This window comes from Pseudomonas sp. GW821-FHT01A09 (assembly GCF_058986725.1).
The window spans coordinates 57,672-112,764 of record NZ_JBYSWB010000003.1 but is presented as its reverse complement, the minus strand read 5'-3'; the positions used below and the strand labels follow the sequence as shown (position 1 = coordinate 112,764).

Sequence of the window (55,093 nt, the reverse complement as noted above, 5' to 3'; positions counted from 1 at the left end):
AGCGCATCGTCCATTCTTCCAGCCGAAACTCCCAGAGCACCGAGATGCCGCCCATGGTCATGACCGCCAACAGCACGATCAGGGTCAAGCGCAGTGGGCTGTAGTGATAGAGGTCAGACATGGGCAATACCGGCGGGGAGAAGATGCATTGACATCATATAGCCATCATTGGTTCTCCGCCTGACCGTCGGTCTTGATGCGGCTAAGGTCTGATAGCTATCGCCCTACCCAGAAACAAACTGACACAAAACTGAAATGACAGCTTGTCATGCTCTGCGCGTGTTCCAGTACGCCAAGGACGGCGACCCCTTCTCGTCCCGCGAGCTTCCATGAACCAAAGCATTGTTCATAACCAGCAGGATTGCGATCTGTTCGGGTTGCTTTACGGCTTCCGCTTTCGTCCAGGCGTTCGCGGTCAGGAGATCGATTCGGTAGCGGCGCTAGGCTGCTTGCACGAGCCCGAGGCGCCGGAGGAGTTCGTCTGGTTGCACCTGAGCCTGGCTCACGCCTCGTGCGAGCGCTGGATGAAAGCCAATCTGGACCTGCCCGAAGAGTTTTTCGAGGCCCTGCACGAAGGCTCGCGCTCGACCCGCATCGAACACATCGACTCCGCCCTGCTGGCGGTAGTCAACGACGTGGTGTTCGATTTCAACATGCTCTCCACCGATATCTCCACCCTGGTGGTGTGCGCCCGCGGTCACCTGCTGATCACCGCCCGGGTGCAACCCTTGCGCTCGGTGGACAAGCTGCGCTCGTCGGTCAAGCGCGGCGAACTGTTCCGCTCGCCACTGGAGTTGCTGGTGCATCTGTTGCGCGATCAAGGCGAAGTGCTGACCCAGTTCTTGCGCCAGACCAGCATCAGCGTCGACCACATCGAAGACCAGTTGCTGTCCCAGCGCCTGAGCAACAACCGCGCGGAACTGGGGGCCATGCGCCGGGTGCTGGTGCGTCTGCAACGTTTGCTGGCGCTGGAGCCAGGGTCGTTGATGCGCTTGCTGCACAAGCCGCCGACATGGCTGCTGGAAGACGACGTGCAGGAGCTGCGTCAATCCACCGAAGAGTCAGCCCTGGTGATCAGCGACCTGACGGCGCTGGTGGAACGCATCAAGCTGTTGCAGGAAGAGATCGCCGCCAACCTCAACGAACAGAGCAACCGCACTCTCTACACCCTGACCGTGGTGACGGTGCTGGCGCTGCCCATCAACATCGTCGCCGGTTTCTTCGGCATGAACGTCGGCGGCATTCCCCTGGCCGCCAACGAGCACGGCTTTTGGGTACTGGTGGCGGTGGTGGCGACCTTCACCCTGATCACCGCGCGCTGGGCGTTTCGCAAGCGCGCGGAGTGACCCCGCCTATTGGCCTCTATTCGCCAGCCCGCGCCGCCGCCATCTGGTCGTTGAACTGCTTGAAAAAGCCGGCATAACCGCCGTTGACTTCAGCAAAGCGCAACGGCTTGACGCGCTCGACGAGGATTTCCTCGGCCTCGGGCGAGTGCTGGAAAATCCCCATGACTTCAGCGATGAAGTCTTTGAGCGGCATGGCGTGCGGGTCGTTGGCCTGACGCTCGCCCATGAGCTCGGTCTGCACATAGGGCGGCGCCAGTTCGTGGACCTTCACGGCGGTGTCCTTGAGCTGATAGCGCAGCGACTGACTGTAGGAATGCACCGCCGCTTTGGTAGCGCAATAGCTGGGGGTCAGCGCCAGCGGCAAGAAGGCCAGGCCGGACGATACCGTGACGATGGCCGCGTGGGGCTGCTGGAGAAAGTGCGGCAGCAAGGCGCGGTCCAGACGCAGCGGCCCGAGCAGATTGGTGGCCACCGTGTCGTCGAGTTCCGAGTCGCCGGCCAGCAGGTTCTCGCTGCGCATGATGCCGGCACTGTGGATCACCGCGTTGAGGCTCGGGTACTTGCCGATCAGCTCGGCCGCCACGCGCTGAACGTCCGCCGCGTCGCTGATGTCCAGCACCGCGTAGTGCATACCGGGGTTGGCCTCGGTGACCTGCTTGAGCAGCGACTCGCGGCGCCCGGCAATGATGACCTGGTTGCCCAGGGCCGCGAAGGCTTCGGCCAGCGCGCGGCCGATACCGCTGCCGCCACCGGTGATCAGAAGGGTGTTACCTGTGCTGTGCATAGTGAACTCCAGGGATGCCTTGCCCCGTGCGGGGCGACCTGGGCTACGATAAGAGCCTGGGGCGCATTCGGGAAGTAGGCGCCCGAAAGTGCATTACTTACCCACCGGAAACCATGACCGATGAATGACCCTCTGCAACCCGCCGCCCGTCCTCCGCAGTGGCCCCATGGCGAAGATGCCAATGACCCGCAACTGGACGCCCTGGTGCGGGAAATCATCGGCCGCGTCGCCGACAAATGGACCATGCTGGTGATCGAGGCGCTGGCCGAGCGCGGTTGCCTGCGCTTCACCCAATTGGCGGCGCAGGTAGGCGATGTCAGCCAGAAGATGCTGACCAAGACGGTGCGCCAGATGGAGGCCGATGGGCTGCTGGTCCGTACGGTCTACCCGGTGGTGCCGCCCAAGGTCGAATACCGCCTGACGGAGATGGGCATGGGACTGGGCGAGGCGTTTTGCGGCGTGTGGCTGTGGGCGGAAAAACACCGCGAAACCATCGAGGCCTCGCGCCGCGACTATCAGGCACGCATGGGAACGCCGTAGCCTGGGGCATGCCGCGACGATGGTGTCAGGACCCAGGCGGCGGATACGGCGAATCGGGGGCAAGCCCCCTCGCTACAGGGTCAGACGACCTTTGAGATGGCCTTGGTCAGCAGTTCGAGGCCGAGGTCGATTTCCTCCAGGCTCACCGTCAACGGCGGCGCGATGCGGAACACCCCGCCCATGCCCGGCAACTGCACGATATTCATGCTCAAGCCCAAGTCCATGCAGGCCCGGGTGATCGACGCGCCCAGCGCCGAGGCCGGTGCCTTGCTGTGGCGATCGGCGACGATTTCCATGCCCAGCAACAGGCCGCGGCCGCGCACGTCGCCGATGCAATCGAAGCGCTCCTGCAAAGCGCGCAGTCCCCTCTCCAGATAAGCCCCGGTGCTGCGCGCACGCGCCACCAGGCCATCACGCTGCACCACCTCCAGCACCTTGAGCCCGACCGCCGCAGGCAATGGATCGGACACGTGGGTGGTGTAGAACAAGAACCCGCGCTCGTGGCACAGCTGCTCGATGCGCGTGCTGGTGATCACCGCCGACAGCGGCAGGCCAGCCCCGAGGGTCTTGGACAGGGTGAGGATGTCCGGCACCACGCCGTCGCGTTCGAAGGCGTACATCGTGCCGGTGCGGCCCAGGCCGGTTTGCGCTTCGTCGAGAATCAGCAGCATGTCGCGCTCCACGCATTTGCGTTTGAGCGCGGCCAGATAGCCCAGCGGCAAGTCGATGATGCCGCCGGAACTGAGGATCGGCTCGGCAATGAACGCCGCCAGGCTGCCGCTCGATTGCTGATCGATCAGCGCGAAGGCGTAGTCCAGCTCGCCCTGCCAGTCGATCTCGCCTTCTTTCAAGAACTGCGGCCGATACGGATTCGGCGCCGGGATGGCAAACGAGCCCACCGCCGCCGGCCCGTAGCCCTTGCGCCCAGCACTGTAGGTGGCAGACGCCGCGCCGCCGGTCATGCCGTGCCACGACTGGGCGAAGCCGACGATCTCATATTTGCCGGTGGCCAGTTTGGCCATCTTGATCGCGGCCTCGTTGGCCTCGGCACCGGTGCTCAGGAACATGCTGCGCGACAGGCTATCGGGCAAGGTACCCGCCAGATTGGCCGCGAGGTCGACCACCGGCCGGGTCAGCATGCCGCTGAACAGATGGTCGAGATCGCGGATGTGGGTGCGCACCACTTCGCAGATTTCCGGGTGACCATGGCCGAGCAAGGCGCTCATCTGACCCGAGGTGAAATCCAGAATCGGCTGCTGATCAGCGTCATAGACGAAACTGCCCTGTGCCCGCTCGATGATCCGCGACTCGAAGGAGCCGCCGTAGCGAATCAAGTGCTGTTGCGCCTTTTGCCAAAAGATCGGGTCTTGATTGTTCGACATGTCGGACTCCTCAGCGTTGGGTGGGCTGAAGCCGAGTCTAGGCGCTTGACAGGATCAATAATAACTAATAGTTCTTATGGAAGAATTCAGCCGAACTTATACCTTGAGCAACTACCTCGACCTCGACCTGTTGCGCACCTTCGTAACGATTGCCGACACCGGCGCCCTTAGCCGCGCGGCCGATCGCGTCGGGCGCACCCAGGCGGCCATCAGCATGCAAGTCAAACGCCTCGAAGACATCGTCAATCAGCCCTTGCTGCAACGCACCGGCCGCGGGGTGCTGCTCACCCCCCATGGCGAACGCCTGCTGCTGCACGCGCACAAGATCCTGCGTGCCCATGACGAGGCCATCGCCGAATTGTCCGGCAAGGGGCTCTCCGGGACCCTGCGCCTCGGCTGCCCGGATGACTACGCCACGGTGTTCCTGCCGCCGCTGCTGCGCGACTTCGCCGCGCGCCATCCGCAGGTGCTGGTCGAGGTGTATTGCGCGCCGACCCCGCGGCTGCTGGAGCGCCTGCAGGCCCATGCCCTGGACATCGCCATCGTCTCCCAGCGCGAAGGCGACAAACACCTGGCAACCATCCGTCTCGAACCGCTGGTGTGGGTCGGCGCACGGGGCAGCGACGCGGCGGCCATGGACACCCTGCAACTGGCACTGTCGGACCCCGACACCCTCGATCACCAGGCCGCCCTGCACAGCCTCGACGCCAGCGGCCGCGCCTATCGCCTCGCCTATGCCAGCCACAGCCTGACCGGGTTGATTGCCGTGGTGCGTTCTGGGCAAGCCATCGCCGTGCTGACCCAGACCGCAGTACCCGCCGACCTGCAGATACTGCCCCACGACAGCGGCCTGCCGCCCTTGCCCAAGGTCGCCATCGGCTTGCAGCTCGACAGCCGCAAGCCCTCGGCGCTGGTGAGCGCGCTGGAGGAGCACATTCGTGCGGCGCTGCCGCTGCTGTGAAGGGCGTTGAAGGGATTCGATGAAACTGCCGCGCGCGCGGTTCTGTCGAAAGAATTTGGGCCCGGTCAGCGTGCGCCGGTCGCCAGCCAAGGGAGTGAAGCCATGAGCGATATCTTCGAGCTGCATCGTTTCGTCGAGGCCCAGCGGCCGGTGTTCGACCGCGCCCTGCAGGAGCTGCAGGCCGGGCGCAAGACCAGCCACTGGATCTGGTTCGTGTTGCCGCAGCTGCGCGGGCTGGGACGCAGCGACATGGCCGAGCGCTTTGGCCTCAGCGGCGCAGGCGAAGCGCTGGGCTACCTGCAGCACCCGGTGCTGGGGCCGCGACTGGTGCAAAGCGTGTCGGCGCTGTTGGCGCATCGGGACAAAAGCGCGTTGGAGATTCTCGGCCATCCGGATGATTTGAAGTTGCGCTCGTGCCTGACGCTGTTTGCGGCGGTGGCGCCGCAGGAAGGGGTTTTTCAGCAGGCGCTGGAGCAGTTTTTCGGTGGGGAGGCGGATGCCCGGACGCTGTTGTTGCTGGGGGAGTGAAGCAGGTGCGGGCACTGCCTGTGCCCCCACATCACTGCCGTAATCCTAAGGCGTTGGACTCAGCGCCTGCGCAACATCATCCATCAGCGCCTTGGCCATCTCGTTCAGATACAGGGCTGACAGGGCGGCATGGCCGGTAGAGTCGCCGAACGCGGCTTCGCTCATCAGCTTGTTGGCGCAGTCCTGCAGGATGGAGGCGTGCTCCAGGGCATCGACGGCAGGAGTATCGGGGTTGACGGTGAACAGGGTGTGGCCACCGAGACTGCGGCCCCAGGGGGTGGTGCCAGCGGTGTTGAGTTGAGAATGAGTCATAAGATCGAAATCCAAATGGAGAATGGATTGCCACCTCCTGCCGCCAAGCAGGATGGGTGGCAAATTGCGCAAGGTTGGCGGACCGGCCATTTGGAAACCCGGCACCTCCGGGGAGGTCCCTGCGCAACTCGCCATAACGCCGTATTGCGGGCGTGAGAATACGCCTGCAATGCGGGGATGGACGCGTAGCGCCAAATGGTCTGGGCCGCCAAGCCCACGTCGCTGATGTGCAGCGAGGGCGAGAGGTTAACGTGCCGACGACTTGATCACAAGCTACGCAAACACTTCTCTGCAGGGCGACAGGATGGCCCGGAACACCCGTGCATATATCGCACAGAGGCAGCTCACGCGGAACCGTTTCAGCGCGCCGAAGGTCAACCCTTCATACCATGCATCACTGTGCCACTACGGCAAGCGCAGTCTGCACTGTTGATCGATGACCCAAGGATTGCCCCATGACTTCAACCTACTCCGACTCAGGCACCAGCCTGAAACCCCAGACCTATATGGCCGTGGTCGCCACGGTCGCGGCCATCGCCGGGGGCCTGTACGGCTACGACACCGGCATCATCTCCGGCGCCCTGCCGCAGATCGCCAACGAATTCCAGCTGGGCTACCGCGCGCAGGAACTGGTGACCGCCGCCATTCTGCTCGGCGCGGTGATCGGCGCCATCAGCGCCACACGGCTGTCGGCCAGCCGCGGCCGGCGCACCACCATCATGATCGTCGCCGCCATCTATTGCGTCGGCGTGGTGGCGGCGGCGCTGTCGCCGAACGTCTGGTGCCTGGCGGTGGCCCGCCTGGTGTTGGGCTTTGCCGTGGGCGGCTCCACGCAGATCGTCCCCACCTACATCGCCGAGCTGGCGCCTGCGGATAAACGCGGGCGGCTGGTGACCTACTTCAACGTCTCGATCGGCGTCGGCATCCTGTTGGCGGCGATCGTCGGCGTGGCCGGGCAAAATCTGTTCGACTGGCGCTGGATGATCGGCGTCGCCCTGGTGCCCTCGCTGGTGCTGTTGCTGGGCATGAGCAAGCTGCCGGGCAGCCCGCGCTGGCTGGTGGAGAACGACCGCCGCAAGGACGCCGCCGAAGCGCTGTCGCTGGTGCGCGAAACCCGCCGCGAAGTGAAAGAGGAAATCGCCGACATCCAGGAAGTGGTCGAGCAACGCGATCAGCTGCCTACCGTGGGCTGGGCGGCGATGAAAGAGCGCTGGGTGCGCCCGGCACTGGTCGCCGGGCTGGGCATCGCCGCTTTCACCCAGCTGAGCGGCATCGAGATGATGATCTACTACACCCCCACCTTTCTGAAGAACGCCGGCTTCGGCGCTTCGGCAGCGTTGTGGTCGGCGCTGGGCGTGGCCATCACGTATCTGGTGATGACCTTCGTCGGCAAGATGATCGTCGACCGCACCGGCCGGCGCACCCTCAGCCTGGCGATGATCCCCGGCGCGGTGGTGAGCCTGCTGGTGCTCGGCGCGGTGCTGCACTTCAACCTGGCCGGCGACAATCAGGCGTGGTGGATCGTCGCCTGCCTGATCGTGTTCATGATTTTCAACTCCGGCGGCATCCAGATCATCGGCTGGCTGACCGGCGCAGAAATCTACCCCATCGCCATTCGCGACCAGGCCATCGGCCTGCATGCCGCCATGCTCTGGGGCTCCAATCTGCTGCTGACCGGCACGGCGCTGACCATGACCCACTGGCTCGGTGTCGGCGGTGCGATGTGGGTGTATGCCGGCCTGAACGCGGCGGCCTGGGTGTTCATTTACTTTCTGGTACCGGAGACCGGTGGCCGCAGCCTGGAAGACATCGAGCGCAGCCTGCGCGACGGTAGCTTCCTGCCCAAGTGAGCAACTGGCGCCCATCAGGGCGCCATCAACTCCTGCACCCGTGACGCCAGTGTGTCGATCGCGAACGGCTTGGTCAGCACCTGCATCCCGGGCGCCAAGTGGCCGTTGCCGATCACCGCGTTCTCGGCATAACCGGTGATGAACAGCGTCTTGAGCCCCGGGCGGACCTCGCGTCCGGCATCGGCCATCTGCCGGCCGTTCATGCCGCCGGGCAGGCCGACGTCGGTGATCAGCAAATCGATATGCACATCCGACTGCAGCACCTTGAGCCCGGCCAGGCTGTCGGCCGCCTCGATCAGGGTGTAGCCGAGCTCGCCCAGCACATCGGTGAGCAGCATGCGCACGGTCGGCTCGTCGTCGACGATGAGGATGGTTTCGCCGCTCTGCACCGCAGTCGCCGGTGTCCCCAGGGCGTCACCTTCATCCATGGCCGCACTGCCGTAATAGCGCGGCAGATAGATGCACACCGTACTGCCCTGCCCCACCTGCGAATAGATGCGCACCTGGCCGCCCGACTGCTTGGCGAAGCCGTAGATCATCGACAGCCCGAGCCCGGTGCCCTGGCCGATGGGCTTGGTGGTAAAGAACGGATCGAAGGCCTTGGCGATGACCTCGGCGGTCATGCCCATGCCGGTGTCGCTGACCGCCAGCGACAAATACTGGCCCTCGGGAAGGTCGTGGGCGCGGGCGGCCTCGTGGTCCATCCAGCGGTTGGCGGTTTCGATGGTGATGCGCCCGCCATCGGGCATGGCGTCGCGGGCGTTGAGGCACAGGTTGAGCAGGGCGTTCTCCAGCTGGCTGGTGTCGACCAGCGCCGGCCACAGCCCGGTGCTGCCCACCGTTTCCACCAGAATGCTCGGCCCCACGGTGCGCTGGATCAGTTCGCTCATGCCTTCCATCAGCGCATTGACGTCGGTCGGCCGTGGATCGAGGGTCTGGCGGCGGGAGAAGGCCAGCAGCCGGTGGGTCAGTGCCGCAGCGCGTCTGGCCGCGCCCTGGGCGGTGGCGATGTACTTGTCGACGTCCTTCCAGCGGCCTTGCTCGATGCGCGTGCCCATGAGCTCCAAGGCGCCGGAAATGCCCGCCAGCAGGTTGTTGAAGTCATGGGCCAGGCCGCCGGTCAACTGGCCGACGGCCTCCATCTTCTGCGACTGGCGCAGTTTTTCTTCGGCATGCATCAGCTCGGCGGTGCGCGCGTTGACCCGTTGCTCGAGGGTGTCGTTGAGGGCGCGCAAGGCGGCCGTGGCGCGGTCCCGTTCGGCCTCGACCGAGCGGCGTTCCTCGACGTCGATGATCACGCCGGGGAAGCTCTGCGGCGTGCCGTCTGCGGCGCAATCGACACGGCCGTTGGCTTCGATCCAGTAGTACTTGCCGTCGGCGCGGCGGACTCGGTACTGATGGGCGTAGGCACCGCCCTTGGCGATGGCCAGGTTGATCGCGGCGATGAGCCCGTCACGGTCCTCGGGGTGCACCGTGGCAGCCACCTGCTCCAGACTCAGGCCGTGATAGCCGAGCGCCGGATCGAGGCCGAAGGCGCGAGCGAAGGCTTCGTCGACGGTGAAGCGGTCGGTGGGCAGGTCCCAGTGCCAGGTGCCGATGATCGCCCCGGCGGCGAGGGCGAGCTTGACCCGGTCGACGTTCTCGCGGGCGATGGCCTCGCTGACCAGCAGGCGCTCCTGGGCGTTACGGCGCTCGGTGACGTCGCTGAAGATGATCGCGATCTGCCGGTCGTCGCGGTTGCCCACGCTCACGGCGCGCACGTCGAACCAGCGTTTGAAGGCCTCGGCATAGTTTTCGAAGGTGGCCGGCTCGCCAGTCTTGGCAACGTGGCCGTAGGTGTCGAACCAGAACTGCTCCAGATCCGGAGCGAATTCGGTGACCCACTTGCCGCGCAGATTGACCCCCGCCTGCCGCTCGAAGGCCGGGTTGGCCTCAACGAAGCGATAGTCGATGGGCTGGTCGGCGGCGTCGAACTTGACCTGCACGATGGCGAACGCCGACTCGATCGTCTCCAGGATGGTACGAAAGCGCTCCTCGCTCTGGCGCAATGCGCTTTCCGCCGTGCGCATGCGGGTCAGGTCGAGCATCGCGCCGATCATCCGCACCACCTGGCCTTGGTCATTGCGGATGACCTGACCGCGGTCGAGCACGTCGGCATAGGTGCCATCCAGGCGGCGGAAGCGGTACTCGCCTGTCCAGCCCTGTTCCTGGCCTGCAATGACCGCATCAATCGACGCCTCGATGCGCGACCGGTCCTCGGGGTGAATCTGCGCCATCCACCAGTCGCTGGTGGTGTCGATGCTGGCCAGCGGATAGCCGTAGGCCGCTTCCAGCGCTTCGTTCCAGAGCACCTGGTTGGCGCTTACGTCCCAGTCCCACACCGCGTCGTTGGTGGCTTTGACCGCCAGCCGATAACGTTCCTGGGTTTCCTTGAGGGCGAGGCCGGCGAGGTGTTCATCGGTGCGGTCGCGGAGGATTTTCACGAAACCGAGGTGGGTCTTGCTGTCGTCGTACAGCGGCAGCAATTCGCCCGAGGCCCAGAACCGCTGGCCATTTTTGCGCATATGCCAGCGCTCGTCGCTGGTGCGGCCTTGCAACAGCGCACGCTGCATCTCGTGTTCGATGCGGCCGCTGGCGCGATCCTCGGGGGTGAAGAATCGCCCGGCGCTGTGGCCGCGCATTTCTTCGGCAGTCCAGCCCATGACGTTTACCGCGCCGCTGTTCCATTCGGTGACGATGCCGATCGGGTCGGTGATGACCATGGCGAAATCGATCGCGCTTTCGAAGATCGCCCGCTGGCGCGCTTCACTGGTGGCCAGGGCGGCACGGCTGGCTTGCAGCTGCTCGACACCGCCTGCCTGGTCCAGTTGTTCACGCAGGCGCATGACCTCAGCTTCGAGTTGATCGCGGGTGAGGTGTTGCAGAGGACGTTCCACTAATTACACCACTGTTGCGTAGGGATCGATTTGCCGCGCGGTGCCCTGTGCGACGTCAAACGTCACGACCTGTCTGCGCAGTGCTGCTGCACCTCTGGAATGAAGAGCGGCCGCTTGGAATAAATCTGCCTGAAGGGCCATAGGCAATGACCTCGGCGTCTGGCGCAAGTTTCACCGGTCGCGAACGCTGGCAGGTGCGCTTGAACACTTGAATCCAGGGCGGCGGAGTATAAGCGGATTTGCCCAGCGATCGGGCGCGGGGATTGTAAGTGTCGTGATACTCGAACGCCCCCCTGAGGTGCACGCCTCAGGGGCTTGGATTCCTCAACGGCCCAGCACCTTGAGCGCCGCCACCAACGCCTCGATATCCGCCACGCTGGTATTCAAACCTGGCGTGACACGAATGCACGGCCCGCACGCGGAACCCTCGCGGGCAACAGTGAAGATGCCGAACTCGCTAAGCAGCCGTTGGGCCATGGCTGGCTGGTCCGGCGCATCGCGAAAACGCAAGGAAGTGAGCCCGCAATACAGGCGCGGGTCGTCCGGGGTGAGCACTTCGATGCCGGGCAGTTTGCGCGCTTCGCTCACCCACAGGTCGCGCAGGTAACTCAGGCGCGCGCCCTTCACCGCCCAGCCGCCGAGGGCCTGGTGCTCGGCGAAGACCGCGGGCAAGGCCATGAGCGCCGGGACGTTCGGGGTGCCGTAGGGCGACAGGCAGCGGATGTCGTCGGCCGCGTAGCTAAGGTTGCCCATGTCCGGGTCGAAATCCTCGAGGCGATCGCGGCGCACGTGGATCACGCCCAGGCTCAGGGGCGCGCCGATCCATTTCTGCAAGTTGAAGCCAGCCAGATCGATGCCCAGGTCGGCCAGATCCACCTCCAACTGGCCCAGGGAGTGGGCGCCGTCGAGAATCACGTCGATGCCATGGGCCTTGGCAGCCTGGGCGATGGCCTTGACCGGCATCACCAGGCCAGTGCGATGGGTGACGTGGGTCAGGGCCATGAGTTTTAGGCGGGGATGGGCGGCGAAGGCCTCGGTGTAGGTGCGCAGCAGGCTGTCGTAGCTGGCCGGATGGGCGTGCACCAGCTCGATGATCTGCACACCGCGCGCCTTGCATAGCCAGCGGAAGGCGCCCTGTACCGCGCCATAATCCAGGTCGCTGATCAGCACTTGATCGCCAGGTTGCAGGCGGTTGTAGTTGCGGATCAGCGAATAGAGCGCTTCCGAGGCACTGCGGGCGAAGGCCAGCTCTTCGGCCGGCAAGCCCATCAGATCCGCCAGATGTTGACGAATCTCCAGGCCCTGATGGCGATCGAACTCCTGACGCACATGCACCGCGTTGCTACGGTTGATCAGGCGAATCGCTTGCTCGTAGGCATCGACCACCTGGTGGCTCATGCGCCCGAAATAGCCGTTGTCGAGGTTGATCGGCCCGTCGTCGTGCTCGTAGCGGGCAGCGACTTCGCCCCAGAAGGCTTCATCGCGGGCCAGTTCGGCAGGGCTGGGCGATACGGAAGGCATTGACGGCTCCTTGTCGGCGAGAAAGGCAGAGCATCGCTTTGTGACAGGGTGTTGCGCAAGAGTGCCTTGAGCCGTCATTTGAAAAAATGACTCGGCGTCTTGCCGAACTGCTTCTTGAACATCGTGGTAAAGGCACTGGGGCTGTCGTAGCCCAGGGCGCCGGCGACATCGATGATCTTCTCGCCGACCGCGATGCGTTCCAACGCCAGCAGCAGCCGGGATTGCTGGCGCCACTGGCCGAAGGTCATGCCGGTTTCCTTGTTGAACAGGCGCTGGATGGTTTTCTCGTCCAGCGCCAGTCGTTCACTCCACTGCGCCAGGGTCGAGCCGTCGCCCGGATCGCGTTGCAGCGCCGAGCAGATGCGCTCGAGCCGTGGGTCCTGCGGCTGGGGCAGGTGTAGCGGCAAGGTCGGCAGCATCGCCAGCTCATCGACGATCAAGCGCAACACCCTGCCCTCGCGCGAATCGCTGTCACAGGGCGCCTGGATGCCGATGGAGCTCTTGATCAGCTCGCTGAGCAGCGGTGAAATGCTCACCGCGCGGGTTTGCGTGGGCAGGTCCGGCAGGTGATCGGGGCGCACGAACACGCTGCGCATCTTCACCGCGCCGATGCAGCGCACCGAGTGCACCTGCCCGCAGGGCATCCAGATGCCGCGGCTGGGTGGCACCGTCCATTGACCCTGATCGGATTGCACCACCATGACCCCTTCGATGGCGTAGATCAGTTGGTGCTTGGCGTGGGAATGAGCGGTGATGAACCAGCCGTCCGGGTAGTCGGTGGCGCTGCTGGTGACGGTGAAGGCCAGCGCGTTGATGTGCTGCAGAAACTCGTCCTGGGGTCTGACCATGATGCCCTGCCGATGATGCCCGTTTTGCGATAGGTTACGCCCGAACAACGTGAGACAGGCAGTTTTTGCGCCATTAGGATAGCGCCATGCCCAGGGATCGGACAGCCGATCCGTGGGTTGGCCCCCCCTCTTCCACTGCCCGGATGATCTGCAATGTCCACCTCGACCGCCCCCTCGGCGACTGCTTCGGTCGCCGCCCAAGCCAGCCCGCTGGTGATGCGCGTGATCGGCGCTTGCGCACTGGCGCACCTGATCAACGACTTGATCCAATCGGTGCTGCCGTCGATCTACCCCATGCTCAAGGCCAACTACGGCCTGAGCTTCACCCAGGTCGGCCTGATCACCCTGACCTTCCAGCTCACTGCCTCACTGCTGCAACCCTGGATCGGCTATCACACCGACCGCCATCCCAAGCCGTGGCTGCTGCCCGCCGGCATGGTCTGCACCCTGATCGGCATCGTCATGCTGGCCTGCGTCGGCACCTTCCCGGCGATTCTGGTGGCGGCGGCGCTGGTGGGGGTCGGCTCCTCGACCTTCCACCCAGAGACTTCCCGCGTCGCGCGCCTGGCCTCGGGTGGGCGTTATGGTTTGGCGCAGTCGAGCTTTCAGGTCGGTGGCAATGCTGGCAGCGCTTTCGGCCCTTTGCTGGCGGCTGCCATCATCATTCCCTATGGCCAGGGCAATATCGCCTGGTTCGGGCTGTTCGCGGCGTTCGCCATTCTGGTCCTCTATGGCCTGAGCCGCTGGTATCGCCAGCACCTCAACCTGTTCAAGCTCAAGCAAGGCGCCAAGGCCACCCATGGCCTGTCGAAAAACCGCGTCACCGCGACCTTGGTGGTGCTGGCGCTGCTGGTGTTCTCCAAGTATTTCTACATGGCCAGTTTCACCAGCTATTTCACCTTTTACCTGATCGAGAAGTTCGACCTGTCGGTGACCAGCTCGCAGTTGTATCTGTTCCTGTTCCTCGGCTCGGTCGCGGCGGGCACCTTTTTCGGTGGCCCGATCGGTGACCGTATCGGGCGCAAGAAGGTGATCTGGTTTTCGATTCTCGGCGTGGCGCCCTTCACCTTGGCGCTGCCCTATGTCGATCTGTTCTGGACCGGCGTGCTGAGCATGGTGATCGGCTTCGTACTGGCCTCGGCGTTCTCGGCCATCGTGGTCTTCGCTCAGGAACTGGTGCCTGGCAACGTAGGCATGATCGCCGGGGTGTTCTTTGGCCTGATGTTCGGCTTCAGCGGCATCGGCGCGGCGTTGCTCGGGCATCTGGCGGACAGTCATGGCATCGAGTACGTGTACACACTGTGTTCCTACCTGCCGTTGCTGGGGATATTGACGGTGTTGTTGCCGTCGACCCGGTAGCGGGGGGGCTTGCCCCCGACGGGGTGTGTCAGCTACAAAAATGCCGCTGGTACCTTTTTCGGGGGCAAGCCCCCTCGCTACAGGGTGCGTTTGCTGCGTAACAGGTAGCGGCCGCCATCGGCGATCAATACCGCCACCGCGGCCCAGATGGGCAGGTAGGTCAGCCACTGCGCAGGCTTGATCTACTCGCCCAGGGCCACGGCCACGCCCACCAGCAGCACCGGCTCGACATAGCCCAGCAGGCCGAACAGGCTGAAGGGCAACAGCCGCCCGGCGACGACATAGGACATGAACGCCGCCGCGCTGATGACCCCAAGCCCCAGCAGCAAGGCACCCAGGTGCGGCGCCTGGCGAAACGGCTCGACGCCCTGCCCCAGCGCAAACCAGGCGGCCACCGGCAAGGTCAGCAGCGTATCGAACCACAGGCCGCCCAGGTGCGCGGTCGCCAGCTTGCGCCGCAGGATGAAATACAGCGGCAGGCCACCCGCGACCAGCAGCGTGGCCCAGGAGATCCGGCCCACCTGATACAGCTCGTTCGCCACCCCGACGGCGGCGCACAGCGCGGCGATCTTTTTCAACGAGGTGAGGCGATCGCCATACAGCAAACGGCCGACCAGCAGCATCGTCAGCGGCAACAGAAAATACCCCAGCGACACGTCCAGCCCGTGGCCGTTGAGCGGCGCCCACATGAACAGCCATTGCTGCGCGCCGAGCAAGGCGCTGCTCAGGCACAGCAGGCCGAGCAAACGCGGGGTCTCGCGGATACGCGCACAGATGGCCCGCACCTGATGCCACTCACCGCACGCCAGCATGAACAGGGTCACCAGCGGCAGCATCAGCACCATGCGCCAACCGAAAATCGCATCGCCGCCCAAGGGGCTGAGCAAGGTGGTGTAGAAATACAGCGAAGCAAACAGGCAGGACGAAGCAACCGATAAAACGACACCTTTGTACAAGAGGACTCCATTGGGCAGGGATTGAACGGCACCGGCCAGCCATGTGCGACATCTTGGTGTGCTTCAGGCTTGGCGGGGCGGGGATTATCGCCGGAGCAGGCAACAGTCGGAAGGCATTTCACGCGCCCCGTTCACTAAATAAGAATGTAATCGTTCCCCTGCACCACACCGTCATGCTCCGCCTCGACCAAGTGAATAAAACGTCCGCTGGCTTCATCGATCGGCAGGCAATCATCGACATCGAACAGCGCATCGGTGTGGGACTGGCTCCAGTGTCGCGGCATCTGGCGTTTGCCCTTGGCCTTGGCTTCGGCCTTGTTGCGCGCCACCACCAGCAAGTACTGGTGGGCTTCGCCAAAGGCGCGGGCTTCATAGCCGCCCAGATTGATGAAGTACAGACGAGGTGCATCGGGCAATGGCGCGAGCGAGCTCAGTTCGACCTTCCAGTTCTCGACACCATCGACTTTCATCCACGAGTCGATATGCACGCCTTTGGGGCTGCCGAACCAGCTTTCGCGCAGTTGCGGGTAGGCGGCTTCGAGGGTGTCGGCGACGACGAAGGCGACATCGTGGACTTCGATCTTCGCTCTGGGATGTTTGCCTCCCAGCATCACGATAAACAGCATTGAGGATTCCTGATTCGATCGGGCAGCCATTGAACGAATACCCATGACGGCTGGATGGTAACCGAACCGGCGCGGTTCTTTTGCGCAGGGCCGGCAAGGCGCCTTCAACTCGCTGGCTGTATGCCGAAAAAAAACCGGGTCTGTCACTATTTCATGCGCAAGGGCATTGATAACGTGACGCTCCTCCTGTTTTGAATGGATGCCCGACATGCGGCTCGCCCTTTATCAGATCGACGCGTTCACCTGCGAAGTCTTCGCGGGCAGCCCGGCGGCGGTAGTGCCTCTGGACGCCTGGCTTGAAACTGCAGTGATGCAAGCGATCGCCATTGAAAACTCGTTGCCGGAAACCGCGTTCTTCGTTCGCAACGCACAGGGCCAATACGAGATCCGCTGGTTCTCGCCCATTACCGAAATCGACTTCTGCGGCCACGCGACCTTGGCCAGCGCCTTTGTGTTGTTCAATCAACCCGATGCGCCGCAGGTCATCAACTTCTGGGCAAAAGCCGTCGGCGAAGTGCCCGTGCGGCGTTTGGCGGATGGCAAGATCGAATTGAATTTCCCGCAGCGCGCCCCGCGAGAGTTGGCGGACGTGCCCACGGCGTTGCTCGAGGGGCTGTCGATCAGGCCCCGCGAGTATTGGGTCAGCCAGCAAGCCTACTTCGCGGTGTATGACAACCAGCAGCAGGTCGAGGAGGTCATCCCTCGCCTCGACAAGCTCAAGGAGCTCAAGCCGTTGGATGTGGTGGTGACCGCGCCAGGCACCCAGCATGATTTCGTCTCGCGCTACTTCTGGCCGGCCAATGGCGGCGATGAAGACCCGGTCACCGGTTCCATTCACGCTGGGCTCGCACCGTTTTGGGCGAAGCGTTTGAACAAATCGCAACTATCGGCGTGGCAGGCTTCACGACGTGGCGGCGGTCTGGATTGTCGCGTCGATGCCGGGCGCGTGTATGTGGCGGGGTATGCGGTTTTATATCTTGAAGGGGTAATCCACCTGTAACGCCGTGCTGCGCCGAGGGGATCTGCGCTGCCGGTCGTACGCGCGGATTTCCATCTACCACTCTAGGCCATTCAACACCTGAACACGCACCCCCATGGGATGCAGGCTTCCAACAGACAACAGGGCACAACTTGTGCATAGCCAAAGGGACAGCGATAGCTGAACCCTCTGGCACCCGGCTGTACCTCTCCAGCGTGCCAGCCTCGAATACCACGGCTCACGGACGGCCTCGGCTGTTTGCAGCCAGGCATATGGCCTTGCCATGCCCCAGCCGTTGCCCAAAGCGCAACAGGCGTGGCGCTTTTGGAGGCTACATTGAATTTCACCGCCTTTCGTTATTTCAACGAAGTCGCGCAATCCAAGGCGATCCGCCGCGCCGCTGACCGACTGCACGTCACCCCTTCCGCCGTCAGCCGCCAGATCGCCATGCTCGAGCATCAACTCGGTGCGCCGCTGCTGGAACGCACCAATAGTGGCGTCGAGCTGACCGCCGCCGGGGTCATGCTCGAACGCTACACGCGCACGCTGTTCAGGGACCTGGAGCGGGTGCGCGAGGGCATCGCCGCCTTCCGCTCGCTGGATCAGGGCGAGGTCAAGATTCACGCCATGGAAGGTGTGCTGTCGAACCTGTTGCCGGAGATGATCTCGGCCTTTCTGGCCCAACACCCGCGCATCGATTTCCAGGTCACCACCTGTTCCAGCGACCTGATCGTCGAGGCCCTGATCCGCGACGAGACCGACATCGGCATCATCTACAACCCCGAGCTGCGCTTCGAAATCGAGGTGGTGGCCGAGCGCAAGGAGCCGGTGGTGTGCCTGGTCTGCCCCCATGACGAGCTGGCCCGGGAACCGCTGGTGACCCTGCAGCAGCTGTGCAAAAAACCCCTGGCACTGCCGCGCCAGAGCTTCGGTCTGCGCCAGCTGTTCGACCGCACAGCCGAGGCGCGTCTGTACAAACCGCGCATCGTCGTCGAGGCCAACAACCTGGACATCCTGCGCGCCACCGCAGTGCTCGGCACCTGCGTGACCATCGGCCCGGAGATCTCGGCGCGGCGCGAAATCGATGCCGGGCTGCTGATCGCCATTCCTATCGATCACGAGTCGTTCAGCAACGTGCGCTCCGCCGTGTGCGTGCATCAGGAGCGCGTGCCCAGCTACGCCGCCAACGCCTTCGTCAAGTTTCTCAAGAGCCGGTTCCCGGTAGGCGCGGTGCGCTGAGGGTGTTGCGTTCTGGTCAACACGCCATGCAGCAATCGCGGTTACAGGCCCGCTAATGCCCCATGCATTAATAAGGCATCCGCACTTGTCACCCCGCTGACAGGCAGGCCGACACCGAACAGAGGAAGCGAGATGCCGAGCATCGTCACCAATGGGATCAACACCCATTACGAGATTTACGGAAGTGGTCCGGCGTTGGTGCTGGTGTCCGGGCTGGGTGGCACCGGCGCCTATTGGGCACCGCAGATCGACGCCTTTGCGGCGCACTTTACCGTGATCACCTATGACCAGCGCGGTGCCGGCGCCTCGGACCATCCCGACGAGCCCTACAGCATCGCCCAGCTCGCCGATGACCTGCAGGCGCTGATCGCCGCCCTGCAACTGCAGCGGCCCCTGCTGATCGGCCACTCCACCGGCGGCGCCATCGGCCAGGTGCTGGCTGCCCGCGAACCGCAGTTGCTGGCCGGCATGGTGCAGTACGCCAGCTGGTCGAAATCCGACGCGCACTTCAACTGGTGCTTTCGCATGCGCCGCGCTCTGCTCGAAGGCAGCGCGCTGGAAGAATACGTGCACGGCAGCGCGCTGTTTCTCTATCCACCGGAGCATGTGCGCGATCACGCCGAGGCGCTGTCACCGGCGCTGCTGGCCTCGGTGGCGCGGTTCCCGGCGCGGGAGACCATTTTGCGGCGCATAGACGCGATCATGGCCCACGACGCCAGCGCCCAGCTGGACAAGATCGAGATTCCAACCCTGGTGCTCTGCGCCGAGGACGACATCCTCACCCCGCCCTACCAGTCACGGCTCTTGGCCGGCGCGATCGACGGCGCCGAGCTCAAGGTGGTGGCCCGCGGCGGGCACAGTTTCTCGGAGACCGAAGCCGAGACATTCAATGCTATCGCGCTCGATTTCCTGGCCAGAGCCCGCCTCGCCGCCAGCGAGCCATCCGTCATTTAAAGCAAGGGGTCGATCATGCCTAGCAACGACAGCAAAAACGTCGAGTTCGGGGTATTCCTGCCCGTCGGCAACGGCGGCTGGATCACCTCCACCACCAGCCCGCAACTGCCGGCGACCTACGACTACAACAAGCAAGTGGCCATGCTGGCCGAGGACCTGGGCTTCGATTTCGCCCTGTCCATGGCCAAATGGCGCGGCTACGGCGGCCCGTCCCAACACTGGGACGTGACCCTCGAGAGCCTTACCACCATGGCCGGCATCGCTGAAGCCACGAGCCGCATCGGCGTGTGGGGCACGGTGCACACCATGGTCTTCCACCCGGCCGTGGTGGCGAAGATGTCGGCGGTGCTCGACCAGATTTCCAAAGGCCGCTTCGGCCTCAATATCGTCTCCGGCTCCAACCCCACCGATCAGGGGCAGATGGGCCTGTGGGTCGACCTCGATCACACCGAGCGCTATGAACTGGCAGAAGAATGGCTGACCGTACTCAAGCGCCTGTGGACCGAAGACTGTGTCGATCACAAGGGCAAGCACTACGAACTCATCGACTGCATGTCCAACCCCAAGCCCGTCACCCCGCCGCCGATCATCTGCGCCGGCGCCTCGGATCGCGGCTTTCTGTTCACCATGCAGCACTGCACGGGCAGCTTCATGCTTGGCTCCGATCACGATGACTTCATCAAGACCGGCCTGCGCGCCAAGGAGCTGGCCGCCCAGCAAGGCAAACCAGACTTCAAGACCTACGGCCTGTTCACCATCGTCCCCGGCGCCACCGATGCCGAGGCCCGCGAGCGCGTGGCGTTGTATGACGCCGGTGTCGACAGCATCGCCCTCGACAACCAGACCCGCGAGTACTCCGGGGACAAGAGCTTCAAGCAGAACACCATGGCCCAGCGCTTCGTGTCCCAGGGCGAGCAGCGCAATTCGATGACCCGCGCCGCGCTGGTGGGCTCGCCGGAAACCATCGGCAATACGCTGGCAGAAATCATCAAGGGCGCCCAGCTCGACGGCGTCACGGTGATCGTCCCCGACTTCATCGACGACCTGCGCACGGTCGGCACCGAGGTGCTGGAAGTGCTCGAACACCACGGCGTGCAGACCCACGCACGCGCTCACCAAAAGGCGAGTCGCTGATGAAACAAGGTCCTTTCAACCCCCCCGGCCTGAAACAGCAGAGCTACTACAACCATGGCGTGTTGCGCGTCGGCCAGCCGGTGTTCCTGACCGGTCAGGTGGCCTGGGACGCCGAGGGCGAGGTGGTCGGCAAAGGCGATATCGACGCCCAGGCACGCCAGATCTGGGAAAACATCGGCCATGCCCTCAAGGGCCTGGGTGTCGGCCCCGAAGCGGTGGTCAAGCTCAACACCTACGCCCTGTCGCGCGAAACCATTCCTGCCTTGCATAGAGCCCGCGAAGCCTTCTTCGCCGGGCACGACCTGCCCGCCAGCACCTTCGTGGTGGTCGCCGGGCTGGCGGATCCGGCGCTGTTGGCCGAGATCGACGTGACCTTGATCCTGCCGCTGGACTGAATACACCTCTCACGCCTTCCCTGCGTCTCTATCAGGAATTTCGACATGAACGTTCAAACGATGTTGGCACTCGCGGCGACCGCAACCCTCGGCTACGGCACCCTCGCCCAGGCCGCCGACGCGCCGCGCGCGGCAGCGCTGTTCACCCAGACCGTCACCCAGGGCACCTGGGACGCCGCCGGTTACGCGGGCTTCAAGGCCATGGCCGACCAGCAGGGCCTCAAGTCCAGCTACCTGGAACACACCTCCTACGAAGCCGCACCCGCCGCCCTGCGTCAGCTGGCTTCCGACGGCGTCAAACTGATCATCGCGCACTCGTCGGGCTACTCGGCGGCGATCAAGGAAGTGGCGCCGTCGTTCCCCAACACCCAGTTCGTGCTCTATTCCTATGAAGGCTCGACCGGCAACCTGCCCAACTATTCGGCCTGGTCGGTGGACTGGGACGAGTACGGTTTCGTCCTCGGCGCCCTCGCCGCGGCGGCCAGCAAGAGCGGGCACATCGCGGTGATCAGCGGCGAGCCGATTCCCTCCGCCGAGCGCACTGTGCAGTTCATCAAAAAGGGCGCGGCGTTCGTCAATCCCAAGGTGCAGGTCGACAGCGCTTACGTCGGCTCGTTCGTCGATGTGGCCCGTGCCAAGGAGATCGCCACCGGGGTCATCGCCCGCGGCGCCGACTTCGTGATCCCGGCCGCCGACACCGCCGACGCGGGCATCCAGCAAGCCGCCGACGAAGAAGGCGTGTTGACCATCGGTTCCTACGGCGACGAGTCCAAGGCCTACCCCAACTCGGTGATGACCTCCACGCTCATGAACTTCGGCAAGTCCTACGCCGACATCGGCAAGGCGTACGCGGCCGGCAAGCTGGGCAACCGGATCGTCAGCGAAAACCTCGCCTCCAACGGCTGGTCGCTGATGATGCCCTTCGCCCATGTCGATGCCAGCGTGCAGGCCAAGGTGCAAAAGGTCATGGATGATCTGAAGGCCGGCAAGATCAAGATCGAAGGGTAACTGCCATGGCCGCCCCGATCATCGCCCTCGATCACGTATCGAAACGCTATCCCAACGGCTTCCTCGCCCTGGATCAGGTGTCGCTGGCCTTTCAGGCCGGCGAGATCCATGCCCTGCTGGGCGAGAACGGCGCGGGCAAGTCGACGCTGATGAACATTCTGTACGGCGTGCATGAGCCCAGCGAGGGCGGCGTGCTGATGCAGGGGCGGCAAGTGGTGCATCGCCGTCCGGCCGATGCCATCGCCAACGGCATCGGTATGGTGCATCAGCATTTCAAGCTGGTGATGCCTTTCACCGTGCGCGAGAACCTGGCGCTGGTGGCCAAGGGCGCGCATCGGAAGATGTTCCGGCGCGACAGCGACGTGCGGGCGTTCATGGCGCGTTACGGCGTGGAGCTCGACCCCGCGGCCATCGTCGGGCAGTTGCCGCTGGCGCTGCAGCAGCGGGTGGAAATTCTCAAGGCGCTGATCAACGACAGCCGGGTGCTGTTGCTCGATGAACCCTCGACCATCCTCACGCCCGTGGAAATCGACAACCTCTACGTCACCCTGCGCCGCATCGCTTCGCGCGGCACAGCGGTGGCGGTGGTCACCCACAACGTCGACGAGGTGCTGGCCAACGTCGATCGCTACACCGTGCTCAAGCGCGGGCGCACCAACGGTACCGGCTTGATTGCCGATACCGCGGCGGCGGAGCTGGTCGAGCGAATCGTCGGCCATGCCGTGGCCAACGCGGCGCGGATCGGCCGTCAGCGCCAGGGCGGCGCCGAGCGTATGCGCTTGACCGCCGCGACGTTGCGCCCCAGCAGCGGCTCGCCCGGCTTGCAGGGTATCGATCTGACCCTGCGCGCCGGTGAGGTGGTCGGCGTGGCCGGTGTCGAGGGCAATGGCCAGACCGAGCTGTTCGAACTGCTCGCCGGGCAGCGCCTGCCGGAAGCCGGAAAGGTGCAACTCAGTGGCCCTGAAGTCAGCGTCGCGCTGGTGCCCCAGGATCGTCATCACGAGGGCCTGTCGCTGGACTTGTCGGTGGCGCAGAACCTGCTCTACCCGCGAATCATGGCGGGGCAGTATCGGCGCTTCGGCCTGCTCGATCACCGCGCCATCGGCGAGCAGGCCAAGGCCATGATCGCCGCGTCGGACATTCGTACTCACTCCCACTCGAGCCCGGCGCGGTCGTTGTCCGGGGGTAATCAGCAGAAGATCGTGGTGGCCCGCGCCCTGGACCAGCAGGCCTCGATCATCGTCGTCTACCAACCCACTCGCGGCCTCGACGTGGCGGCCGCCGAAGCGGTGCTGACGCGCCTGGCAGCGGCAGCCGATGGCGGCACCTGTGTGGTGATCATCTCCTCGAACATCGATGAACTGATCCGCGTCTCGGACCGCATTCTGGTGGTCAACGGCGGGCGCATCACCGGTGAGGTCTCGGACGCAGCCATGTCGGTCAAGGCCATCGGGCCGCTGATGACGCAAAGCCGCCCTACTCATTCAAGCGTTGCGGAGCCTGTCGATGCCTGAGCCAAAAAATCCGTTGATCGAGCTACGTCGGCTGTTGACCCGGCTCAGCGTGCCGCTGTCGTTACGAGTCACGCTGAGTGCCTTTGTCGGCTCGCTGCTACTGGGGCTGGGGTTGATCGCTTGCCTGGGCTTCCCGCTGCTGCCGGCGATCAAGGTGGCGGTCGAGGGCTCCTTCGGTGACGCTCGGGCCATCGCCGACACCTTGGTGTTCATGACGCCTCGCTTGCTGGTTGCGCTCGGCGCGTTGGTGGCGATCCGGGGCGGCCTGTTCAACCTCGGCGGCGAGGGCCAGCTGCAAATGGGCGCCATGGGCGCGATGCTGCCCTACCTGGCGTTCGGCGATATCGGCCCGGCGCTGCTGCCCTTGTCGATTCTCGGCGGCGCGCTGTGCGGGGCCATCTGGGGGGTGATCCCGGCGGTGCTGAAACTGTGGCGCGGCGCGGACGAGATCATCGTCACGCTGCTGATGAATTTCATCGCCATCTACTGGGTGAAGTACCTGGTGCAAGGGCCCATGCGCCCGGCCGGCTCGACCTTCAACATGTCGGCGCAATTGCCGGCCGATGGCATCTTCTTGCCGCTGATCGCCGGCACCCGTTTGCATCTGGGGGTGATCCTGGCGGTGATCATCGCCATCGCTCTGTGGGTGCTGCTGCAGCACACCGCCTTCGGCCTCAAATTGCGCGCCAGCGGGCAGAGCCCCGGTTTCGTACGACTGCAGGGGCAGTCGGCCGGGCAGATGATCCTGTCGAGCATGGCGCTGTCCGGGGCCATCGGTGGCCTGGCCGGCGCCTTCGAGGTGCTTGGCGTGCAGTATCGGCTGATCGACGGGTTCTCGTCCGGGCTCGGCTTCGAAGGACTCGCGGTGTCGTTCCTCGCCGGCCTGGAACCCTTCGGCGCCTTGCTGGTGTCGTTGTACTTCGGCGCCATCAACAATGCCGCGCTGGCCCTGCAGACCTCGCTGTCGATCCCGGCGGCGCTGGCCGACGTGCTCAGCGGCCTGCCCATTCTGCTGCTGGCGGTGATCAGCGGCGTCATGCTCAGCAAAGGGAGACCTGTATGGACATCAACTCGGTAACCATCGCGTTGTTTCTCGCCGGCGGTGTGCGGCTGTGCGTGCCGGTGCTGCTGGCGGCTCTGGGAGAAGTGGTCTCGGAGCGCGCCGGGGTCTTCACCATCGGCCTGGAGGGTTTGATGCTGTTCGGCGCCGTGGCCTCGGCCGTGGGCCTGGCTTCGACCGGCTCACCGGTGGCGGCACTGGCGATCGGCATGCTCGGCGGTCTGATGGCCGCGGCCATCCTGGCGCTGGGCACGGTGCTGGCGCGGGCCAACCAGATCGTCATGGGCATCGGTTTCAATCTGTTCGCCATCGGCGTCACCTCGCTGATCCGCCAACTGGCGCTCAGCGCTGCGCCGCCAGCCGGCTCGCTGCGGGCAGTGACCATGATGAAGCTGCCGTGGCTGGCGGACCTGCCGGTGGTGGGCCGGGCATTGTTCTCGCAGAGCCCGGTGTTCTATTTCGCCGTGCTGCTGGCCGTGGCGCTGTGGCTGATGCTGCGCTTCACGCGCCTCGGCCTGTTGTTGCGCGCGGTGGGCGAAAACGCCGCGGCGCTGGATTCGGCCGGTCATCCGGTGCTGGGGCTGCGCCTGGGCGCGACCTTGTTCACCGGGCTGCTGGCCGGCCTGGGCGGCGCCTATCTGTGCGTGGTCGCGTCGGGCGGGGTGTTCATCGACAACATGACCTCCGGGCGCGGCTACCTGGCCATCGCCATCGCCATCTTCGCGCGCTGGATGCCGTTGCGAGCACTGCTGGTCGCCATCGCCCTGGGGCTGCTCGAAGCGTTGCAGTTCCAGGGCCAGTACCTGGGCATCGATATCCCCGCGCCGCTGCTGATGGCAACCCCTTTCGCCGTGGCCCTGGTGGCCTGGATCGTCATGGGCCGGGCCAGCGCTGCCCCGGCGGACCTCGGCAAGCCGTTTTTACGCGGTGCCGGGCACTGATCGTTCATTACCCATGGGGCGCAGGCCCTCTCGCTTGACAGGAGCATCACATGAATCAGGCAATCAACCCCGCAGGCTGGATCATCGGCAAGACCGCCACCGGCCTCAACCACCTCAATTGGGGCATCAAGGCCGGCAACCAGGTGTTCGTCGCCGGCATGCTCGCCACCGACCCCATCGACGGCAGCCTGGTGGGCATCGGCGATATCGAGGTGCAGACCCGCCGTGTGCTGGACAGCATCAAGGTGGTGCTCGAAGCCGCCGGCAGCAGCATGGACCACGTCACCATGAACCAGATTTTCCTGCGCAACCTGGAGGACTATCACGCGTTCAACGAGATCTACGTGACTTATTTCCCGAATCTGTTGCCGGCGCGTTTTTGCGTGAAGCTGGAGATGGTCAAGCCAGAATTCCTGGTCGAGATCGCCACTACTGCGGTCATTCCAGCCTGATGGCCACGCGGGGCGCACTTGCTGGCGCCCCGCTCTACGAGGAGCTTTGCATGCAGTACAAGTACCTGGGCCGCAGTGGGCTCAAAGTTTCCGAAATCTGCCTGGGCACCATGATGTTCGGGGGCGCCACCGACACGGCCACCTCCGAGCGGATCATCGCCAGCGCACGGGACAGCGGAGTCAATTTCATCGACACCGCCGACCTCTACAACAAAGGTGAATCGGAGCGCGTGGTCGGCCGCGCCATCGCCGCCGAGCGCGACCATTGGGTGCTGGCGACCAAAGTCGGCAATCCGATGGGCAGCGGGCCGAACCAGAGCGGCATGTCGCGCAAATGGATCCGTGAGGCGGCGCATGGCTCGTTGCAGCGCTTGGGCACCGATTACATCGACATCCTCTATATGCACAAGGCGGACTTCAACGCGCCGCTGGAAGAGATGGTGCTGGCCTTCGCCGACCTGATCCGCGAGGGCAAGATCGGCTACTTCGCGGTCTCGAACTTCAAGGCCTGGCGCCTGGCCGAGACCGTGCGCCTGGCAGGTGAAGCGGGCATCGGCGCGCCCGTGGCGACGCAACCGCTGTACAACCTGGTCAACCGCGAAGCCGAGGTCGAAATCCTCCCGGCCGCCCACCACTACGGCGTCGGCACGGTGTGCTACAGCCCGTTGGCGCGGGGCATCCTCACCGGCAAATACCGCGCTGGCGCCGAGCCCGAAGCCGGCAGCCGCATCGCCCGCGCCGACCCGCGCATGCTCGAAGCCGAATGGCGCCCCGAGTCGCTGGCGGTGGCCGCGCAACTGGTCGACTACGCCGAACGTACCGGCCGCCCGCCGGCGCATCTGGCGCAGGCGTGGGTCATGCGCAACCGCCAGGTCACCAGCACTCTGGTCGGGCCGCGCACTTTCGAACAGTGGCAAGACGGCGTCGCTGCGCTGGCCTGCCCGTGGACGGCCGAGGATGAGGTTTTTTGCGACGCCCTGGTGTCGCCGGGCAAGAGTTCGAGCCTGGGCCCGGTCGACCCTCATCACCCTATCGAAGGCCGTGTGCCGCAGTTCTGAGATAACAGCCATGTCGGCATGCGCCTGTCGTGTCGGCATGCGCCAACTGGCAGCTTTACCTATCCTTTACCCACTCTAGACCTCCCCTTACACGGATCCGTTGTTTCATGGACCCATGGCGAACCCACACACGACGCCAGAGGAGACACCTATGATTTCGAAGCTGACTCAAGCCCTGATCCTGTCCGGTTGCCTGGTGGCTGCAGGCGCAGCCTCGGCGGACCAGCGCGATGTAATAGTGCCCGTCATCGCCGGGGCGGCAGTGGGAGCGGTACTGGCCACCGTGATCAGCGGATCGGGTCATGACAATCACCACTACCGCCAGGAGTATCGCGGTTATGGCCCGCAGTACCAACCCGTCGCCTATGTGCCGGTGCAGCCACGGTATGAGTACCGCCGCTACGCCCCACCACCGCCACCCCGCCACTACGGCGGCGGCTACAACCGGGGCTATGAGCGGGGTTATGACCGCGGCTTCGACCACGGTCGAGGGGATGGCCGTTGGTAACGGCAGGGCTGGACAAAAGGCCGCCGACAGAGTGTCGGCGGCCTTTTTATTGCACCGTCAACGCGTCACAGCCGCCGCTGCTGGTAGCTGCTGGCTATGACCCCGTACCGCCAGAATCACCACCACCATGCCCACACCGCACACCGCCGCGCTAATAACGAACGCCACGTTGTAGCCACCCCCAAACTGCACCACCATCCCGGTGAGCGCCGGGGCGATGATGCCCGCCAGGTTCGCCAGCAAGTGGACGAAGCCGCCGGTGCCACCGACGCGGTTTTTCGGCACGATGTCCTGGATCAATGACCAGCAGATCTGTGGGGTCACGAACAGGAACACGCTGGACACGGTTATGCATGCCACGGCCATGCCCAGGGACGCCACTTGCGTGGTGACCAGCACGCAGACTGCCGCCACACCGAGGCCGACGGTGAGCATGATCTTGCGCGCGAGGATCACGTTGCCGAGTTTCTTGCCCAACAGGTCAGTGAGAAAACCACCGCCCAGAAAGCCCACCGCCGCGCCCAGCCAGGGGATCACGCCGATGATGCTCATGCTTTTGATGTCCAGGTGCTGGTAGTCCATGAAGTAACTGGGCAACCAGGTGAGAAAAAAGTACAGCACATAGTTGAAGCAGAAAAACGCCGTCGCCACCGCCAGTACTGGTGCGGAGAAGATATAGCTGAACAGGCCGCGGCCTTCCTTGACGTTGTCCACCAGCACTTCTTCGCGGCTGGCACGAATCAACTGACGCTCGGCCTCGGACACTTTCGGGTGCTGGTCGGGGCTGTCCTTGAAGATCGTCAGCCAGGCCGCCAGCCACATCAGGCCCAACACCGCGATCACCACAAAGGAGATGCGCCAGCCGAAGCTGTATGCGACCAGCCCGACGATCGGCCCGGCCAGCGCCGCGCCGAGGGGCTGCCCGCAGTTGGTGAAGCCCAGTGCGCGACCGGTCTCTTCCCGCGGGAACCAGTTGGTGATGGCCTTGTTGGTGGTGGTGCCCATCGGCCCTTCGCCCATGCCGAACAGCACGCGGAACACCAGCAATTGCACGTAGCCGGTAATCACCGCGGTCAAGCCGCAGAAGATCGACCAGGTGCCCGCCGCGTAGGCGAACACCTTCTTCGGCCCGTACTTGTCGGCCGCCCAGCCACCGATGAAACACAGCGCACAATAGCCAATGAAGAAGCTGCTGAAGATGAAGCCCATCTGCGCGTCGTCGATATGCAACTCACCCTTGAGCAACGGCGCGACCACCGAGAGCGCTGCGCGATCGAGGTAGTTGAGCATGCCAGCGAAGAACAGCAGGCCGGCGATGTACCAGCGGTAATTGCCTTTCATTTTTCTATGGCCTTTATTGTTGTTGATGACAGCTGAGTGGTTTTAGCCGAGCAGCACCCGCTCGACGCAGTAGTCTTCGATCACCTGCAGGTCCGGCGCAAAGCCCAGGCCCGCGACCGCCGGCAACTCCATGCGTGGGGTAAACGCCAGGGCCGGGAACAACAGGCGCTCGAACTCGATAAACGGCACCTCCACGGCTACCTCGGCAGGCAGCAAGGTGCACAGGTGCGCCACGGCCAGCAGGCCCGGGCCGAAATAGAAGCAATGGGGGACGACCTTCACGCCATGCTCCTGCGCCAGAGCGAACACCTGGAGCATGGCGCTGATACCCCCGATCTTGGCAACGCTGGGCTGCACCACATCGATCGCCTGCTGCTCCAGCAGCACCTTGATGCCCTGCACCCCGGCGGCGTTCTCGCCAGCGGCCAAGGGCACGCCCTGGCGCCGCACTGCGGCCAGCCCGGCGACATCGTCGGGCGGCCACACCGGCTCTTCCAGCCAGGTCAGTTCCAGGCCGCGCAAACGCTGGGCGACATCGCTGGCCTGAGCCACCGACCAGGGGCAATTGACGTCGACCATCAACTCACCCGCCGCCACTGGCAGTGCTGCGCGGGCCGCGGCGATGGCCTCGACCTCGGTCTCATGCAGTTTGATCTTGCGAAAGCCCAGCGCACGGGCACGGCTGACCTGGCGATGCACTTCGTCCGGATCATTGCCGTAGCTGACCAGGCTGGCGTACAACTCCAACGTACGCGCCGTGCCGCCGAGCAGTTGATACAGCGGTACGTCGGCGACTTGAGCGGCCAGGTCCCAGAGGGCGATGTCGATGCCCGACAGCGCATAGACCATCGCCCCGGTCGAGCCGAAACCATGCACGGCGCGGCGCGCCTTCTCCAGCGTCTGCTCGCGATCCTCAAGCTGCGTGCCGAGGAACATCGGTCCGACGACATCGGACAACGCCTTGAACGTGACCGGATTGGAACCGTGCCCGAAGGCTTCACCCCAGCCCACCAGGCCGGTGTCGGTGGTGACCTTGAGCATCAGGCTTTCCATGCGGCGATGGCGCGGCGAGGCGGCGTTGAAGGCGTCATCGTCCTTGGCCTCCCCCCGGTTTTGACGGGACTCGGTGCCGGCGGTGAACGGAATACTGATGCGGATGACTTCGATGCTGCGAATGATCACAGGTCGGTTACCCCAGCTTTATTGAAATTGTAGGTCTGTAAAAACTACAGGTACGTTATCGTACAAGATCAGAGGGATGGGTGAAACACTTTGTGACATTCAGGCTGTCAGCGATGGATCAATCCCGCCCAGGCAGCGCACCTTCCGCCAGCATCTTCAGCAAGCGCGAACGCCGATCCTCAAGATCAACGATCTGCTGCTCGATGGACTGCAGGCGTTCGAGTTGCGCGGCGGACGTTTCGGGACACGCGGCGGCCCCTTCGATCAGGCGCATGCAATCGGGAAAACCGCGGATTTCAGCCAGGCTGAAACCCGTGGCAATCAGGCGTTGGATCTGCCGGACCTGGGTCACAGCCACCGCGGTGAAAGCGCGGTAACCATTGGTACTGCGGGTCGACGCCAGCAGCCCTTGTTCATCGTAATGACGAATAGAACGCACGCTGGCGCCCGTCTCGCGGGCCAGTTCGCCAATGTTCATGGCGCGTTGCAGAGTCGGCGGGTTCATGGCAATGGGACCTGATGAGAGACCTGAGGAACAGCGCACGACAGTAGCACTTTTCCCTTGACCCTCACACAAGCGTGAGGGTTGAGACTGATCGCCTCTCCCCCATCAGGAACCATCCCATGTCTACCCCTGGCCCGCTCAAAAACCTCTGTGCCTTAGTGCTGTGCGCCGCCTTGTCGGCCACCGCAAGCGCCGCCCCTGCCGAGACCAAAAGCTACACCGTCACCGCTCCGGACGGTGTGACCCTGGCGGTCCGGGAGTCCGGCAACCCGAATGGTCCGGCCATCGTCTTCATTCACGGGCTGCTGGGCAGCCATTTGAGCTGGGATGCCCAGGTCAAAGCCCCTGAGCTACAGCGCTTTCGCCTGATCACTTATGACCTGCGCGGCCACGGCTTGTCAGACAAGCCTGCAAACCCTCAGGCCTATGCCGAAGGCAAGCGCTGGGCCGATGATCTGGCCACCGTGATGCAGGCGGCAAACGTGAGCAAACCCGTATTGGTAGGCTGGTCCCTGGGCGGCGCGGTGATGTCCAATTATCTGGCCAAGTACGGCGATGGGCAGATTGGCGGTGCGGTCTATGTCGACAGCGTGATCGAACTCACGCCCGAGCAGATCGTCGCCCATCCCCGGGCGTACCAGGATCTCAACGCCACAGACTTGAAGACTCACCTCGACACGGTGCGGGAGTTTCTCAGCCTGTGCTTCCATACCCAGCCGGACAGCAGCACCTTCGAACGGCTCTACGCTAATGCGGCGATGGCCTCCTGGGATATGCAGCGCGCAGTGCAGTCGATGAGTGTCGATGCAGCCAAAGGGCTTAGCGGCGCCAATGTGCCGGTACTATTACTCTATGGCGCGCAGGACGCGCTGGTGCAGACCCAGCCGGCGATCGCCCGCGCCCGACAGCTCGATCCTCGAGCCAGGAGCATCGTCTATGCCAACTCAGGGCACGCGCCTTTCGTTGAAGAGCCTGCGCGCTTCAATCATGACCTCGCGGGCTTTGTCGATACCACCGCCCACCCTTGATGGAGATGATCATGGCTGACACTGCCCCTGACCTGTTCCCTGGCTTTGCGCCCCTGCAGGTCGACACCGCCGACGTGGCCTTCAAGGGTGTGATCGGCGGCGCCGGGCCGCCGCTGCTGTTGCTGCATGGCTATCCGCAAACCCATGTGGCATGGCGCCATATCGCCGCGCAGCTGGCCCGCCACTTCACTGTGATCGCCCCAGACCTGCCGGGCTATGGCGCCAGCCGCACCGTCACCGACCAACCGCGCTGGAGCAAGCGGCGAGTCGCCCAGGCGCTGGTGGAGATGATGGAGCAACTTGGGCACCCGCGCTTCGCGGTGGTCGGTCATGACCGTGGCGCCCGCGCCGGCTATCGGCTGGCACTGGATCACTCGCAGCGGGTCACGCGTTATGCATCGCTGACCGTGATGCCAACCCTGGATGTGTGGGACACGGTAGACAAGTCGTTCGCGCTGGCCAATTTCCATTGGTTGTTCCTGGCCCAGCCCGCCGATCTGCCGGAGCGAATGCTGGCGGCTGATCCGGACGCCTTTATCAAGAATGCCCTGGGCAAGATGGCGGGCGATCTGGCCAATATCGACCCGCAGGCGCTCGACGCCTATGTCACCGCCTTTCGCCAGCCCTCGGTACGACATGCCATGTGTGAGGACTACCGCGCCGCCGCCTACGAGGACACCGACCATGACGCCGCCGACCGCGCCGCCGGGCGCCAACTGCAATGCCCCGTGCTGGTGTTATGGCCCAAGGCTTACGCGGGCGCCCGTTCGCCCCTGGACATCTGGAGGCAATGGGCACCGGACGTGCGCGGTGAGGCGATCAAGGGCGGGCATCTTCAGCCAGAAGAATCACCGGATCAGGTGATGAAGGCGCTGTTGCCGTTTCTGCTTGAACGGTCCTCGCCGCCAGATACCCGCAGCGAGGCATGAATCAAAACGAAAACGTCAGCTCGTTATCGAAATAGCGCGCCGCCAACTGGTGCCCTGTTCCACTGATGTCGAAGGGCTCGCACATGGCGCCGGTGGTGATGATGTCACCGGCCAGCAGGGTTTCGCCGCGCTCGGCTGCGTGCTCGTACAACGCGGCCAGGGAATTCAGCGGATCGGTCGCGGTGTCGTCGAACAGGCCCTTGGCCCGCGGCTCGCCATTCAGATAGACGACTACGTTTTCCGCCAACTGGCGCATCACCTCAACATCGAGGCCCTGGCAAACGGTTTGACCGACCACCAGCGCCTCGAAGCCGACGTTGTCTGCGGCAAAGCTGGGCCAGCCCACGGTCTTGCGATCGACGAAGCGCGAGCGCACCACCTCGAAGGTCACGCAGGTGCTGCGGATATCCGTGGCCTCGACCGTTCTTCCCCGCAGCGGCGGCAAATCGCGATCCAGTACGAAGGCGATTTCGCATTCGATGGTCACCGGGGTATAGGCCGGCAGACTCAACTGCACGCCACTGCTGTGCAGGCGTGCGCGTTCGAGCTGCCCGACCAGCGGCCGCGCCAGATTGGCCGCGCGCATGGCGGCCGGGCTGCCAACGCCGAGCTTCCAGCCGGCGCGGGTGCCGCTGGCCAGTTGGAGGAGTTGATCCTGAACGTCATAGCCCTGCGCCAGGGTGGCGGGTTTATCGCCGGCTGGCAGTGCGGTCAACAAGTCGCCGCTGCGCCAGGCTTGCACCAGGATCGCGGCGGTGGCGGTCGGGTCAAAATCAGTGTCTTGCATGTCGGCTCCTGTGATCGGCGTGCCAGGGCTGCGATCTTCCGCAGCCCTGCAGTTATTCAGGCACTTTGTAACATGATGCTTGTGCGGATGTCCGCCAGCGCCGCTAAAGACCCCACCGCGGATGGATCGTACGACGGGGATGATTTTCGTGAAGTTTGCGGCGCGGCTGGCGTTGAGCAAGGGTTGAGGTTGTGCTGATATCAGCGTTTCTTTAGCGAACGGATGGGCTATGGACAACTTGGATGCAAACCCCGCACTGATCATCATCGACATGCAAAAAGGCATGAACGAGCCAACACTCGGGCGCCGCAACAATCCGGACGCCGAGCTGCGCATCCACGAGCTGCTGGATGCCTGGCGACAATCGCGTCGCCCCATCGTCCACGTCAGGCATATTTCTCGAACGCCGGGCTCGGTATTCTGGCCGGGCCAACCAGGCTGCGAGTTTCAGGAGGCGCTAGCCCCCTTGCCCCATGAGCATGTGGTCGAGAAAAACGTCCCGGACGCGTTCATTGCCAGTGGCCTCGAACGCTGGTTGCATGTGCGTGATATCCGCCAGATTGTGGTGGCGGGCGTTATCACCAATAACTCGGTCGAGGCCACTGCGCGATCAGGTGCGAACCTCGGGTTCAAAGTGATCGTGCCGCGTGATGGCTGTTACACCTTCGATCAGACAGATCTCGATGGGCGCCTTTGGCGGGCGGAAGACGTGCATGCCCTGTCGCTCAGTAATCTGGCGATGGACTACGCAAGGGTGGTTGGGGTGCGAGACTTGTTGCGACTGAAGGAACGGTGACTCAAAGCTGCCGACGCCTGGCCCGCCGTACAAGCTGCACCGCGCCACCGAGCATATGCGTGCACCTCCAAGAAATTTTGCCCAACTGCACCCGGCGGAAATGTAAGTGACCCGACAGGACATCCAGCAACCCAGCTTTACGACTGCAGCGAAAGCCTCAGCTCGGCAATTGAATGTTCGAGAGTTCCATTCTGAATAAATACTTCACCCGAAAAAACATGTTTACTTGCATCCGAGTTGGAACTGATACGAACAGAAATCTCTCGCAATAATTTCGTAATTTTAATCAGATCAACATTGGGACTATTGGCCTTTTCCTTTTCCATATTGGCGACCCAGAGTTTCAGAGCAGGCTGAGATAATCCGCACAACTGCGCGCGAGCACCGGAACTGGAATTAACGAGATCCAAGACCGAACGCTCGACTCGACTACGTTCACGAAATGTGATGCTCATATTCCAACCTCCAATTTTTTCATACCATCAGCCCAGCGAAGAATTTTATCAGAAACATCCATAAAATCAAGCATGGTCAAGTCAGGCGGCTCTCCTCCACGCATTGATGCATGTCGCGCTCGGCGCAACATAGAATAGATATCCGACCCCAGGGCAAACGGGTAGTCTTGTTCAAAAAACCTAAGACTGAAAGGGGCATTCCGAGAGAAATCGAGGCCATTGTCCGACACCCAGGAAGCGGCTATTCCGATATTACGGGCCGCCACATATAAAAGGCCTGCCTCATAGTTGGACGACACCATCCCCTGCTCGCTGGAAAGCTTGACATCTTCGACTATCTCAACGAGACGAGCGATATCCGCTGAGGCATCCGCGTAATCATGAGGTCGACCAAGAGACTCTATGAATTCAAATTCCGCCCCTACCGCTTTCGACTCTAAAAACAAATGCCATGCAAATAAATGCCCTGCCTCCCACATCTGCACGATTCGTTGAGCGCCGTAAAAAGAAATGTCGACATGCCGGCCAGCAACGAAGTGCTCATCGAGCCGCCCCATCAATCCAGAAGTGCCCTCATGCGGCTGACTGAGTACGCACAAGACGTCAACATCGCTATTTGCGTCACTATCTCCCCGCACCGCAGAGCCGAAATAGCGAAGATCGATAATATCGCCACCCATTATATTCATCGCCTCGAAAAGCTTCTGAACAATACGGAAACGAGCAAGCCTATGAAGACATATCTGACACTCACTGCAATAATCGACACCCCAAATGGAACCCGTTGCGGATAGTCCTCGGCAACGTAGGGAATACCGAGAAACTCCGACACGGACAGGCCAAGCGCCGAGAACACTCGATCATGAAGCTCCAATCCTGCTCCTATATCCGCTTGTTCATATCCATGCCATAAAAGATAAGACGCGACCACCAACATGAAGAACAAGCATGCGTACATCACACGCAAAGGCTTTTCTCCATGCCCCCAAACCATCCCGGACAACTTGGAAACCAACCATCGCCGCAAGAAGCCAAAACGCTCCACTGCGCCATACTTATTCCTGACGTATTGATCACTTCCTAAAAACGCAGCCATGCAAAAATAATCACTCGCCTCGATTTCTTTCTTGATGTACAAACTTTCATCCTCGACATTCCCAAGCTCTCGCGCATCGACGCGCAAGTTCCTCAGCAGGTCACGCTGAATGTTTGGCTCAAACGGAAGATTGGCGATTATTTCACTCGACTCCACAAGGGTGCGCCGGAAAGCCACATAATTGAATTTGCAATGTACGAATTTTGCCTCCTTCAAATTACAATCTATAAACTTGGCACTGGTAAAATCACAGTTAGTAAACACGACTGACTGAAAATAGCAGCGCACGAAGACTGTAGATCTGAATGTGCAGTTATTGACCACCGATTTCCGACTTTTGCGCCCTACCGATTCGATATAGTCATTATCAAAGTCACATCGTTCAATGCGCTCAAAAGACTTTGAAAAAATCTCATCCGATGGCTTATCCGTGAACACATCTTTCCTTGAATCACAATTCATGTATTTTCCCACACGTGCGGTGTATAGCAGACCAACGTGACAACAGGCACCCAAGATAGTCGTATCCAGCAGATTCGTCCAGCGAGAACGGCCGACGATCAGAGCAAAATTAACATATCGCAACAACTTTGTGCCGATACTAAAAGTGGAATGGCTTGCGCAAGGTATTGCGTACCCCACAACGTCCGCAACAGCCCCATGAAAGGACGGGCATGGAAAAGCTATGCCAACTTAAACCAACCTGCACGATTTTACTCATCCCAACCTGCCGACACATTCAAGTTCAACATTGATATATCGCCGTCCTCCGCTTCGCCAACGGGTATATCCACCCTATCGCCTCCATTCGCTCCTACCGGATGCGCGCGTATTTGCCAGGAACATGGGCATTCCCCATCGACTTGATTCGCAGCCCGACGAACCACTGGTACAGTCGGCAGATCATCCGTTCGGAACCACTTCCATGCCAGATCGAGAAATCATCATCCCCGAGGCCATGACGGCGTTGGTCGCGCGTGCCGGTTATGCTCCGGCGGTGCGGGTCGACGCCATGCTGTTCTGTGCCGGGCAGGTGGGGCGCAGCGCCGACTTGCAGGTCATCGAGGATCCCGAACAGCAGTTTCTCGCCGCCTGGGAGAACCTGCGCGGCGTGCTGAACGCGGGTGGTTGCAGCTTCGAGGATGTGGTCGACATGACCACGTATCACATCGATATGGCGCGCCATATGCCGCTGTTTCGCGAGGTCAAGAACCGGGTTTTCCCGCGCGGCCTGTGTGCCTGGACGTGCATTGGCATCGCCGAGCTGGCGCATCCGGGCTTGTTGGTAGAGATCAAGTGCGTCGCGGTACGGCGAGACCGCGCTGATGGGTGCGAGGAAACCGTAGCATCTGGCGGATGCGGTGACGTCGGCGCGGGAACAGATCGAGGCGCTTGAAGCACCCTGGGTGCACCCATGAAGTAGCGGGGTTCAAGTGATAGGCCTGCCTAAGGGCAGGTCGCTGAGCGGCACAAATTCCATCGGCCGCCGCGCCTGCCCGCCCAGCCCTCGTGCCAAGGCTCAACGCTGCGGTAAAGCCTGCTCCACCAAGGCCGTCCATACCGCGACACCGGGTTCGATCACCGCATCGTTGAAGTCGTAATACGGGTTGTGCAGCGCCGCAGACGGCGTGTCGCCATCCACGCCAAGCCACACGTAGGCCCCCGGGCGCGCCTGAAGCATGAAGGCGAAATCCTCCGAAGCCATCGATGGATTGCAGCCCCACTGCACCTTGTCTTCACCCACCGCCGCGATCGCCGCCCGGCGCATCACCGCCGCCGCGTCAGGATCGTTCTCGGTGACCGGATAGCCCACGGTGTAATCCAGCGCACCGCTGACGCCGAAGGCCCGCGGCAGCTCGGCGACGAACTCTTCGATCAACTGCTGGACCTTGGCCCGTACCGGCGTCTGCAAGCAGCGCACCGTGCCGCGCAGCACGGCGGTTTCGGGGATGACGTTGATCGCGTCGCCGGCATTGAACTGGGTGACGCTGATCACCGCCGAGTCCAGCGGCGACAGGCGCCGCGAAGTGATGGTCTGCAGCCCCAGCACCAGCTCGGCGGCAGCGACGATCGGATCGGCGCCTTTTTCCGGCATCGCCGCGTGGCAGCCCTTGCCGGTCAGGGTGATCTCGAAGGTGTCCAGCGAAGCCATCATCGGCCCCGGGTTGATCACCACGTGGCCGGCCGGCACGCCGGGCCAATTGTGCAGGCCGTAGATGGCGTCCATCGGGAAGCGTTCGAACAGGCCGTCGTCGATCATCTTCTGCGCGCCGGCAAGGTTCTCTTCGGCTGGCTGGAAGACGAAGTGCACCGTGCCGCTGAAGCGCCGCGTCTCGCTCAGATGCCGCGCCGTGGCCAGCAGGATGGTGGTATGGCCATCGTGCCCACAGGCATGCATGCAGCCGTTGTGGGTGGATTTGTGCGCGGCGTTGCCCAGCTCCTGGATCGGCAAGGCGTCCATGTCGGCACGGATGCCGATGCTCGGCCCTTCGCCGTTGCGCAGGGTGCCGACCACACCGGTGCCACCAAGGCCGCGAACCACCTCGACGCCGAAGCTCTCGAGCAACTGCGCGACGCGATCGGAGGTCTGCAACTCCTGATAGCCGAGCTCGGGCGTGGCATGGAAGTGCCGGCGCCAGCGCACAGCGTCGTCGATCAGATTCTTGAGGACAGTCATGGCATTACTCCAGGCTGGCGCCGTAACCAAAGGAGGCGGCAGGCGCGGCGGCGGTCTCGACCCACACGCTTTTCACTTCGCTGTACTCACGCAGGGCGTCGAGGCCCGAGGAACGCCCATAACCGCTCTCCCCGTAGCCGCCGAATGGCGAGCTGACGTGAATGGTCTTGTAACCGTTGACCCAGAAGGTGCCGGCGCGTACTTGCCTGGCCACTCGATGGGCGCGCCCGACATCGCGGGTCCACACGCCGCCGGCGAGGCCGAAACGGCTGTCGTTGGCGATGCGAATGGCATCGTCTTCATCCTTGAACGGGATGGCCACCACCACCGGCCCGAAGATCTCTTCCTGGGCGCAGTACAGATCGTTAGTCCCTTTGAGCACCGTAGGGTTCACGTAATAACCGGGCGTGGCGGGGATCGGCTCGGCACCGACGCCGACCAGAGTGGCGCCGTCTGCCAGCGCACGCTCGACCATGGTCTTGACGTGCTGATATTGCCTGGCGTTGTTGATCGGGCCGATCTGGGTCTGCGGATCGCTGGGATCGCCAACCCTGAATTGCTTGGCGGCCACGGCAAGGGCCTGGGTGAATTTCTCGAAGATCGACTCCTGCACCAGCAAGCGCGAGCCGGACACGCAGCTCTGCCCCGCACCGGAGAAGATCGCCGCTTGCGCACCGCGCAGGGCGACGTCGAGGTCGGCATCTTCGAAGACGATATTGGCCGACTTGCCACCCAGCTCCAGCACCGCGGGGATACAGCGTTGCGCCGCAGCCACGGCAATGTGCCGCCCCGTGGCGGGCGAGCCGACGAAGATCACTTTGCGGATATCGGCCTTGGCGATGAAGGCCTGGCCGATGCTGTGGCCGCAGCCGGCGATGACGTTGACCAGGCCCTTGGGCACACCGGCACGTTCGATCAGTACCGCGACCATCAAGGACGACAGCGGGGTCAGCTCGGACGGCTTGAGGATCACCGCGTTACCGGCCGCCAGGGCCGGTGCCAGCTGCCAGCCGCAGGTGAAGATCGGGGCATTCCAGGGGGTGATCTGCAACACCGTGCCCAGCGGTTCATAGGTCACGTAATTGAGGTGACTGGTGGGCACCGGGATCACTTCACCGTGCAGCTTGTCGGCCCAGCCGGCGTAGTACTCGAACATCTCGGCGACTTTCTGCACCTCGACGCTGGCATCGCGGATCGGCTTGTTGGCGGTCAAGGACTCGATCTGCGCCAGGCTCTCGGCCTGCTCGCGAATCAACGCGCCGACCTGATAAAGCGCACGACCACGGGCCTGAGCGGTCATCGCCCACCACTGCTGCCGGGCCGTTCTGGCCGCCTGATCGGCGATGGCCACCAGCGACTCGTCGGCGTCGGCGAAGCTCAACAGCAGGCTGTCATCGTGGGCGTTGCGTACTTGCACCGGGGCGCCGTGGCCGTCGATGAATTCACCGCCCACGTAACTGCCGATGGTGCTGCGATCGCCCCAGAACGGGCGCATCAATTCAAGGATCTTTTGCGTGCTCATTGGTTATTCTCCACGGCCAAACAGGGCGGCATCGGTGCGTTCGACGATGCAGCAGAAGTCATCGGTGTCCGCCAGCGTGGCGCTGCTGGCTTGCCATAAAGCGGCGACGGCGCGCGACAGTGGCAGGTCGAGGTCCAGGCTGGCGCTGAGGTCACGGGCCAGGCCGACGTCCTTGCGCATCAGGCCCATGGTGAAGCCCGAGTCGTAGGCCTTGTTCATGACCCAGGTGGGAAACATGGCTTGAGTGGCACTGCTGCGACCGGAGCCGGCGTTCAGGCCTTGCAGGAGCTTCTCAGGGTCGACGCCGGCCTTGGCGGCCATGCTCAGGGCTTCCGCGGTGCTGATCAGGTGGCAGGCGGTGAGCATGTTGTTGGCGATCTTGGCGACGTTGCCGGCACCGGTCTTGCCGATGTGCACGCGGGTGCCGCTCATGCCTTCGAGCACCGGCAGCACGCGGGCGAGGTCGTCGTCTTCGGCGCCGATGACCATCGACATGGTGCCGGTGGCGGCACCTTTGGGGCCGCCGGATACCGGGGCGTCGATAAAGCCGATGCCTTTGACCTTGAGGGCGGCGGCGACCTTGCGGCTGGCCTCCGGGGTGGAGGTGGTGGTATCGACCACGATCAGGCCGGCGTTGCCCCGTTCGAGAATGCCATTGGCGCCCAGGCACACGGCTTCGACGTGCTCGGCCTTGGGCAGCGAGAGGATCAGCACCTCGACGCTGGCGATCAACCGCTCGCGGTCGGCGACCGGCTTGACGCCTTTGGCCTGGGCGTTGTCCAGCGCGGTCTGGGCGAGGTCGAAACCGCTGACGTCAAAGCCCTTGCTCGCCAGGGTCGCGGCCATGCCACCGCCCATGTTGCCTAGCCCGATAACGCCGATTTTCAAGCTCATTGATGGTCTCTCGCTCAAGTGTGCAGGGCCCGTGTTGGGCATGAGACGAGTATGGACAGCGGCCGGTGATCGCAGCAATAATCCCTAGTTCGCATTTTTGTTGCGTTTAAGGCAACACAGGAAAGCCATGAGCATTGTCCAGGATCGTCGCATTCTGTATTTCTTCGAGGCCGTGCGCGCCGGTAGCGTGCGGGCGGCCGCCGATATCCTCAACGTCGCGCCCTCGGCGGTGAGCCGGCAGATCGCGCAGCTGGAACTGGAGCTGGGCGCGCCGCTGCTGGAGCGCCATCGCCGCGGGGTCAAGCCGACCGAAGCCGGTGACAAGGTGCTGAACTACTATCGCCAGCGGCTGACCCAGCAGGAGGTCTTGCTGGACTCGATCCAGGCCCTGCGCGGCCTGCAGAGCGGCTCGGTAACGCTGGCGGTGGGCGAAGGCTTCCTCGACAGCCTGTCGCAGCCGCTGGCGCACTTCTCGACGCTGTACCCCAAGGTCGAGCTGATCGTGAACGTGTGCGGCAGCAACGAGCTGATCCGTCAGGTGGTCGAAGACGAAGCCCATATCGGCCTGGTGTTCAATCCCGCTGCGGACCACAAGCTGCGCTCTCACGCGCAGCACCGCCATCCGGTGTGCGCGGTGGTCAATCCCGAGCATGAGCTCATCGGCCGCGAGGGGCCGATCCCCCTGCTGGGGCTGGACCACTACCGCCTTGCCCTGCCCGGCGTCGCTTATGGCATCCGCCAGATCCTGCTGACGGCAGAGCATCAGGAAGGGGTCAGCCTGGTGCCCACCCTGACCTGCAGCACCTTCGCGTTGCTCAAGGGCTTTGCCATGCGGGGTGGCGTGACGCTGTTGCCGACTTTTGTGGTGGAACAGGAAATCAGCGCCGGAACCTTGGTCGCCCTGCCCCTGCAAAACCCGCTGTTCAGCAGCCCCCAGACCCATCTGGTCAGCCGCCTGGGGCGGCAGCTGAGCGTGGCCGCGAGCCGCATGCTGCAGATGCTGTTGCAGGAATTACCGGCGTTCACGTCGAGCAAGCGCGGTTAAACTTTCCATTCCCCGAGCGGTTTTGTCCTGACCATGCGCATCGATCCCCTCCCCCCGCTGCAAAACCTCATCGCCTTCGAAGCCGCCGTGCGTCACGGCAGCTTTACCCGCGCGGCGGCCGAGTTGCACCTCACCCAGAGCGCCATCAGCCGCCAGGTCGCGCAGCTGGAGGAGTTTCTCGGGCGAGCGCTGTTTCGCCGCGAGCACAAGCGTATCCACCTGACGGTCGCCGGTCAGGTCTATGCCGAAGAGGTGCATCGGCTATTGACCCAATGCGCCGAAGCCACTGCCAAGGTCATCACCCACAGCGGCGAGCAACAGTTGACCCTGGCCTGCTCCAGCGGTGTCGCGGCGTTATGGCTCGGGCCGCTGCTGGGCCGCTACGTGGATGAATTTCCGGCGGTGGATGCGCGCTTGCGGGTGGTCGACGGCCTGGATTCGCTGGTGCGAGCCGAGTTCGATCTGGCGGTGTACTTTCTGGGCGCGACCTCGCCGTCGGGGCTGGACAGCCAGTTGCTGTTTCCCGAGTCGGTGGGCGCCTACTGCTCGCCCGACTATCTGCAAGGGCGCACCCTGGCGGCCGCCGAGCTGCTCGATCAGCGCCTGTTGATGCTCGAAGATGGCCAGCGCCAGTGGCTGTCCTGGAGCAGTTGGTTCGCGCGCCAGGACATCGACGCTTCGATCATCCGCAAGCGGCTGACGGTCAACCATTACCCGGTGCTGGTGGACATGGCGATCGCCGGCCACGGTATCGTGCTGGGCTGGCGGCCGATGATCGACGAACACCTGCGCAGCGGCGCGTTGGTGCCGGCCTGTACCGAGATGGTCGGCGCCGTGGGTGGCTATCACCTGCTGACGCCGAACGCATCGCTGCCCAGCCGCGCCGCCCGGGCATTCGAGAAGTGGCTGACGGGGCAGATCCCTCGATAGCTCTTGCATGCGCCAAACGCATGCAAATCTGCGCAATAAGCGTTTTCCCCTTGTGTGCCACGCCCGTATTCTCGGGCCATACAAGGGCATCAGACCCTGAATCAGCGTCACTTTGCCCGTTCTGCCCTCATTCTTCGCGGGATACTTCCTGAACCACAGGATTCCTGCGAATGCAGCATGCAGGAATTACATGTGAACGCGACCGCCCCGACCCCGTCCCAGACTCATTCCCGCCAAGCGCGCCGCGCCGTCGTTGCCACAGTGATCGGTAACGGTCTGGAATGGTTCGACTTCACCGTCTACAGCTTTTTTTCGGTGATCATCGCCAAGGTGTTCTTCCCCACCGGCAGCGAACTGAGCTCCTATCTGCTGGCCCTGGCCACCTTCGGGGTGGGGTTTTTCATGCGCCCGGTGGGCGGCATCGTGCTGGGTATCTACAGTGACAAGCATGGCCGCAAAGCCGCGCTGTCATTGACCATTCTGTTGATGGCGCTGGGCACCTTCATCATCGCGGTGACGCCCGGCTTCGCCCAGATCGGCTTGATCGCCCCCGTGCTAATCGTCTTCGCGCGGTTGCTGCAGGGTTTTTCCGCCGGTGGCGAGATGGGCAGCGCCACGGCGTTTCTCACCGAACATGCCCCGGCGGGGCGCAAGGCGTTCTACTCCAGCTGGATCCAGGCCAGTATCGGCGTCGCTGTGCTGCTGGGTTCCGGCCTGGGCGCGTTGCTGTCGACCTACCTGAGCCAGGCACAACTGGAAAGCTGGGGCTGGCGCGTGCCGTTTCTGATCGGCACCTTGATCGGCCCGATCGGTTTCTACATCCGCAGCCGCATCGACGAAACGCCGGCCTATAGCGAAGCACAGACAACCGAATCACCCCTGCGGGAAGTGCTGCGGACCTATCCACGCCAGACCCTGATCAGCTTCTCGCTGGTGGTGCTGTGGACCGTGTGCACCTACGCCATTCTGTTCTACATACCCTCCTACGCCACCCGCGTGCTGAACCTGCCGTCGTGGATGGGCTTCAGCGCCAGCATGGTCGGCGGCGGCGTGTTGATCGTCGCCACGCCCATCGTCGGCGCCCTGGCCGACAAGCAAGGCCGTCGCCCCTGGCTGCTGTGTTCGGCCGCGGCCATCTTCATCGCCGCCTACCCGATGTTCTACTACATCAACCAGGCACCTGGGCTGGCCTCGCTGCTGGTATTCGAGCTGGTACTGGGGCTGATGATCGCCGGCTACATCGGCTCGATCCTCGCCGCCTTCGGCGAGCTGCTGCCGACCCACGTGCTGTCCACCGGGCTGTCGGTGGCCTACAACTTCGCGGTGACCATTTTCGGTGGTTTCGCCACCTTCACCATCACGGCCTTGATCGCCCAGACCGGCAGCAATCTGGCCCCTGCCTTTTACATCATGTTCGCGGCGGCCGTGAGCGGCATCGGCGCCCTGCTGTTCCGCGACCAGGCGCCCAAGGCGCACATCACTCTGACAGGAGCCATCCAATGACCACCCCCAACCCTACTCGCCTGATCCTGCGCAACGGTCGCTTGCTCGACCCTGTCGCCGGTCAGTTGCTGACCGGCCAGGAAGTGCTGATCGAGGGTGAACGCATCGTTGCCGTGCGCGCCCAGGGCGAACCGGCCGAAGCCGATGCGCAGGTGATCGACCTTGGCGGGCGCACGCTGATGCCCGGCCTGATCGACTGCCACGTGCACGTGCTGGCCTCCAATGCCAACCTGGGGCTCAACGCGCTGCAACCGAACGCCATCACCATGTACCGCGCGCTGCCGATCCTCGACGCCATGCTCAAGCGCGGCTTTACCACCGTGCGCGATGCGGGCGGTGCCGACTGGGCGCTGGCCCGCTCGATCGCTATCGGGCTGATCCCTGGCCCGCGTATTTTCGCCTCCGGCAAGGCGCTGTCGCAGACCGGTGGCCACGGCGACATGCGCGCACGCGGCGAATTGCTGCTCAGCGAACCCTGCTCCTGCTGCTTCCGCGCCGGTGCCATCGCCCGGGTGGTGGATGGCGTCGACAACGTCCGCCTGGCCGTGCGTGAAGAACTGCAACAGGGCGCCAGCCAGATCAAGATCATGGCCTCGGGAGGCGTCTCTTCGCCCACCGATCCCATCGCCAACACCCAATACAGCGAGGCCGAAATTCGCGCCATCGTCGATGAAGCCGAGGCGGCCAACACCTATGTCATGGCGCATGCCTATACCGCCCGCGCCATTCGCCGTGCCATCGAATGCGGCGTGCGCACCATCGAGCACGGCAACCTCGTGGACGCCGACACTGCCCGACTGATGGCGGAGAAAGGCGCCTTCGCCGTACCGACCCAGGTGACCTACGAAATGCTCGCCGAACACGGCGCCCGCGCCGGTCTGCCGCCTGAATCGGTGGCCAAGATCGAAGACGTGCGCCAGGCCGGGCGCAACGCCTTGAAGCTGTTTGCCGAGGCCGGCGTGCCGATGGGCTACGGTTCCGACCTGCTGGGCGAAATGCACGAATACCAGAGCTACGAACTGAAGATCCGCGCCGAGTTGCTGGGCAATCTGGCAGCCATCCGCAGCGCCACCAGCGTCGCCGCACAGATCCTCCAGCGCGAAGGCGAACTGGGCTGCATCGCCCCAGGTGCGCTGGCGGACCTGCTGGTAGTGGACGGCGATCCGCTGACCGACATCAGCTGTCTGGTGGGCCAGGGCGAGCAGCTCGCCATGATCGTTCAGGGCGGCAGCATCAAGAAAAACCTGTTGGTGTGATAGTCGATTAAAGATGGCGCCGAGTGGATCGGCGCTTTTTTTTGCGCTGATTTTTTCATTGCCAGAGAAGTCGAGCGGAATGGGGGAATGATTTCCCTCTGCCTGGCGAAGGATTCCCCCGCCCCACTCGGCAAATGATCACTAAACCACCCATCGCGTACAGCAAACAGCCCCCTACTCAAGCTTGCGTCTGCAGATATATAGAGACTATATTTGTATCCACAGACACAAAGCATGAGGTCACAGGCATGGTCGCCGCGCTGCAATCCCCAACGTTCAGCAAAGAGCAATGCGCCGCTGGCCTGCGCGTTGCCGTGAGCATCCTGGATAAATGGCAGGCCTCCGGCGAGCAGGCCTGCAACGTACTGCGCATCTCGCGCAGCACCCTCGCCCGCGCCAAACAGAGCGATGCGAGCTGGTCCTTGAATCTGGATACGGACCAGATGCAACGCATCAGTTTCGTGCTCAATATCCATGCGGCGCTGAGGCTGGTGTTCGACAATCCGCAAAACGTCTACAGCTTCGCTCGGATGCCCAACCACAACGAATTCTTCAGCGGGCGTCCGCCGCTTGAGGTCATGGCGCAGGGCGACATGATCTCCCTGTACGAAACCTTCAGGCGCATCGATGCCTTGCGCGGAGCCCAATGGTAATGCTCGATCAACTGGCACGGATGCCGGGCGAACAGGTACAGGCCTATCGCTTGGTCAACTCCCGATTCCCGCCCATCGCACTGTTCGACGACGTGGCCAGCGCCGACGAGTTCGAGGTGCTGTACCAGCTACAGGCGCTGACCAATCCGCGCCTGCAAAATGAAGTCGGGCGCCTGGAACTGATCCCCCGCGCGCAGATCCCCTTTGGCATCCCCGGTTGCGCCTATGCGACGGCGCCCTTCACCCATGTCAATCCGGCCGGCTCGCGATTCAGCGATGGCAGCTTCGGCGTCTTGTACCTGGCAGACAGCATGGACACCGCCCTGGCCGAGGTGCGCCATCACCAGGACAGTTACTGGGCCAAGGTTCAAGGCTTGAACTACGAGCGCTTCGTGTTTCGCGGCCTGGCCTGCGTTTTTACCGACAAGGACATGCTCGATGGCCTGACGCTGCCGATCACCCATCCGATCCACGCGCCGGACGATTACAGCCAGTCACGGCAACTGGGCAAAGCCGTCAAGGACGCCGGCAGCCCCGGGTTGCGTTACCGTTCGGTGCGTCTGCGGGGCAATGTCTGCTGGGCCCTGATGACCCCGCGGCCGGTGACGTCCATCGTGCAGACCGCCCACTACGAGATGATCTGGAACGGACGAATCACCGGTGTGAACAAAATCAGCGCCGCCGGATGAAGCCTGCCATGAAACCCTGATCGGCCGGGAACCCGCGCGCCAGACACCACTCAGAACCTTACACAGTTGATTGGACACGCGTAATGAGTGAGGCACCCGCAACCCCCGACCACCGCTCGGCAGATGAACGCGCACGAGCGCTCGTGGCACAAATGAGCGAAGACGAAAAGTTCGCCTGGCTGTCCGGCCCCATGGCCATTCCCCTCCCCGGCGAACACAAACCTGAAGGCGCGCTGGGCTCCGCCGCCTACTACCCAGGCATTGAACGGCTGGGTATCCCGGCAATGCAGCAATCGGATGCCAGCCTTGGCGTCGGCAACCTGGGCAATGTCCGCCCGGGCGACCATGCCACGGCGCTGCCCAGTTCGTTGCTGCTCGGCGCCACGTTCAACCCGACCCTGGCCTTCGCGTCTGGCGCGCTGGTGGGGCGAGAGGCACGGCAAAAAGGCTTCAACGTGCAGTTGGCCGGTGGCGCCAACCTCATCCGCGAGCCGCGGGGCGGTCGCAACTTCGAATACATCGCCGAGGATCCTCTGCTGACCGGTGTACTGGCCGGCCATTCGGTGGCGGGCATCCAGTCCGAACAGGTGGTGTCGACGGTCAAGCATTTCGTCGCCAACGCGCAGGAAACCGGGCGCGTCATGGTCAGCTCGAACCTTAGCGAAGCGGCGCTGCGCGAGTCCGATCTGCTGGCCTTTCAATTGGCGATAGAAATCGGTCGGCCCGGTTCGGTCATGCCGGGTTACAACCTGGTGAACGGCGATTACGCCTCCGAGAACGCCTTTCTGTTGAACAGCGTATTGAAGCAGGAGTGGGCCTATCCGGGCTGGGTCATGTCCGACTGGGGCGCCACCCACTCCAGTGTCAAGGCGGCGCTGGCGGGGCTCGACGTGCAGTCGGGCGCCAACCTGGACGATGCCCATCACTTCGGCCCGGCGCTGCGTCAGGCGGTCAAGGACGGCGAAGTGCCCCAGAGCCGCATCGACGACATGGTCACGCGCATCCTGCGCAGCCTGATCGCGGTCGGCGCCCTGGATCCCACGCCCGCGCTCCCCATCGACTACAGCGAGCATAAACTCATCGCCCAGCGCCAGGCTGAAGAAGGCATCGTGCTGCTCAAGAATGCCAACGCCACCTTGCCCTTGGCGCAACGGACAAAACGCCTGTTGGTGATCGGGGCCCATGCCGACCACGGCGTGCTCTGCGGCGGTGGCTCCTCCAGCGTGACGCCGATCGGCAGCTTGTCGTTGCCGGGCATCGACATGATGGGCGTGCAGGTCGCCAAGGTGTACCAGCCCTCCTCCCTGCTGCAGGCGATCAAGGAAGAAAGCGCGGCGCAACAGGTGGATTTTCTCGACGGCACGGATGTGGCCTTGGCGACTGCCCAGGCGGCGATCGCCGATGCGGTGATCGTTTTCGCGCAGGAGTGGCGCTCGGAAGCGCTGGACGCCAAGGGCTTGGGTCTGCCCGACAACCAGGACGCCCTGATCGAGGCGGTCGCCGCTGCCAACGGCAATACCATCGTGGTCTTGCAGTCCGGCGGGCCGGTGCTGATGCCCTGGCTCGATCAGGTCGCCGCGGTTCTGGCCGCCTGGTATCCCGGCTCCGGGGGCGGGCCGGCGGTGGCGGGCGTGCTGTTCGGTCGGGTCAACCCGTCCGGGCGCTTGCCGATCACCTTCCCCGCCAGCGAGTCGCAACTGCCGCGGCCGGAGCAGATCGACCCGGCCACGACCACGTCCAACCCCGGCATGCCGCGCAAAGGCGAGATCATCCCCATCGACTATGACATCGAAGGCGCGGACGTCGGTTATCGCTGGTACGCGCGGGAGCGACTCCAGCCGCTGCTGCCGTTCGGCTTCGGTTTGTCCTACAGCACGTTCGCCTTCAGTAACTTGCACGTCGAGGATGGCGCCACGGCATCGGTGCGCGTCATCAATACCGGCAAGCGCGCGGGTGCGACGACGCTGCAGATCTATATCGCCAGGCTGGGCGAACATGGTTTTGCCAAACGCCTGGCGGGCTTTCACAAGGTGTTTCTCGCAGCCGGTGAGCAAGCCGAAGTCGAAGTCGCGCTGGAGCCGCGCATCTTCGCTCGCTTCGAAGACGCAGGATTCGTCATTCGCTCGGGGGACTATCGCGTGTGGGCGGCTGATGATGCGCAAGATGAAGCACTGACCACCACGATAACGTTGGCACGCGACCGGCTTCTGTCACCCGCCTGAATCCCTTCAAGCAGGCCGACCGCCACAGCGCCAGAGATGATCGGCGCCAGTGGCGTCTTGATCAGCTTGCATCTTGCGGGCGAAAACTCCTTCGGGCGAGTTCACCGGGAGCCTTTGGGCGACGCTCCCGGCGGACAGTGCCTGGATCACTTCGCGGCTGGCGCCCAATCGATGCGCACCGGCCGCTTCTCCCGTGCCGACCGGTAGATCGCCTCCATCAGCAGGTGGTCCTGCAAACCCTCCTCACCCGGTGTGCGTGGCGTCTTGCCGGTCTGCAGACAGTGGGCGAAGTGATCGATCTCCTGGCTGAACTGGTTGCCCGCCCCGACCCGCAGCTCTTCGACGGCTTCGAGGCTGTCCTTGCGTCGAGCCACACGCAGGCGCTGGCCCTTGTAGGCGAAGGCATTCTCGATTTCGATCCAGCCTTTTTCCAGGCGCAGACGCATGTCCTTGGTCTCGTGAGCACCGTAGCTGGTGGCGCAGTTGGCGATGGCACCAGAGGGAAAGCGCAGCATGAAACTCATGGTTTCCTCGACTTGGGCATAACGCGGGTCGCCCTGTGGGTTGACCACTTGGGCGTAGACCTCGATGGGTTCCTCGCCAAGCATAGTGCGCACACCGTTGAGGCAATACAGACCGATGTCCGGCAGCGAGCCGCCACCGGCCAATGCCGCATCCAGCCGCCATTGACCATCGGGGCCCTGGGCCTGGGCGTTGGTCGCCTCGATCAGCCGCACACGCCCCAACTCACCTGACTGGACCAACTGCGCAGCGGCGCTGTTGAAGTCTTCGTATTGGCAGCGGTAGGCGATCATCAGCCGCACTCCGGCCTCGTCGCAGGCCTTGATCATCTGCCGCGCCTGTTCGGAGTTCACGGCCATGGGCTTCTCGCACAGCACATGCTTGCCCGCCCGCGCGGCGGCCTGCACCTGTTCGAGATGCAGGCCGTTGGGGGTGATGATGTAGACCGCCTGGACCTCAGGGTTATCGGCCAGCGCTTCGATCTGGTCGTAGCCATAGACGGCCTCCTGCCGGATGCCATATTGCGCGGCGACCGCCCTGGCCTTGTCCGGGCTGCCGGACACCAATGCGACCGGCTTGGCGTAGAGGGATTCGGCAAACGCCGGGAGGATCTGCCCCAGCGCCAGGCGGCCGAGGCCCACGATGGCGAACCCCACACGCTTGTCCGGCGCCTGTGGTGCGGGCGGTGACGGCTCGGGTCGGTCCGCCTCGCCGCGCCAGTTGATGAATTCGACTTTGCCGTCCTTGACTGCGCCACGGTCGATTTCGCTGGCCGGCCTGGACGGGCCGGCTGCGGGCAGACGCTGACCGTCGGCGGTGCCGGGCCCTTGAGGGGCGAGTGGGTAGCGTTTCAAGTCGGTCATAGGGAGGTTCTCCAGATGATTGGAAACAACAGGTCAGGATGCCTGCGGGCGGCCATGGGGTTGAGCCAGCCATGAGGCAAGCGCGCCGAGAGCGGTCAAAGCGGCGAGCAGCAACAGGGTCGCGGCACCCAGACGGCTATCGATCAGTGTGCCCAGCAGCGCGCCGAGGAGCAGGCACAGCCAGCGTGAAAAGGCATCCGTAGCCGAGCCAAATTCGCCAGCGGCCAGGCAGCGCCCCAGTTTTACCAGCGAGCCGGTCACAAAGGTCACGCCCGGCTCGTCGGCGCGGACCTGATTGAGGGTGCCCATGGCGGCGGCGATCACCATGACCGTGGCCAGTGAATATTTTTCCGTGGCCTGCGCGGCCAGCGGCGCGGCGATCGCCAGCAGCAGGCCCACGAACAGCAACAACAAGCCGCTACGCACGTGGCCTGCCCGGTTGCCTATCCATGCCGCAAGGGTGGTGGCGAACACGAATGTGCCGATGACAATGGCAAGTTCGCCGACCCTGGCCCATGCCCCCTGCACCAGGAAATCACCCAGCTTGGTGGAGTTGCCGGTCATGTACACCGCCAGCAATTCCTTGCTGTGCAAGATCATCAGGGCATCGGTGGCGCCGGCCAGCGCCAGCAGGGGCAAGACCGACCAGGCGATGGCAGCGCTGGTCGATTGGGGCGTGTCAGACATCTATCCCTCGCGGTTCATGGACGACGTCCATGGTCAGAGCGTATAGAGAGTCGACAGGCGCTCTAGCACGAGGGTTCGATTGGATTGCGCGGCCGGGGCGACGAACGGGTAGCCGAGGTTTCCCGCTGAGCTGCAATGAGGGACTGACCATTGCTGGCCTTCAAGAATTCGACGGCCGAACGCTCTGGTCATCACTTTTCTATGCAGGCAGCACGCGCCGAGTCAGCTGGAGCCAGGCGGGATACCGTCCTTGTTGAAATCCTTCAACCGCTCCCGCTCCTGCGGCGTCGAGTGGGCCGGGGTGTCATCCTTGGGTGGTTCTGGCTTTTCGTCGGCCATGGTGTATTCCTCTTTATGGGGGGTGTCGATTCGGCGTTCATTCGTCGCTGCTGGCAGGATTGGCCAAGGCCTCACCGATCAGCTCATCTACCGCCGATGCACTGCGTAGCCGGTATTCGGCGGGCAGCTCGAACAGATCAGGACTACCGAAAATGCGCAGCTTCGCGCCCTCGGCAACCGCCTGCAGATCCACCCCCTGCGCCGCCAATTGCTGGATGATGGCGAGAATCGCCAGTTTTTGTTGCTCAACGGTCGCTATCAGCATGCCTGCCTCTCCGAAGGCCTCGTGAATCGGGGTGTTCAGAGATTTGGTCAAGTCGATGGGGAGGCGGTTCAGAAAATTTATGTACCGCCCATCTTGCTGAGCGGTGGCATCACGCTGCCGGTGCGTACTGCATCTCGCCATTGCCGAATGACCAGTCCTTGCGCTTCACGTCGATCAAGGTGCTTCACGTCGATCAAGCTGATCCAGATAGCGGAACGCGCTCACGATTGAGCGGCGCTTATCAAGGGGCACCAGAAACGAAAAAGCCCCGCATTTGCGGGGCTTTTTCGATGATGTTGGCGGGAAACCAGGGATTCGAACCCTGGAGACGCTATTAACGTCCGCCGGTTTTCAAGACCGGTGCATTCAACCACTCTGCCAATTTCCCGAGTGTTGCGATGACACTTGCAAGCAGCCCGGGAGACCTCTCGGCCACGGCCCCGGCGGCGTTGCGGGCGCCATAATACCGTAATGAAACAACCTGTCAAACTCTCAATGTGGCCTATTCGCACCGCTCTGTTATGATCTTTGCATCCGAACATTTCAGACACAGGTTTCGGCCCGGCGCTACGGCGTCGATATCGTTTCAACCTTAAGGAGCTCGCCATGCGCGAACAGGATTATGCCGTTAATAACAGCTCGCAGGTTCAGCAGCTAGAAGTTAGCCGCGTCCTGCGCAACACCTATGGGCTGCTGGCCCTGACCCTCGCCTTCAGTGGCGTGATGGCTTTCGTTGCACAGCAGATGCACGTCGGCCGCCCTAACATCTTCATCGTCCTGATCGGTTTCTACGGTCTGTTCTTCCTGACCAACAAGTTGCGGGATTCGGCCTGGGGCCTGGTGTCGGCATTCGCCCTGACCGGCTTCATGGGCTACATCCTCGGCCCAGTGCTGAACGTCTACCTGGGCATGCGCGGCGGTGCTGAAGTCGTCAGCTCGGCCTTCGCCATGACGGCGCTGGTATTCGGTGGTCTGTCGGCCTACGTGCTGATCAGCCGCAAGGACATGAGTTTCCTCAGCGGCTTCATCACCGCTGGTTTCTTCGTGTTGCTGGGCGCCACGCTGGCGGGCATGTTCTTCCAGATCAGCGGCCTGCAACTGGCGATCAGCGCCGGCTTCGTACTGTTCTCGTCGGTCTGCATTCTGTTCCAGACCAGCGCGATCATCCACGGTGGCGAACGCAACTACATCATGGCGACCATCAGCCTGTATGTATCGATCTACAACCTGTTCATCAGCCTGTTGCAGATCTTCGGCATCATGGGTCGTGATGACTAAAGGGATCTAGCCAAGGCTTTGGCCATGGCGCTTGATCACCGGAAAGCCCGCTTCGGCGGGCTTTTTCGTGGATGAGGCTTTATCATTCCCTCAGATATGCAGATCGAGTGACCGATGAAATTTGCCATTGCCGTGTTCGCCCCCGCCCATGCGCCCTCCTCGCGCCGTGCCCTGCTGTTTGCCCAAGCGGTGCTGGCGGGTGGGCATGAGATTACCCGGCTGTTTTTCTATCAGGACGGCGTGCACAGCGCTTCCAGCAACATCGTGACACCTCAGGATGAGCTGGATGTGCCTGCGCTGTGGCGGCAGTTCGTGTCCGACAACAGCCTGGATGCGGTCGTCTGCATCGCCGCCGCCTTGCGTCGGGGCGTGTTGAACACCGAAGAAGCCCAGCGCTACGGCCGCGCCGCGGTCAATCTGCCGGCACCCTGGGAGCTGTCGGGCCTGGGGCAGTTGCATGAGGCTGCACAGGTCGCCGATCGGCTCGTCAGCTTTGGAGGGCAATGAGATGGCCAAGTCGATGCTGATCATCAGCCGCCAGGCGCCATGGTCCGGCCCCGGCCCCCGTGAAGCCCTGGATATCGCCTTGGCTGGCGGCGCGTTCGATCTGCCGCTGGCGATGCTGTTTCTCGACGATGGCGCCTTGCAACTGCTCTCGGCGCAACAACCGGCCGCGGTGCAACAGAAAAACCTCGGGGCCAATTTGCAGGCGCTGCCGATGTTCGGTGTCGATGAGCTGTTCGTCTGTGGCAGCAGCCTGGCCGAGCGCGGGCTGGCTGATACGCCGCTGGCGCTGGACGTACAGGTGTTGGATGACGTCGGCATCAAGGCCCTTATTGACCGATTCGACCTGGTGGTAACGCTCTGATGGCAACCTTGCATGTACTTTCACATTCGCCCTTCACCGATGGCCGGCTGAAAAGCTGCCTCAGGGTATTGGGCAACTCAGATGGGCTGTTGCTCTGCGGTGATGCCACACACGCTTTGCAAACGGGCAGTGCAGCCTGGCCAGCACTGCTGGAGGTGGCTCAAACCGGGCGTCTGTATGCGCTGGATGAAGATATCAACGCCCGGTCCATCCACCCCAGCGAAGAGGTGCAACGTATTGATTACGCCACCTTCGTGCAGCTCTCGATCGATTTCGACAAGGTCAACACCTGGCTATGAATACGCTGCTGATTGGCGATAAACACATCGCCCTCGACAAGGACGGCTATCTGCTAGAGCTGAACGACTGGTCCGCACCTGTGGCCGAGGCGCTGGCGGCGCAAGCTGGACTGAATCTCACCCCCGCACACTGGGAGATCCTCGACCTGCTGCGCCAGTTCTACAGCGAATTCGAGCTGTCCCCTGCCACTCGCCCACTGATCAAGTACACCGCCGCCAAGCTTGGCCCGGAAAAGGGCAACAGCTTGCATCTCAATCTGCTGTTCAACGGCACTCCCGCCAAACTCGCCGCCAAGCTGGCGGGCCTGCCCAAGCCGACCAATTGCATATGACCATGCCGATCGCTCTCGTTACCCAAACCCCGGCCGAACACCCGTTCGCGCAGTTCGTGCGCATCCTTGGCAAAGGCAAACGCGGCGCGCGCAGCCTGACCCGTGAGGAAGCGCGGGAAGCCATGGGCATGCTGCTCGATGAAAAAGTCGAGGAAGCCCAGTTGGGCGCCTTCCTGATGCTGCTGCGGCACAAGGAAGAGAGCCCGGAGGAGCTCGCGGGCTTCACGCAGGCTCTGCGTGAACGCTTGCAGGCACCCGCAATAAGCGTCGACATCGACTGGCCCACCTATGCCGGCAAAAAGCGCCATCTACCTTGGTATCTATTGGCGGCCAAATGCCTGGCCAACAATGGCATAAGGATTTTCATGCACGGCGGCGGCGCCCACACCGCCGGGCGTCTATACACCGAGCAACTGCTGGGGCTGCTGGAGATTCCGCTATGCCGCGACTGGCAAGCCGCAGGCAACGCGCTGGACAGCAAGGGCCTGGCATTCATGCCGTTGGTGGACTGGGCACCGCAACTGCAGCGCATGATCGACCTGCGCAATACCTTGGGGCTGCGCTCGCCGATTCACTCGCTGGCGCGGATTCTCAACCCGCTGGGCGCTCGCTGCGGGCTGCAAAGTATCTTTCACCCGGGTTATCAGGCAGTGCACCGGGACGCCAGCGGGCTGCTGGGGGACCGGGCCATCGTGATCAAGGGCGACGGTGGCGAGATCGAGGTGAACCCGGACAGCCCGAGCCACTTGTATGGCACCGAGGGCAGTCAAAGCTGGCACGAAGAATGGCCGATGCTTTCAGCGCTGCGGCATGTGAAGCCCGCGACGCTGGAGCCCCAGCAACTGCTGACAGTTTGGCGGGGGGAAGCACAGGACAGCTATGGCGAGATGGCGTTGATCTCGACCATGGCGCTGGCACTACGCGGCCTGGGCGACGATC

General features: G+C 63.3%; 55 protein-coding genes, 1 tRNA gene and 2 pseudogenes (2 of these 58 only partly in view). 35 read left to right on the top strand and 23 right to left on the bottom strand.

The features are described from left to right. Nucleotides 1-121, bottom strand: partial view of a putative bifunctional diguanylate cyclase/phosphodiesterase gene (locus AC3WJP_RS04920; protein WP_493720108.1) — the start only. It extends 1,490 nt beyond the left edge of the window; 121 of the gene's 1,611 nt are visible here — the first part of the coding sequence; it begins with the start codon at nt 119-121; its stop codon lies off the left edge, out of view. A 208-nt stretch (nt 122-329) separates the two neighbouring features. Here AC3WJP_RS04920 and AC3WJP_RS04915 point away from each other — a divergent pair, with 208 nt between their 5' ends. After that, entirely contained in the window at nt 330-1,346 is a 1,017-nt protein-coding gene (locus tag AC3WJP_RS04915) for a transporter (RefSeq protein ID WP_493720107.1), read from the top strand. Between the two features lie 16 nt (nt 1,347-1,362). Here the strand turns inward: AC3WJP_RS04915 and AC3WJP_RS04910 are convergent, their stop codons facing one another. Further along, nucleotides 1,363-2,130 (bottom strand): SDR family oxidoreductase, encoded by a 768-nt coding sequence (locus AC3WJP_RS04910; RefSeq protein ID WP_493720106.1) that lies wholly within the window; start codon nt 2,128-2,130, stop codon nt 1,363-1,365. Nucleotides 2,131-2,250: 120 nt separating this feature from the next. Here AC3WJP_RS04910 and AC3WJP_RS04905 point away from each other — a divergent pair, with 120 nt between their 5' ends. Further along, nucleotides 2,251-2,670 (top strand): winged helix-turn-helix transcriptional regulator, encoded by a 420-nt coding sequence (locus AC3WJP_RS04905; protein ID WP_493720105.1) that lies wholly within the window; start codon nt 2,251-2,253, stop codon nt 2,668-2,670. Between the two features lie 80 nt (nt 2,671-2,750). Here AC3WJP_RS04905 and AC3WJP_RS04900 read toward each other — a convergent pair whose 3' ends face one another. Then, entirely contained in the window at nt 2,751-4,052 is a 1,302-nt protein-coding gene (locus tag AC3WJP_RS04900) for an aspartate aminotransferase family protein (protein WP_493720104.1), read from the bottom strand. 103 nt (nt 4,053-4,155) lie between these two features. Here AC3WJP_RS04900 and AC3WJP_RS04895 point away from each other — a divergent pair, with 103 nt between their 5' ends. Continuing rightward, nucleotides 4,156-5,013 carry a LysR substrate-binding domain-containing protein gene (locus AC3WJP_RS04895; RefSeq protein WP_493720103.1) on the top strand — a complete coding sequence of 286 codons (858 nt, stop codon included), beginning with the start codon at nt 4,156-4,158 and terminating at the stop codon, nt 5,011-5,013. A gap of 102 nt (nt 5,014-5,115) precedes the next feature. Continuing rightward, nucleotides 5,116-5,541 (top strand): DUF1810 domain-containing protein, encoded by a 426-nt coding sequence (locus AC3WJP_RS04890; RefSeq protein WP_493720102.1) that lies wholly within the window; start codon nt 5,116-5,118, stop codon nt 5,539-5,541. A gap of 45 nt (nt 5,542-5,586) precedes the next feature. Here AC3WJP_RS04890 and AC3WJP_RS04885 read toward each other — a convergent pair whose 3' ends face one another. After that, nucleotides 5,587-5,853, bottom strand: coding sequence for a DUF3077 domain-containing protein (locus AC3WJP_RS04885; protein WP_493720101.1), 267 nt, complete (start codon nt 5,851-5,853; stop codon nt 5,587-5,589). Nucleotides 5,854-6,308: 455 nt separating this feature from the next. Here AC3WJP_RS04885 and AC3WJP_RS04880 point away from each other — a divergent pair, with 455 nt between their 5' ends. Beyond that, complete coding sequence (locus AC3WJP_RS04880; RefSeq protein WP_493720100.1) at nt 6,309-7,703, top strand: sugar porter family MFS transporter; 1,395 nt, start codon at nt 6,309-6,311, stop codon at nt 7,701-7,703. 14 nt (nt 7,704-7,717) lie between these two features. Here the strand turns inward: AC3WJP_RS04880 and AC3WJP_RS04875 are convergent, their stop codons facing one another. The 3 genes from AC3WJP_RS04875 to AC3WJP_RS04865 all read right to left on the bottom strand — a co-directional run bounded on the left by AC3WJP_RS04875 (nt 7,718) and on the right by AC3WJP_RS04865 (nt 13,008). Next, complete coding sequence (locus AC3WJP_RS04875; RefSeq protein WP_493720346.1) at nt 7,718-10,588, bottom strand: PAS domain-containing protein; 2,871 nt, start codon at nt 10,586-10,588, stop codon at nt 7,718-7,720. 375 nt (nt 10,589-10,963) lie between these two features. After that, on the bottom strand, nt 10,964-12,160 hold the full coding sequence (locus tag AC3WJP_RS04870) for an aminotransferase class V-fold PLP-dependent enzyme (protein WP_493720099.1): 1,197 nt from the start codon (nt 12,158-12,160) through the stop codon (nt 10,964-10,966). A gap of 74 nt (nt 12,161-12,234) precedes the next feature. Then, nucleotides 12,235-13,008, bottom strand: a complete 774-nt coding sequence (locus tag AC3WJP_RS04865) for an AraC family transcriptional regulator (protein WP_493720098.1) — start codon at nt 13,006-13,008, stop codon at nt 12,235-12,237. 153 nt (nt 13,009-13,161) lie between these two features. Here AC3WJP_RS04865 and AC3WJP_RS04860 point away from each other — a divergent pair, with 153 nt between their 5' ends. After that, nucleotides 13,162-14,367 carry an MFS transporter gene (locus tag AC3WJP_RS04860; protein WP_493720097.1) on the top strand — a complete coding sequence of 402 codons (1,206 nt, stop codon included), beginning with the start codon at nt 13,162-13,164 and terminating at the stop codon, nt 14,365-14,367. A gap of 77 nt (nt 14,368-14,444) precedes the next feature. On the opposite strand, the pseudogene rarD reads toward AC3WJP_RS04860, so the two are convergent. Beyond that, a pseudogene (gene rarD, locus AC3WJP_RS04855) lies at nt 14,445-15,323 on the bottom strand (EamA family transporter RarD). Nucleotides 15,324-15,457: 134 nt separating this feature from the next. Beyond that, nucleotides 15,458-15,949 (bottom strand): DUF1543 domain-containing protein, encoded by a 492-nt coding sequence (locus AC3WJP_RS04850; protein WP_493720096.1) that lies wholly within the window; start codon nt 15,947-15,949, stop codon nt 15,458-15,460. Nucleotides 15,950-16,157: 208 nt separating this feature from the next. Here AC3WJP_RS04850 and AC3WJP_RS04845 point away from each other — a divergent pair, with 208 nt between their 5' ends. The 12 genes from AC3WJP_RS04845 to AC3WJP_RS04790 all read left to right on the top strand — a co-directional run bounded on the left by AC3WJP_RS04845 (nt 16,158) and on the right by AC3WJP_RS04790 (nt 27,191). Continuing rightward, a complete protein-coding gene (locus tag AC3WJP_RS04845; protein ID WP_493720095.1) occupies nt 16,158-16,949 on the top strand; it encodes a PhzF family phenazine biosynthesis protein in 792 nt (263 codons plus the stop codon). Nucleotides 16,950-17,264: 315 nt separating this feature from the next. Next, entirely contained in the window at nt 17,265-18,167 is a 903-nt protein-coding gene (locus tag AC3WJP_RS04840) for a LysR family transcriptional regulator (protein ID WP_493720094.1), read from the top strand. A 132-nt stretch (nt 18,168-18,299) separates the two neighbouring features. After that, nucleotides 18,300-19,121 (top strand): pyrimidine utilization protein D, encoded by an 822-nt coding sequence (rutD, locus tag AC3WJP_RS04835; RefSeq protein ID WP_493720093.1) that lies wholly within the window; start codon nt 18,300-18,302, stop codon nt 19,119-19,121. Between the two features lie 15 nt (nt 19,122-19,136). Continuing rightward, on the top strand, nt 19,137-20,255 hold the full coding sequence (locus AC3WJP_RS04830) for an LLM class flavin-dependent oxidoreductase (protein WP_493720092.1): 1,119 nt from the start codon (nt 19,137-19,139) through the stop codon (nt 20,253-20,255). Continuing rightward, entirely contained in the window at nt 20,255-20,650 is a 396-nt protein-coding gene (locus AC3WJP_RS04825; protein ID WP_493720091.1) for a RidA family protein, read from the top strand. The genes AC3WJP_RS04830 and AC3WJP_RS04825 overlap by 1 nt, the downstream gene beginning before the upstream one ends. 45 nt (nt 20,651-20,695) lie before the next feature. Beyond that, nucleotides 20,696-21,658 (top strand): BMP family protein, encoded by a 963-nt coding sequence (locus tag AC3WJP_RS04820; protein ID WP_493720090.1) that lies wholly within the window; start codon nt 20,696-20,698, stop codon nt 21,656-21,658. 5 nt (nt 21,659-21,663) lie between these two features. After that, entirely contained in the window at nt 21,664-23,172 is a 1,509-nt protein-coding gene (locus AC3WJP_RS04815) for an ABC transporter ATP-binding protein (RefSeq protein WP_493720089.1), read from the top strand. Beyond that, the gene (locus AC3WJP_RS04810) at nt 23,165-24,250 is read left to right on the top strand and encodes an ABC transporter permease (RefSeq protein ID WP_493720088.1); all 1,086 of its coding nucleotides are present in this window, start codon (nt 23,165-23,167) and stop codon (nt 24,248-24,250) included. Before AC3WJP_RS04815 ends, AC3WJP_RS04810 begins: the two co-directional genes overlap by 8 nt. After that, entirely contained in the window at nt 24,232-25,173 is a 942-nt protein-coding gene (locus AC3WJP_RS04805) for an ABC transporter permease (protein ID WP_493720087.1), read from the top strand. Before AC3WJP_RS04810 ends, AC3WJP_RS04805 begins: the two co-directional genes overlap by 19 nt. Before the next feature lie 50 nt (nt 25,174-25,223). Continuing rightward, complete coding sequence (locus tag AC3WJP_RS04800; RefSeq protein WP_493720086.1) at nt 25,224-25,625, top strand: Rid family hydrolase; 402 nt, start codon at nt 25,224-25,226, stop codon at nt 25,623-25,625. Nucleotides 25,626-25,675: 50 nt separating this feature from the next. After that, the gene (locus AC3WJP_RS04795) at nt 25,676-26,683 is read left to right on the top strand and encodes an aldo/keto reductase (protein ID WP_493720085.1); all 1,008 of its coding nucleotides are present in this window, start codon (nt 25,676-25,678) and stop codon (nt 26,681-26,683) included. Between the two features lie 151 nt (nt 26,684-26,834). Continuing rightward, nucleotides 26,835-27,191, top strand: coding sequence for a hypothetical protein (locus AC3WJP_RS04790; RefSeq protein WP_493720084.1), 357 nt, complete (start codon nt 26,835-26,837; stop codon nt 27,189-27,191). A 57-nt stretch (nt 27,192-27,248) separates the two neighbouring features. Here the strand turns inward: AC3WJP_RS04790 and AC3WJP_RS04785 are convergent, their stop codons facing one another. The 3 genes from AC3WJP_RS04785 to AC3WJP_RS04775 form a co-directional block, all read right to left on the bottom strand. Next, the gene (locus tag AC3WJP_RS04785) at nt 27,249-28,532 is read right to left on the bottom strand and encodes an MFS transporter (protein ID WP_493720083.1); all 1,284 of its coding nucleotides are present in this window, start codon (nt 28,530-28,532) and stop codon (nt 27,249-27,251) included. Between the two features lie 42 nt (nt 28,533-28,574). Beyond that, nucleotides 28,575-29,714, bottom strand: coding sequence for a mandelate racemase/muconate lactonizing enzyme family protein (locus AC3WJP_RS04780; RefSeq protein ID WP_493720082.1), 1,140 nt, complete (start codon nt 29,712-29,714; stop codon nt 28,575-28,577). Nucleotides 29,715-29,832: 118 nt separating this feature from the next. Next, nucleotides 29,833-30,219, bottom strand: coding sequence for a MerR family transcriptional regulator (locus AC3WJP_RS04775; protein WP_493720081.1), 387 nt, complete (start codon nt 30,217-30,219; stop codon nt 29,833-29,835). 119 nt (nt 30,220-30,338) lie between these two features. Between AC3WJP_RS04775 and AC3WJP_RS04770 the strand changes: the two genes are divergently transcribed. Continuing rightward, nucleotides 30,339-31,247 carry an alpha/beta fold hydrolase gene (locus AC3WJP_RS04770; protein WP_493720080.1) on the top strand — a complete coding sequence of 303 codons (909 nt, stop codon included), beginning with the start codon at nt 30,339-30,341 and terminating at the stop codon, nt 31,245-31,247. A gap of 11 nt (nt 31,248-31,258) precedes the next feature. After that, nucleotides 31,259-32,176, top strand: a complete 918-nt coding sequence (locus AC3WJP_RS04765) for an alpha/beta fold hydrolase (protein WP_493720079.1) — start codon at nt 31,259-31,261, stop codon at nt 32,174-32,176. Between the two features lies 1 nt (nt 32,177). Here AC3WJP_RS04765 and AC3WJP_RS04760 read toward each other — a convergent pair whose 3' ends face one another. Beyond that, complete coding sequence (locus AC3WJP_RS04760; protein WP_493720078.1) at nt 32,178-32,963, bottom strand: 2-keto-4-pentenoate hydratase; 786 nt, start codon at nt 32,961-32,963, stop codon at nt 32,178-32,180. A gap of 229 nt (nt 32,964-33,192) precedes the next feature. Between AC3WJP_RS04760 and AC3WJP_RS04755 the strand changes: the two genes are divergently transcribed. Further along, a complete protein-coding gene (locus AC3WJP_RS04755) occupies nt 33,193-33,759 on the top strand; it encodes a cysteine hydrolase family protein (RefSeq protein WP_493720077.1) in 567 nt (188 codons plus the stop codon). Between the two features lie 137 nt (nt 33,760-33,896). Here AC3WJP_RS04755 and AC3WJP_RS04750 read toward each other — a convergent pair whose 3' ends face one another. Genes AC3WJP_RS04750 through AC3WJP_RS04740 form a run of 3 tightly spaced genes read right to left on the bottom strand, consistent with a single transcriptional unit; the run spans nt 33,897 to nt 35,748 of the window. Beyond that, nucleotides 33,897-34,214: a hypothetical protein gene (locus AC3WJP_RS04750; protein ID WP_493720076.1), complete on the bottom strand. Its 318-nt coding sequence runs from the start codon at nt 34,212-34,214 to the stop codon at nt 33,897-33,899. Continuing rightward, entirely contained in the window at nt 34,211-34,894 is a 684-nt protein-coding gene (locus AC3WJP_RS04745) for a nucleotidyltransferase domain-containing protein (RefSeq protein WP_493720075.1), read from the bottom strand. Before AC3WJP_RS04745 ends, AC3WJP_RS04750 begins: the two co-directional genes overlap by 4 nt. A gap of 5 nt (nt 34,895-34,899) precedes the next feature. After that, nucleotides 34,900-35,748 (bottom strand): pentapeptide repeat-containing protein, encoded by an 849-nt coding sequence (locus AC3WJP_RS04740; RefSeq protein WP_493720074.1) that lies wholly within the window; start codon nt 35,746-35,748, stop codon nt 34,900-34,902. Nucleotides 35,749-36,235: 487 nt separating this feature from the next. On the opposite strand from AC3WJP_RS04740, the pseudogene AC3WJP_RS04735 reads away from it, so the two are divergent. Next, nucleotides 36,236-36,628: pseudogene (locus AC3WJP_RS04735) on the top strand (RidA family protein); the annotation flags it as partial. Between the two features lie 201 nt (nt 36,629-36,829). Here AC3WJP_RS04735 and AC3WJP_RS04730 read toward each other — a convergent pair. From AC3WJP_RS04730 to AC3WJP_RS04720, 3 genes are read right to left on the bottom strand one after another with little or no spacing between them, the layout of a single operon-like run. Next, nucleotides 36,830-37,987, bottom strand: coding sequence for a M20 aminoacylase family protein (locus AC3WJP_RS04730; RefSeq protein WP_493720073.1), 1,158 nt, complete (start codon nt 37,985-37,987; stop codon nt 36,830-36,832). Between the two features lie 4 nt (nt 37,988-37,991). After that, nucleotides 37,992-39,509, bottom strand: a complete 1,518-nt coding sequence (locus AC3WJP_RS04725; protein WP_493720072.1) for an aldehyde dehydrogenase family protein — start codon at nt 39,507-39,509, stop codon at nt 37,992-37,994. A gap of 3 nt (nt 39,510-39,512) precedes the next feature. Continuing rightward, the gene (locus AC3WJP_RS04720; RefSeq protein WP_493720071.1) at nt 39,513-40,403 is read right to left on the bottom strand and encodes an NAD(P)-dependent oxidoreductase; all 891 of its coding nucleotides are present in this window, start codon (nt 40,401-40,403) and stop codon (nt 39,513-39,515) included. Nucleotides 40,404-40,530: 127 nt separating this feature from the next. On the opposite strand from AC3WJP_RS04720, the gene AC3WJP_RS04715 reads away from it, so the two are divergent. The 7 genes from AC3WJP_RS04715 (at nt 40,531) to AC3WJP_RS04685 (ending at nt 48,701) form a co-directional block, all read left to right on the top strand. Continuing rightward, entirely contained in the window at nt 40,531-41,448 is a 918-nt protein-coding gene (locus AC3WJP_RS04715) for a LysR family transcriptional regulator (protein ID WP_493720070.1), read from the top strand. 33 nt (nt 41,449-41,481) lie between these two features. After that, nucleotides 41,482-42,378: a LysR substrate-binding domain-containing protein gene (locus tag AC3WJP_RS04710; protein ID WP_493720069.1), complete on the top strand. Its 897-nt coding sequence runs from the start codon at nt 41,482-41,484 to the stop codon at nt 42,376-42,378. A gap of 177 nt (nt 42,379-42,555) precedes the next feature. Then, the gene (locus tag AC3WJP_RS04705; protein WP_493720068.1) at nt 42,556-43,881 is read left to right on the top strand and encodes an MFS transporter; all 1,326 of its coding nucleotides are present in this window, start codon (nt 42,556-42,558) and stop codon (nt 43,879-43,881) included. After that, nucleotides 43,878-45,137 carry a metal-dependent hydrolase family protein gene (locus AC3WJP_RS04700; protein ID WP_493720067.1) on the top strand — a complete coding sequence of 420 codons (1,260 nt, stop codon included), beginning with the start codon at nt 43,878-43,880 and terminating at the stop codon, nt 45,135-45,137. The genes AC3WJP_RS04705 and AC3WJP_RS04700 overlap by 4 nt, the downstream gene beginning before the upstream one ends. 248 nt (nt 45,138-45,385) lie before the next feature. Continuing rightward, on the top strand, nt 45,386-45,790 hold the full coding sequence (locus AC3WJP_RS04695) for a hypothetical protein (RefSeq protein ID WP_493720066.1): 405 nt from the start codon (nt 45,386-45,388) through the stop codon (nt 45,788-45,790). Continuing rightward, a complete protein-coding gene (locus tag AC3WJP_RS04690; protein WP_493720065.1) occupies nt 45,784-46,479 on the top strand; it encodes an RES family NAD+ phosphorylase in 696 nt (231 codons plus the stop codon). The genes AC3WJP_RS04695 and AC3WJP_RS04690 overlap by 7 nt, the downstream gene beginning before the upstream one ends. Before the next feature lie 152 nt (nt 46,480-46,631). Then, on the top strand, nt 46,632-48,701 hold the full coding sequence (locus AC3WJP_RS04685) for a beta-glucosidase family protein (protein WP_493720064.1): 2,070 nt from the start codon (nt 46,632-46,634) through the stop codon (nt 48,699-48,701). Nucleotides 48,702-48,847: 146 nt separating this feature from the next. Here the strand turns inward: AC3WJP_RS04685 and AC3WJP_RS04680 are convergent, their stop codons facing one another. From AC3WJP_RS04680 to AC3WJP_RS04665, 4 genes are all read right to left on the bottom strand, one after another. Continuing rightward, the gene (locus tag AC3WJP_RS04680) at nt 48,848-50,086 is read right to left on the bottom strand and encodes a Gfo/Idh/MocA family protein (RefSeq protein ID WP_493720063.1); all 1,239 of its coding nucleotides are present in this window, start codon (nt 50,084-50,086) and stop codon (nt 48,848-48,850) included. A gap of 33 nt (nt 50,087-50,119) precedes the next feature. Further along, complete coding sequence (locus tag AC3WJP_RS04675) at nt 50,120-50,773, bottom strand: DUF1275 family protein (protein ID WP_493720062.1); 654 nt, start codon at nt 50,771-50,773, stop codon at nt 50,120-50,122. Between the two features lie 376 nt (nt 50,774-51,149). Continuing rightward, nucleotides 51,150-51,377 (bottom strand): hypothetical protein, encoded by a 228-nt coding sequence (locus AC3WJP_RS04670; protein WP_493720061.1) that lies wholly within the window; start codon nt 51,375-51,377, stop codon nt 51,150-51,152. A gap of 297 nt (nt 51,378-51,674) precedes the next feature. Beyond that, nucleotides 51,675-51,765 (bottom strand) — tRNA-Ser (locus AC3WJP_RS04665). A gap of 218 nt (nt 51,766-51,983) precedes the next feature. Here AC3WJP_RS04665 and AC3WJP_RS04660 point away from each other — a divergent pair. The 6 genes from AC3WJP_RS04660 to AC3WJP_RS04635 form a co-directional block, all read left to right on the top strand. After that, the gene (locus tag AC3WJP_RS04660; protein WP_493720060.1) at nt 51,984-52,655 is read left to right on the top strand and encodes a Bax inhibitor-1/YccA family protein; all 672 of its coding nucleotides are present in this window, start codon (nt 51,984-51,986) and stop codon (nt 52,653-52,655) included. A 114-nt stretch (nt 52,656-52,769) separates the two neighbouring features. Beyond that, nucleotides 52,770-53,162 carry a sulfurtransferase complex subunit TusD gene (gene tusD / locus AC3WJP_RS04655; RefSeq protein WP_493720059.1) on the top strand — a complete coding sequence of 131 codons (393 nt, stop codon included), beginning with the start codon at nt 52,770-52,772 and terminating at the stop codon, nt 53,160-53,162. A 1-nt stretch (nt 53,163) separates the two neighbouring features. Beyond that, the gene (gene tusC, locus AC3WJP_RS04650) at nt 53,164-53,523 is read left to right on the top strand and encodes a sulfurtransferase complex subunit TusC (RefSeq protein WP_493720058.1); all 360 of its coding nucleotides are present in this window, start codon (nt 53,164-53,166) and stop codon (nt 53,521-53,523) included. After that, the gene (tusB, locus tag AC3WJP_RS04645) at nt 53,523-53,822 is read left to right on the top strand and encodes a sulfurtransferase complex subunit TusB (protein WP_493720057.1); all 300 of its coding nucleotides are present in this window, start codon (nt 53,523-53,525) and stop codon (nt 53,820-53,822) included. Before tusC ends, tusB begins: the two co-directional genes overlap by 1 nt. Continuing rightward, nucleotides 53,819-54,154 (top strand): TusE/DsrC/DsvC family sulfur relay protein, encoded by a 336-nt coding sequence (locus tag AC3WJP_RS04640; RefSeq protein ID WP_493720056.1) that lies wholly within the window; start codon nt 53,819-53,821, stop codon nt 54,152-54,154. Before tusB ends, AC3WJP_RS04640 begins: the two co-directional genes overlap by 4 nt. After that, nucleotides 54,151-55,093, top strand: partial view of a glycosyl transferase family protein gene (locus AC3WJP_RS04635; RefSeq protein ID WP_493720055.1) — the 5' portion only. The gene runs 53 nt beyond the window's last position; 943 of the gene's 996 nt are visible here — the first part of the coding sequence; it begins with the start codon at nt 54,151-54,153; its stop codon lies beyond the right edge, outside the window. Before AC3WJP_RS04640 ends, AC3WJP_RS04635 begins: the two co-directional genes overlap by 4 nt.

Excerpts from the sequence above, each read along its gene's own strand:
- AC3WJP_RS04915 (WP_493720107.1), top strand. The coding sequence starts at position 330 with ATGAACCAAAGCATTGTTCATAACCAGCAGGATTGCGATCTGTTCGGG.
- AC3WJP_RS04910 (WP_493720106.1), bottom strand. The coding sequence starts at position 2,130 with ATGCACAGCACAGGTAACACCCTTCTGATCACCGGTGGCGGCAGCGGT.
- AC3WJP_RS04905 (WP_493720105.1), top strand. The coding sequence starts at position 2,251 with ATGAATGACCCTCTGCAACCCGCCGCCCGTCCTCCGCAGTGGCCCCAT.
- AC3WJP_RS04900 (WP_493720104.1), bottom strand. The coding sequence starts at position 4,052 with ATGTCGAACAATCAAGACCCGATCTTTTGGCAAAAGGCGCAACAGCAC.
- AC3WJP_RS04890 (WP_493720102.1), top strand. The coding sequence starts at position 5,116 with ATGAGCGATATCTTCGAGCTGCATCGTTTCGTCGAGGCCCAGCGGCCG.
- AC3WJP_RS04885 (WP_493720101.1), bottom strand. The coding sequence starts at position 5,853 with ATGACTCATTCTCAACTCAACACCGCTGGCACCACCCCCTGGGGCCGC.
- AC3WJP_RS04880 (WP_493720100.1), top strand. The coding sequence starts at position 6,309 with ATGACTTCAACCTACTCCGACTCAGGCACCAGCCTGAAACCCCAGACC.
- AC3WJP_RS04875 (WP_493720346.1), bottom strand. The coding sequence starts at position 10,588 with ATGCGCCTGCGTGAACAACTGGACCAGGCAGGCGGTGTCGAGCAGCTG.
- AC3WJP_RS04870 (WP_493720099.1), bottom strand. The coding sequence starts at position 12,160 with ATGCCTTCCGTATCGCCCAGCCCTGCCGAACTGGCCCGCGATGAAGCC.
- AC3WJP_RS04865 (WP_493720098.1), bottom strand. The coding sequence starts at position 13,008 with ATGGTCAGACCCCAGGACGAGTTTCTGCAGCACATCAACGCGCTGGCC.
- AC3WJP_RS04860 (WP_493720097.1), top strand. The coding sequence starts at position 13,162 with ATGTCCACCTCGACCGCCCCCTCGGCGACTGCTTCGGTCGCCGCCCAA.
- AC3WJP_RS04850 (WP_493720096.1), bottom strand. The coding sequence starts at position 15,949 with ATGCTGTTTATCGTGATGCTGGGAGGCAAACATCCCAGAGCGAAGATC.
- AC3WJP_RS04845 (WP_493720095.1), top strand. The coding sequence starts at position 16,158 with ATGCGGCTCGCCCTTTATCAGATCGACGCGTTCACCTGCGAAGTCTTC.
- rutD (WP_493720093.1), top strand. The coding sequence starts at position 18,300 with ATGCCGAGCATCGTCACCAATGGGATCAACACCCATTACGAGATTTAC.
- AC3WJP_RS04830 (WP_493720092.1), top strand. The coding sequence starts at position 19,137 with ATGCCTAGCAACGACAGCAAAAACGTCGAGTTCGGGGTATTCCTGCCC.
- AC3WJP_RS04825 (WP_493720091.1), top strand. The coding sequence starts at position 20,255 with ATGAAACAAGGTCCTTTCAACCCCCCCGGCCTGAAACAGCAGAGCTAC.
- AC3WJP_RS04820 (WP_493720090.1), top strand. The coding sequence starts at position 20,696 with ATGAACGTTCAAACGATGTTGGCACTCGCGGCGACCGCAACCCTCGGC.
- AC3WJP_RS04815 (WP_493720089.1), top strand. The coding sequence starts at position 21,664 with ATGGCCGCCCCGATCATCGCCCTCGATCACGTATCGAAACGCTATCCC.
- AC3WJP_RS04810 (WP_493720088.1), top strand. The coding sequence starts at position 23,165 with ATGCCTGAGCCAAAAAATCCGTTGATCGAGCTACGTCGGCTGTTGACC.
- AC3WJP_RS04805 (WP_493720087.1), top strand. The coding sequence starts at position 24,232 with ATGGACATCAACTCGGTAACCATCGCGTTGTTTCTCGCCGGCGGTGTG.
- AC3WJP_RS04800 (WP_493720086.1), top strand. The coding sequence starts at position 25,224 with ATGAATCAGGCAATCAACCCCGCAGGCTGGATCATCGGCAAGACCGCC.
- AC3WJP_RS04795 (WP_493720085.1), top strand. The coding sequence starts at position 25,676 with ATGCAGTACAAGTACCTGGGCCGCAGTGGGCTCAAAGTTTCCGAAATC.
- AC3WJP_RS04790 (WP_493720084.1), top strand. The coding sequence starts at position 26,835 with ATGATTTCGAAGCTGACTCAAGCCCTGATCCTGTCCGGTTGCCTGGTG.
- AC3WJP_RS04785 (WP_493720083.1), bottom strand. The coding sequence starts at position 28,532 with ATGAAAGGCAATTACCGCTGGTACATCGCCGGCCTGCTGTTCTTCGCT.
- AC3WJP_RS04775 (WP_493720081.1), bottom strand. The coding sequence starts at position 30,219 with ATGAACCCGCCGACTCTGCAACGCGCCATGAACATTGGCGAACTGGCC.
- AC3WJP_RS04770 (WP_493720080.1), top strand. The coding sequence starts at position 30,339 with ATGTCTACCCCTGGCCCGCTCAAAAACCTCTGTGCCTTAGTGCTGTGC.
- AC3WJP_RS04765 (WP_493720079.1), top strand. The coding sequence starts at position 31,259 with ATGGCTGACACTGCCCCTGACCTGTTCCCTGGCTTTGCGCCCCTGCAG.
- AC3WJP_RS04760 (WP_493720078.1), bottom strand. The coding sequence starts at position 32,963 with ATGCAAGACACTGATTTTGACCCGACCGCCACCGCCGCGATCCTGGTG.
- AC3WJP_RS04755 (WP_493720077.1), top strand. The coding sequence starts at position 33,193 with ATGGACAACTTGGATGCAAACCCCGCACTGATCATCATCGACATGCAA.
- AC3WJP_RS04750 (WP_493720076.1), bottom strand. The coding sequence starts at position 34,214 with ATGAGCATCACATTTCGTGAACGTAGTCGAGTCGAGCGTTCGGTCTTG.
- AC3WJP_RS04745 (WP_493720075.1), bottom strand. The coding sequence starts at position 34,894 with ATGGGTGGCGATATTATCGATCTTCGCTATTTCGGCTCTGCGGTGCGG.
- AC3WJP_RS04730 (WP_493720073.1), bottom strand. The coding sequence starts at position 37,987 with ATGACTGTCCTCAAGAATCTGATCGACGACGCTGTGCGCTGGCGCCGG.
- AC3WJP_RS04725 (WP_493720072.1), bottom strand. The coding sequence starts at position 39,509 with ATGAGCACGCAAAAGATCCTTGAATTGATGCGCCCGTTCTGGGGCGAT.
- AC3WJP_RS04720 (WP_493720071.1), bottom strand. The coding sequence starts at position 40,403 with ATGAGCTTGAAAATCGGCGTTATCGGGCTAGGCAACATGGGCGGTGGC.
- AC3WJP_RS04715 (WP_493720070.1), top strand. The coding sequence starts at position 40,531 with ATGAGCATTGTCCAGGATCGTCGCATTCTGTATTTCTTCGAGGCCGTG.
- AC3WJP_RS04710 (WP_493720069.1), top strand. The coding sequence starts at position 41,482 with ATGCGCATCGATCCCCTCCCCCCGCTGCAAAACCTCATCGCCTTCGAA.
- AC3WJP_RS04705 (WP_493720068.1), top strand. The coding sequence starts at position 42,556 with ATGCAGGAATTACATGTGAACGCGACCGCCCCGACCCCGTCCCAGACT.
- AC3WJP_RS04700 (WP_493720067.1), top strand. The coding sequence starts at position 43,878 with ATGACCACCCCCAACCCTACTCGCCTGATCCTGCGCAACGGTCGCTTG.
- AC3WJP_RS04695 (WP_493720066.1), top strand. The coding sequence starts at position 45,386 with ATGGTCGCCGCGCTGCAATCCCCAACGTTCAGCAAAGAGCAATGCGCC.
- AC3WJP_RS04690 (WP_493720065.1), top strand. The coding sequence starts at position 45,784 with ATGGTAATGCTCGATCAACTGGCACGGATGCCGGGCGAACAGGTACAG.
- AC3WJP_RS04685 (WP_493720064.1), top strand. The coding sequence starts at position 46,632 with ATGAGCGAAGACGAAAAGTTCGCCTGGCTGTCCGGCCCCATGGCCATT.
- AC3WJP_RS04680 (WP_493720063.1), bottom strand. The coding sequence starts at position 50,086 with ATGACCGACTTGAAACGCTACCCACTCGCCCCTCAAGGGCCCGGCACC.
- AC3WJP_RS04675 (WP_493720062.1), bottom strand. The coding sequence starts at position 50,773 with ATGTCTGACACGCCCCAATCGACCAGCGCTGCCATCGCCTGGTCGGTC.
- AC3WJP_RS04670 (WP_493720061.1), bottom strand. The coding sequence starts at position 51,377 with ATGCTGATAGCGACCGTTGAGCAACAAAAACTGGCGATTCTCGCCATC.
- AC3WJP_RS04660 (WP_493720060.1), top strand. The coding sequence starts at position 51,984 with ATGCGCGAACAGGATTATGCCGTTAATAACAGCTCGCAGGTTCAGCAG.
- tusD (WP_493720059.1), top strand. The coding sequence starts at position 52,770 with ATGAAATTTGCCATTGCCGTGTTCGCCCCCGCCCATGCGCCCTCCTCG.
- tusC (WP_493720058.1), top strand. The coding sequence starts at position 53,164 with ATGGCCAAGTCGATGCTGATCATCAGCCGCCAGGCGCCATGGTCCGGC.
- tusB (WP_493720057.1), top strand. The coding sequence starts at position 53,523 with ATGGCAACCTTGCATGTACTTTCACATTCGCCCTTCACCGATGGCCGG.
- AC3WJP_RS04640 (WP_493720056.1), top strand. The coding sequence starts at position 53,819 with ATGAATACGCTGCTGATTGGCGATAAACACATCGCCCTCGACAAGGAC.